48 protein-coding genes and 3 pseudogenes (1 of these 51 running past the window's edge) are annotated in these 57,671 nt (G+C 40.8%); 16 read left to right on the top strand and 35 right to left on the bottom strand.

From position 1 onward, the window contains the following. From G7Y32_RS08025 to nagA, 10 genes are all read right to left on the bottom strand, one after another. Positions 1 to 1,306: the 5' portion of a BglG family transcription antiterminator gene (locus tag G7Y32_RS08025; protein WP_165212712.1), read on the bottom strand. Its footprint begins 170 nt before the window's first position; 1,306 of the gene's 1,476 nt are visible here — the first part of the coding sequence; the start codon lies at positions 1,304 to 1,306; its stop codon lies beyond the left edge, outside the window. A gap of 200 nt (positions 1,307 to 1,506) precedes the next feature. Then, positions 1,507 to 1,764, bottom strand: coding sequence for a DUF896 family protein (locus tag G7Y32_RS08020; RefSeq protein WP_040804840.1), 258 nt, complete (start codon positions 1,762 to 1,764; stop codon positions 1,507 to 1,509). 48 nt (positions 1,765 to 1,812) lie between these two features. Further along, entirely contained in the window at positions 1,813 to 3,849 is a 2,037-nt protein-coding gene (glyS, locus tag G7Y32_RS08015; RefSeq protein WP_165212710.1) for a glycine--tRNA ligase subunit beta, read from the bottom strand. Then, positions 3,849 to 4,766 (bottom strand): glycine--tRNA ligase subunit alpha, encoded by a 918-nt coding sequence (glyQ, locus tag G7Y32_RS08010; RefSeq protein ID WP_165212708.1) that lies wholly within the window; start codon positions 4,764 to 4,766, stop codon positions 3,849 to 3,851. Before glyQ ends, glyS begins: the two co-directional genes overlap by 1 nt. Before the next feature lie 435 nt (positions 4,767 to 5,201). Next, complete coding sequence (locus tag G7Y32_RS08005) at positions 5,202 to 5,618, bottom strand: EVE domain-containing protein (protein ID WP_165212706.1); 417 nt, start codon at positions 5,616 to 5,618, stop codon at positions 5,202 to 5,204. Continuing rightward, positions 5,611 to 6,069 carry a MarR family winged helix-turn-helix transcriptional regulator gene (locus G7Y32_RS08000; RefSeq protein WP_165212704.1) on the bottom strand — a complete coding sequence of 153 codons (459 nt, stop codon included), beginning with the start codon at positions 6,067 to 6,069 and terminating at the stop codon, positions 5,611 to 5,613. Before G7Y32_RS08000 ends, G7Y32_RS08005 begins: the two co-directional genes overlap by 8 nt. Continuing rightward, on the bottom strand, positions 6,066 to 6,482 hold the full coding sequence (locus G7Y32_RS07995) for an SRPBCC family protein (RefSeq protein WP_165212702.1): 417 nt from the start codon (positions 6,480 to 6,482) through the stop codon (positions 6,066 to 6,068). The genes G7Y32_RS08000 and G7Y32_RS07995 overlap by 4 nt, the downstream gene beginning before the upstream one ends. A 467-nt stretch (positions 6,483 to 6,949) precedes the next feature. Continuing rightward, positions 6,950 to 7,807 carry an S-formylglutathione hydrolase gene (gene fghA / locus G7Y32_RS07990; RefSeq protein ID WP_165212700.1) on the bottom strand — a complete coding sequence of 286 codons (858 nt, stop codon included), beginning with the start codon at positions 7,805 to 7,807 and terminating at the stop codon, positions 6,950 to 6,952. A gap of 588 nt (positions 7,808 to 8,395) precedes the next feature. Beyond that, a complete protein-coding gene (locus tag G7Y32_RS07985; RefSeq protein WP_165212698.1) occupies positions 8,396 to 9,514 on the bottom strand; it encodes an S-(hydroxymethyl)glutathione dehydrogenase/class III alcohol dehydrogenase in 1,119 nt (372 codons plus the stop codon). A gap of 246 nt (positions 9,515 to 9,760) precedes the next feature. Next, the gene (nagA, locus tag G7Y32_RS07980) at positions 9,761 to 10,909 is read right to left on the bottom strand and encodes an N-acetylglucosamine-6-phosphate deacetylase (protein ID WP_165212696.1); all 1,149 of its coding nucleotides are present in this window, start codon (positions 10,907 to 10,909) and stop codon (positions 9,761 to 9,763) included. 429 nt (positions 10,910 to 11,338) lie between these two features. On the opposite strand from nagA, the gene G7Y32_RS07975 reads away from it, so the two are divergent. From G7Y32_RS07975 to G7Y32_RS07955, 5 genes and pseudogenes are all read left to right on the top strand, one after another. Further along, complete coding sequence (locus tag G7Y32_RS07975; protein WP_165212694.1) at positions 11,339 to 11,608, top strand: hypothetical protein; 270 nt, start codon at positions 11,339 to 11,341, stop codon at positions 11,606 to 11,608. A gap of 10 nt (positions 11,609 to 11,618) precedes the next feature. Further along, positions 11,619 to 11,876 carry a hypothetical protein gene (locus G7Y32_RS07970; protein WP_165212692.1) on the top strand — a complete coding sequence of 86 codons (258 nt, stop codon included), beginning with the start codon at positions 11,619 to 11,621 and terminating at the stop codon, positions 11,874 to 11,876. A gap of 176 nt (positions 11,877 to 12,052) precedes the next feature. Beyond that, a pseudogene (locus G7Y32_RS07965) lies at positions 12,053 to 12,291 on the top strand (hypothetical protein). A 1,843-nt stretch (positions 12,292 to 14,134) separates the two neighbouring features. Continuing rightward, positions 14,135 to 14,368: a hypothetical protein gene (locus G7Y32_RS07960; protein WP_165212690.1), complete on the top strand. Its 234-nt coding sequence runs from the start codon at positions 14,135 to 14,137 to the stop codon at positions 14,366 to 14,368. A 17-nt stretch (positions 14,369 to 14,385) separates the two neighbouring features. Then, complete coding sequence (locus G7Y32_RS07955; RefSeq protein ID WP_165212688.1) at positions 14,386 to 14,736, top strand: hypothetical protein; 351 nt, start codon at positions 14,386 to 14,388, stop codon at positions 14,734 to 14,736. 845 nt (positions 14,737 to 15,581) lie between these two features. Here the strand turns inward: G7Y32_RS07955 and G7Y32_RS07950 are convergent. The 6 genes from G7Y32_RS07950 to G7Y32_RS07925 form a co-directional block, all read right to left on the bottom strand. Continuing rightward, positions 15,582 to 16,172: a DUF4352 domain-containing protein gene (locus G7Y32_RS07950; RefSeq protein WP_241154219.1), complete on the bottom strand. Its 591-nt coding sequence runs from the start codon at positions 16,170 to 16,172 to the stop codon at positions 15,582 to 15,584. 257 nt (positions 16,173 to 16,429) lie between these two features. Continuing rightward, a complete protein-coding gene (locus G7Y32_RS07945; RefSeq protein ID WP_165212686.1) occupies positions 16,430 to 17,245 on the bottom strand; it encodes a Cof-type HAD-IIB family hydrolase in 816 nt (271 codons plus the stop codon). Positions 17,246 to 17,299: 54 nt separating this feature from the next. Beyond that, positions 17,300 to 17,713 (bottom strand): acyl-CoA thioesterase, encoded by a 414-nt coding sequence (locus tag G7Y32_RS07940; RefSeq protein WP_165212684.1) that lies wholly within the window; start codon positions 17,711 to 17,713, stop codon positions 17,300 to 17,302. A gap of 69 nt (positions 17,714 to 17,782) precedes the next feature. Then, positions 17,783 to 20,125, bottom strand: a complete 2,343-nt coding sequence (locus G7Y32_RS07935) for an endonuclease MutS2 (RefSeq protein WP_165212682.1) — start codon at positions 20,123 to 20,125, stop codon at positions 17,783 to 17,785. Positions 20,126 to 20,448: 323 nt separating this feature from the next. Then, positions 20,449 to 20,967, bottom strand: a complete 519-nt coding sequence (locus tag G7Y32_RS07930; protein ID WP_165212680.1) for a CvpA family protein — start codon at positions 20,965 to 20,967, stop codon at positions 20,449 to 20,451. A 3-nt stretch (positions 20,968 to 20,970) separates the two neighbouring features. Next, a complete protein-coding gene (locus G7Y32_RS07925) occupies positions 20,971 to 21,279 on the bottom strand; it encodes a hypothetical protein (RefSeq protein WP_165212678.1) in 309 nt (102 codons plus the stop codon). Between the two features lie 321 nt (positions 21,280 to 21,600). On the opposite strand from G7Y32_RS07925, the gene rnhC reads away from it, so the two are divergent. From rnhC to G7Y32_RS07905, 4 genes and pseudogenes are all read left to right on the top strand, one after another. Then, on the top strand, positions 21,601 to 22,527 hold the full coding sequence (gene rnhC / locus G7Y32_RS07920) for a ribonuclease HIII (protein WP_165212676.1): 927 nt from the start codon (positions 21,601 to 21,603) through the stop codon (positions 22,525 to 22,527). A gap of 15 nt (positions 22,528 to 22,542) precedes the next feature. Then, positions 22,543 to 23,187, top strand: coding sequence for a signal peptidase I (gene lepB / locus G7Y32_RS07915; protein WP_165212674.1), 645 nt, complete (start codon positions 22,543 to 22,545; stop codon positions 23,185 to 23,187). A gap of 172 nt (positions 23,188 to 23,359) precedes the next feature. Then, a pseudogene (recD2, locus tag G7Y32_RS07910) lies at positions 23,360 to 25,666 on the top strand (SF1B family DNA helicase RecD2); the annotation flags it as partial. A 201-nt stretch (positions 25,667 to 25,867) separates the two neighbouring features. Further along, positions 25,868 to 26,335 carry a hypothetical protein gene (locus G7Y32_RS07905; protein ID WP_165212670.1) on the top strand — a complete coding sequence of 156 codons (468 nt, stop codon included), beginning with the start codon at positions 25,868 to 25,870 and terminating at the stop codon, positions 26,333 to 26,335. Between the two features lie 608 nt (positions 26,336 to 26,943). On the opposite strand, the gene dinB is transcribed toward G7Y32_RS07905, so the two are convergent. Beyond that, positions 26,944 to 28,041, bottom strand: a complete 1,098-nt coding sequence (gene dinB / locus G7Y32_RS07900; RefSeq protein ID WP_165212668.1) for a DNA polymerase IV — start codon at positions 28,039 to 28,041, stop codon at positions 26,944 to 26,946. Positions 28,042 to 28,274: 233 nt separating this feature from the next. Between dinB and pflB the strand changes: the two genes are divergently transcribed. Both pflB and G7Y32_RS07890 read left to right on the top strand, forming a co-directional pair. Next, positions 28,275 to 30,608 carry a formate C-acetyltransferase gene (gene pflB / locus G7Y32_RS07895; RefSeq protein WP_165212658.1) on the top strand — a complete coding sequence of 778 codons (2,334 nt, stop codon included), beginning with the start codon at positions 28,275 to 28,277 and terminating at the stop codon, positions 30,606 to 30,608. A 710-nt stretch (positions 30,609 to 31,318) separates the two neighbouring features. Continuing rightward, the gene (locus G7Y32_RS07890; RefSeq protein ID WP_165212656.1) at positions 31,319 to 32,464 is read left to right on the top strand and encodes an acyltransferase family protein; all 1,146 of its coding nucleotides are present in this window, start codon (positions 31,319 to 31,321) and stop codon (positions 32,462 to 32,464) included. A gap of 143 nt (positions 32,465 to 32,607) precedes the next feature. On the opposite strand, the pseudogene G7Y32_RS10555 reads toward G7Y32_RS07890, so the two are convergent. From G7Y32_RS10555 to G7Y32_RS07875, 3 genes and pseudogenes are all read right to left on the bottom strand, one after another. Next, positions 32,608 to 33,156: pseudogene (locus G7Y32_RS10555) on the bottom strand (DUF1697 domain-containing protein). Next, positions 33,156 to 34,076 (bottom strand): serine hydrolase domain-containing protein, encoded by a 921-nt coding sequence (locus G7Y32_RS07880; RefSeq protein ID WP_165212654.1) that lies wholly within the window; start codon positions 34,074 to 34,076, stop codon positions 33,156 to 33,158. Before G7Y32_RS07880 ends, G7Y32_RS10555 begins: the two are co-directional and overlap by 1 nt. Then, positions 34,073 to 34,825, bottom strand: coding sequence for a CppA N-terminal domain-containing protein (locus G7Y32_RS07875; RefSeq protein ID WP_165212754.1), 753 nt, complete (start codon positions 34,823 to 34,825; stop codon positions 34,073 to 34,075). The genes G7Y32_RS07880 and G7Y32_RS07875 overlap by 4 nt, the downstream gene beginning before the upstream one ends. Before the next feature lie 113 nt (positions 34,826 to 34,938). Here G7Y32_RS07875 and G7Y32_RS07870 point away from each other — a divergent pair, with 113 nt between their 5' ends. Then, complete coding sequence (locus tag G7Y32_RS07870; protein WP_165212652.1) at positions 34,939 to 35,820, top strand: sulfite exporter TauE/SafE family protein; 882 nt, start codon at positions 34,939 to 34,941, stop codon at positions 35,818 to 35,820. Positions 35,821 to 36,073: 253 nt separating this feature from the next. Here the strand turns inward: G7Y32_RS07870 and gla are convergent, their stop codons facing one another. Then, complete coding sequence (gla, locus tag G7Y32_RS07865) at positions 36,074 to 36,955, bottom strand: aquaglyceroporin Gla (RefSeq protein ID WP_165212650.1); 882 nt, start codon at positions 36,953 to 36,955, stop codon at positions 36,074 to 36,076. A 115-nt stretch (positions 36,956 to 37,070) separates the two neighbouring features. Here gla and G7Y32_RS07860 point away from each other — a divergent pair, with 115 nt between their 5' ends. Further along, complete coding sequence (locus tag G7Y32_RS07860) at positions 37,071 to 39,347, top strand: Xaa-Pro dipeptidyl-peptidase (protein ID WP_165212648.1); 2,277 nt, start codon at positions 37,071 to 37,073, stop codon at positions 39,345 to 39,347. 81 nt (positions 39,348 to 39,428) lie between these two features. On the opposite strand, the gene G7Y32_RS07855 is transcribed toward G7Y32_RS07860, so the two are convergent. The 4 genes from G7Y32_RS07855 to G7Y32_RS07840 all read right to left on the bottom strand — a co-directional run bounded on the left by G7Y32_RS07855 (position 39,429) and on the right by G7Y32_RS07840 (position 45,627). Next, a complete protein-coding gene (locus G7Y32_RS07855; RefSeq protein ID WP_165212647.1) occupies positions 39,429 to 40,121 on the bottom strand; it encodes a LexA family transcriptional regulator in 693 nt (230 codons plus the stop codon). A gap of 117 nt (positions 40,122 to 40,238) precedes the next feature. Next, complete coding sequence (gene nadE, locus G7Y32_RS07850; RefSeq protein WP_165212645.1) at positions 40,239 to 41,063, bottom strand: NAD(+) synthase; 825 nt, start codon at positions 41,061 to 41,063, stop codon at positions 40,239 to 40,241. Between the two features lie 601 nt (positions 41,064 to 41,664). After that, a complete protein-coding gene (locus tag G7Y32_RS07845) occupies positions 41,665 to 43,122 on the bottom strand; it encodes a nicotinate phosphoribosyltransferase (RefSeq protein WP_165212643.1) in 1,458 nt (485 codons plus the stop codon). 735 nt (positions 43,123 to 43,857) lie between these two features. Next, positions 43,858 to 45,627, bottom strand: a complete 1,770-nt coding sequence (locus G7Y32_RS07840; RefSeq protein ID WP_165212641.1) for a DHA2 family efflux MFS transporter permease subunit — start codon at positions 45,625 to 45,627, stop codon at positions 43,858 to 43,860. A 181-nt stretch (positions 45,628 to 45,808) separates the two neighbouring features. Between G7Y32_RS07840 and G7Y32_RS07835 the strand changes: the two genes are divergently transcribed. Together G7Y32_RS07835 and G7Y32_RS07830 are read left to right on the top strand one after the other, a co-directional pair. Then, entirely contained in the window at positions 45,809 to 46,348 is a 540-nt protein-coding gene (locus G7Y32_RS07835; protein WP_165212639.1) for a TetR/AcrR family transcriptional regulator, read from the top strand. Between the two features lie 178 nt (positions 46,349 to 46,526). After that, complete coding sequence (locus tag G7Y32_RS07830) at positions 46,527 to 46,745, top strand: hypothetical protein (RefSeq protein ID WP_165212637.1); 219 nt, start codon at positions 46,527 to 46,529, stop codon at positions 46,743 to 46,745. A gap of 230 nt (positions 46,746 to 46,975) precedes the next feature. On the opposite strand, the gene G7Y32_RS07825 is transcribed toward G7Y32_RS07830, so the two are convergent. The 3 genes from G7Y32_RS07825 to G7Y32_RS07815 all read right to left on the bottom strand — a co-directional run bounded on the left by G7Y32_RS07825 (position 46,976) and on the right by G7Y32_RS07815 (position 49,987). Next, positions 46,976 to 48,364, bottom strand: a complete 1,389-nt coding sequence (locus tag G7Y32_RS07825) for an amino acid permease (protein ID WP_165212635.1) — start codon at positions 48,362 to 48,364, stop codon at positions 46,976 to 46,978. Between the two features lie 542 nt (positions 48,365 to 48,906). Next, positions 48,907 to 49,527, bottom strand: coding sequence for a LysE family translocator (locus G7Y32_RS07820; protein WP_165212633.1), 621 nt, complete (start codon positions 49,525 to 49,527; stop codon positions 48,907 to 48,909). Between the two features lies 1 nt (position 49,528). After that, positions 49,529 to 49,987: a hypothetical protein gene (locus tag G7Y32_RS07815; protein ID WP_165212631.1), complete on the bottom strand. Its 459-nt coding sequence runs from the start codon at positions 49,985 to 49,987 to the stop codon at positions 49,529 to 49,531. Positions 49,988 to 50,125: 138 nt separating this feature from the next. Between G7Y32_RS07815 and G7Y32_RS07810 the strand changes: the two genes are divergently transcribed. Further along, the gene (locus G7Y32_RS07810; protein WP_165212752.1) at positions 50,126 to 50,308 is read left to right on the top strand and encodes an IS3 family transposase; all 183 of its coding nucleotides are present in this window, start codon (positions 50,126 to 50,128) and stop codon (positions 50,306 to 50,308) included. 54 nt (positions 50,309 to 50,362) lie between these two features. Here the strand turns inward: G7Y32_RS07810 and trxB are convergent, their stop codons facing one another. The 7 genes from trxB to G7Y32_RS07775 all read right to left on the bottom strand — a co-directional run. Continuing rightward, the gene (gene trxB / locus G7Y32_RS07805) at positions 50,363 to 51,280 is read right to left on the bottom strand and encodes a thioredoxin-disulfide reductase (RefSeq protein ID WP_165212629.1); all 918 of its coding nucleotides are present in this window, start codon (positions 51,278 to 51,280) and stop codon (positions 50,363 to 50,365) included. Between the two features lie 65 nt (positions 51,281 to 51,345). After that, positions 51,346 to 51,570: a DUF4059 family protein gene (locus G7Y32_RS07800; RefSeq protein ID WP_165212627.1), complete on the bottom strand. Its 225-nt coding sequence runs from the start codon at positions 51,568 to 51,570 to the stop codon at positions 51,346 to 51,348. 144 nt (positions 51,571 to 51,714) lie between these two features. Beyond that, the gene (locus G7Y32_RS07795) at positions 51,715 to 52,458 is read right to left on the bottom strand and encodes an amino acid ABC transporter ATP-binding protein (RefSeq protein ID WP_165212625.1); all 744 of its coding nucleotides are present in this window, start codon (positions 52,456 to 52,458) and stop codon (positions 51,715 to 51,717) included. After that, positions 52,458 to 53,366, bottom strand: a complete 909-nt coding sequence (locus G7Y32_RS07790; protein WP_165212623.1) for an amino acid ABC transporter permease — start codon at positions 53,364 to 53,366, stop codon at positions 52,458 to 52,460. The genes G7Y32_RS07795 and G7Y32_RS07790 overlap by 1 nt, the downstream gene beginning before the upstream one ends. A 572-nt stretch (positions 53,367 to 53,938) precedes the next feature. Then, positions 53,939 to 54,769 carry a transporter substrate-binding domain-containing protein gene (locus G7Y32_RS07785; protein ID WP_165212621.1) on the bottom strand — a complete coding sequence of 277 codons (831 nt, stop codon included), beginning with the start codon at positions 54,767 to 54,769 and terminating at the stop codon, positions 53,939 to 53,941. Between the two features lie 218 nt (positions 54,770 to 54,987). Further along, a complete protein-coding gene (locus G7Y32_RS07780) occupies positions 54,988 to 56,331 on the bottom strand; it encodes a DEAD/DEAH box helicase (protein ID WP_165212619.1) in 1,344 nt (447 codons plus the stop codon). Positions 56,332 to 56,579: 248 nt separating this feature from the next. After that, a partial coding sequence (locus G7Y32_RS07775; RefSeq protein WP_206221362.1) for a GBS Bsp-like repeat-containing protein occupies positions 56,580 to 57,671 on the bottom strand: 1,092 nt, incomplete at its 5' end.

Genomic DNA, 57,671 nt, shown 5'->3' with positions numbered 1-57,671 from the left:
GATAGGGCAGAACCGATAAAATAGCTAAATCGCCAAATTGCTGTTCAATCTTGGAGCGAAGCAACTCTGAGGTTCCAATGCCAGAAGTACACATAATTAAAGTAGGAATCGGCGGTGACTGAGTCTCTTGATAGCGAGCAAAGTAGAGGGTAATAAAACCAACTTCATCCAGATTAATAGTTGGAAAACCATACCGTTGACTGACTACTTCTGAAACACGGCGAACCTGATTAAAAATTTTAGGATAGGTCAATCGTATATCCGACAGCATGGCATTTTTTATTCGAATCTTGTGATCCAAGCGCCTGAGCATGGGACTAATATGATTGGCCAAGTCGACAAAGATAGGAGAATCCTCCATAATAGCCTGTCCTCTATCAGGAAACATCTGCTCAAAATAGAAATGAGTGATGGCCAACGTTCGCTGAGAAAAATAAATCGGAGCGGAGTCATGAATATCCTGAAAGTGGGAAGCCATCAAATATTGATAGAGATGATAGACTTCACTATCATCAACACTAATCCCTAATTTTTCTCTAACATCCTGAATCACCCGCCAGCTCTCTTTCATCAAGAAGTTCATTTCCTCAAAATTCTGAAGAGACTGATGTGTACCTAGGAAGACCTTCCCATTCTTAGAACGCATAATCATGATATATAAGTGGGAAAAAACATTAACATCATAAGGGTAGGGAAGAACTGCTTGCAGATGTTGTTCAATAGAATGAAGCTCAGCCTGAATAAAGCCGGCTACCTCCCTATCAATCGTTTGATCCTTTTCAAGGGATAATTGCTCCAAATCAATTGTTCTAAACGTTGGAACCAAATCCGCAATAGCCCGGCGAATATTCTGTTCTTCTCCATGAATGGAAAGAATGCGTCTTCGGCTAAGCAAACGTAATTGGTAATCATTCAACAGCTTTTGTAATTCCAACTTATCCTTTTGAATGACAGATTCGCTGACAAAATAATCTTGACACAAGTCGTAAAGTGCCAACCCTTTGGGGGCTCTAAGCAAAAGGCGCTCCAAGATCAGTTCCTGTCTATTCTCAACCGTTAAGTCATCATGGAGGGGACAGGAGTGTTGAGTAAAGGTCAGGTATTTTTCTTGATTCAGCCAGTAGCCCCTGCCCTTTCGAGAGACAATCAACTGACCGCTATGCTCTTGATTGAGAGACTTAATCATTCGATAAATGGTCTTTTCTGATTTTCCCAGAGCCTGGGCTAATTGACTAGCCGTCATATAATCTGATTGCTGGCTCAAAAAGAACAAAAGCTCATCAATTTTTTTCCGACTTTCAACCATAATTCTTTCCCCACTTATACCTTTATTCTATAGCTCTTAAAGAAGTCCGCTTATTAAAAAATGGCCATTGCAACGGTCATTTTTTTCTTATCCTCACTTTAAATACCCATTCTTACAAAAGCGTTTTAAAATCTCAACAACCCTCTTACATTTGGACATACAAAAAGGTCAGCGAAAACCGCTAACCTTTGCTTATCTCATCAACTATTCGGGTCGTCTAGGCTGCGGCCATGCAGGCCTTTTTGACGTTGAATTTGACGGAGTTTTTCTGGGGTCACGTCATTGCCTTTTTCATCAACCACCTTGATTCCTTCAATGTGGTGACGCAGATTGCGACGATAGCCTTCGATATACTCCTGACGAAGCTTAGCCTGCTCAACCTTTTCCTCACCAGTCAACCCAACCGTTTTTTTCTTTTTAGCAAGCTCGTTAATGCGAGCAATCTTTTTAGGATCTATTGTCATCACCTTCTTATATTATTTTTGCGAGAGCACTTGCGCCAGCATTTACTTGGTATTCAACTGGTTAAAAGCTGCAACTTGACTAGCTTTATCAGCCAAGTCTGAGAGGATAGCCAAACGATTATTTTTCACCGCTTGGTCGTCTGCCATAACCATGGTATTGTCAAAAAAGGCATCAATAACTGGACTGAGGGCAAAGAGTTGCTCAATATTTGCACTTGCATCCTTACCCAACTCAAGCTCAGCGACAGCTTGAGCCAGAGCTTTTTCTTGGTCATTTTCAAAGAGCTTAGCATCTATAGCAACACTCTTATCAGCTTTTTCAGCCAAATTAAAGACACGAGACAAGCTTTCAACCGCTGGTTTGTAGCTGTCTTTTTGTGATGCTTCTACAAGGGCATCTGCTGCAGCTAACATGTCTGATACAACAAAAGTAGAGCCAGCGAGAACTGCTTCCTTGATATCTTTTGGTGTCTTGCCCATCATCTTATCTACACGGGCACGGATAAAATCAAGGACCTCAGCCTTATTATCGTAAGTCAAGCTGTCAAAAGTAAGACCATAGAGGTCGTCCACCAACTCATCCATCGCAATGGTCCAGCCGAAGGTATCCAATATGCGGACAATCCCTTGTGTCGCACGGCGAAGAGCGTAAGGGTCATTAGAACCGCTTGGGATAAGGCCGACCGAGAAGAAGCTAAACAGGGTATCCAATTTATCAGCCAGAGCCAAAACAGCACCGACCTTGGTTTCTGGAAGCTCACCATCAGCCGAATCAGGCAGATAATGCTCACGGATAGCTGTCGCAACAGCCGCTTCTTCGCCTGCAAGAAGAGCGTACTTCTCACCCATAATGCCTTGCAGCTCATCGAACTCACCGACCATACCAGTCAAAAGATCAAACTTATAGATTGTAGCTGCACGCGCAACAGCTGCCGCCTCATCGGAGGATAAACCTGCCATCACGCTGAGATAGTCCGCAATAACACCTGCACGGGCCATGTGTTCAGCCAAAGAACCGATCTTTTCGTGGAAGGTCACCTGAGACAGCTTAGCCACAAGATCTTCAATCCGAAGTTTTTGATCCTCATGCCAGAAGAATTCCCCATCTTCAAGGCGGGCCACCAACACTTTTTCATTCCCTTTGATGACGTTTTCTAGTGCGACATCATTACCATTACGCACCGAGATAAAGTTAGGTCTGAGCTTGCCTTCCTGATCACGGACAACGAAGTAGCGTTGATGACTCTTCATGGAAGTTACAAGGACTTCTTCTGGAATCTCCAAATATTTTTCATCAAAACTTCCCATGAAGGCAGTCGGATATTCAACCAAGTTAAGGACTTCATTGAGAAGGTCTGGCTCGATATCAACTTGGACATTTTCCTTAGCTTCAATAGCCTTAATCTGTTCCACAATCATGCGCTCACGCTCAAGGCTATCTGCAATCACAAATTCTTTACGAAGGTCATCTTCATAAGAATCTGCAGAAGCAATTTCAGTTCCTTGACCCAAGAAACGATGACCACGGCTGATACGACCTGAGGTGATATCGAGGAAATTCATATCAAGAGCCTTGTCATCTAAAAGTACGGTCAAGGTGTGAACAGGACGAATGTACTCAAAGGTATTCTTAGCCCAGTGCATACTGACTGGGAAGGTAAGACTGTTAAGCACCTCAGGGATGCCTGCCAAAACGTCTTCAGCAGGTTTGCCAGCTTCATTTTTGGTCACATAAACATACTCAACACCTTTGACTTCCTCAAAGCGGATATCATCAGTGGTCAAACCTTTACCACGCACAAATCCCTGAGCCGCCTTGGTAAAGTTACCATCACTGTCTAGGGCAATTTTTTTAGCAGGACCTTTGAAATCTTCTGAAAGATCCGTTTGAGCATCAGCTAGTCCCATGACACGCACAGCCAAACGACGAGGGGTTGAAAAAGTCTGGATAGCGTCGTATGACAGACGATTTTCTGCCAAAAAAGCCGCCATTTTTTCACCTAATTGTTTTTCACTTGGGGTTACCACATAGGCTGGAAGTTCTTCCAGACCCAGTTCAATCAATAAATTCTTCACCATTACTCTGCCTCCTCTTTGAGTAATTCTGCCCGTGTTTCTTCGTCCAAAAGTGGGTAACCCAATTTTTTACGCTCAGCTACAAAAGTCTTAGCGACAAGGCGGGCAAGATTACGGATACGGGCTATATAGCCAGCACGCTCGGTAACAGAGACAGCACCACGCGCATCCAGCAAGTTGAAGGTATGGGAACATTTGAGAACGTAATCGTAGGCTGGGTGAACCAAACCTTCTTCCAAAGCCCGACCGGCTTCCTTTTCAAACTTGTCAAAGTTTTCAAGGAGCATATCTTGATCTGAGATTTCAAAGCTGTATTTGGAATGCTCGTACTCAGGCTGTTTGAAGATTTCACCGTACTTAACACCCGGTGCCCACTCAATATCGTAAACAGAATCAACTTCTTGAATATAGGAAGCCAAGCGTTCTAAACCGTAGGTGACCTCAGCCGTTACTGGACTTGTCGCCAAGCCACCAACTTGTTGGAAATACGTAAACTGAGTGATTTCCATACCGTCCAGCCAAACTTCCCAACCAAGTCCAGCAGAACCCGTGGACGGATTTTCCCAGTTATCTTCGACAAAACGAATATCGTGCTCTAATGGGTTGATCCCCAGTTTTTCCAAAGACTCAAGGTAAAGCTCTTGAATATTGCTTGGCGATGGTTTCATGACCACTTGGAATTGATGATGCTGGTAAAGGCGATTAGGATTTTCTCCATAGCGCCCATCAGCTGGACGACGACTGGGCTCCACATAAGCCGCATTCCATGGCTCAGGACCGATGGCCCGCAGGAAGGTGTAAGGACTCATCGTCCCCGCCCCCTTCTCATTATCATAAGCCTGCATCAGCATACAACCCTGATCATTCCAGTATTGTTGTAAAGTCAAGATAATTTCTTGAAAAGTTAGTTTTTTACTCATTGGTTCTCCCTTTTTTAATAAGTATGTTTTGCGACGATTTTTCAAGTAAACCATATTTTAACTTGAAAAATCTAGTGCAGCGTCTAGGCAATCCTCATAGGGATTGCCGTTAGGTGCTCGCTCCTTTAGGAGCACTAGCACCTTTGACGAAGCGGAAGGTTAGTTTTTTTGACATTGCTGTCCTCCTTTTTCCTCTATAAATAGCAAAGCTAGGCTACAAAAAGAACCACGCTCTCCACTCCCATGTCAGCTGACATAGGGGCGTCAAAACGCGGTTCCACCCTAATTTATTACTTCATTTTTATATAGATTGTTACAGAAAGCGCCAGTTGCTTATCGCACCACACCCAGCTTTCACTATCCTGAGCTCGCTTGAGAAATGCCTATAAGCCCCTCTTTCTTGACGAGTATTATAGCAAAAAATCATCAAACTGTCTAGGTAGCATCAACCTTCATCCACTCAAAAATATACATAAAGAAATCTCGACTGACTTCAAAATGCCCGTAGCGCAACTGACTGGCATAAGCTTTCCAGTCTGGATGCTGCCTTGCCACTTCAATTGGGCAGGGACGAATAGACCTATAATACTCAACATCCCGCCTGAAAGGGATAAAGTCCGGTGCCATTTCAAATTGATAAACCCTGTCATCCTTCATTTTACCCACAGCTGTGAAAGCCTGCAACTTTTGATCAGAATCCAGCGCCACCTTGGGACTATAATAAAGCAGATAGTCTCCTTTTTTCATGCGTTTCAAGGGACCGCCTTTGCCATGACAAACTTGACAAAATTCACCTTCAACACCGCGTTGGACATGGTTTCCCGAAACCACTCCGACCCAAAATTTAACCATCTCTTTCCTCCAGTTTTATTAAAAGCTGATTGAAGTCCGCTAGCTGATTGTCCAACTGACCAAAGTAAGAGCGATCGATTGCCTCAACGAGAGGCAAAGCCTGATTCATGCGTTCTCTGCCTGCATCAGTCAGAAAGACAACTTTTGCCCGGCTGTCCTGCGGATGCTCCCGCCGCTCAACTAAGCCTTTTTTTAGCAAGAGCTTGAGAACCTGAGAGACCGTCATCACATCCATATCCGAAAAAGCGGCTAAATTGACCTGAGTAATCCAATCCTGTTTCATCTCCAGAGCCCCTAAACTCGTCAGAATAATGAACTGTGGATGCGTCAGTTCAACTTCTTGCAAAGCTTTTTTTACTCGGCTATGCCAGGCATTGTAGACCCGAGCAAATAAAAGACCCGTCGATTCCTGGTGGTTGTCCGCATACTGGGAATGAAAAACCGTTGTCATGCTGTCTCCAAAGTCTGTTTCAATTTTTCAACGCTTTCTGGCACATCGTCAAAAATCTGTTTCAAAAAGGCCAAAGCGTCTTCTGTCATATCACCATCTGTCAAAGAAACGGAATGTCTCAGGCTAATGCCACCAGCAGGATTTTCAAGTATCTCATGCTCAAAGAGAACGTTGCCAAAAGGCGTTGCTGTTACATCAGAAAAACACTGATTTTCACGCACCTCAACCAAAGTGAACGCAAGTTCAGGCATGCCTTCCAGCTTCATTTTCCCTTTTTGTCCTGTAGTGAAAGCACCGTCCAAAGCAATCTGTTCCAAATCACCCTCCCAGACAAACCACTGATCAACTTGAGAATAGTAGACCCAAGCATCCTCTTTTTTAGCATTGACAGCCAATTCAAAAGAAAATTTCATAAAAACTCCTCCTTTTCATAAGTTTTTATATTATAAGTTAACTTACAATATTAGTCAAGAGGCTGAGCTAAAACTCATCCAGTATTCCTGTTTTGGAGTAAGCCCTTAGCGCAGTGATCGGAAGCAACACTTGTTGGCTAGGCCAACTTGGTCTTGCTCCTGCACAGTTATGAGGTGCTTAGCACCAATGAACCACTACTGGCTAGCTCCCCTGTGGCCGCAAAGTCAAATATGCGAGGATAGGAGTGAAACGTTCTGGAAGAGAGACTGTTTTAGGTTACCACCTTAAAATTAGGGAGTGATAAGAAACAAGATCTTCAATTTTTAGGTTGATCCCACCTTTTGATAACTAGCATTTCATGTTATATTTTGACACGGTAGAATTATTAGACAGCAACAAAAAAGAGCAGTCCAAACTGCTCTCTAAAAATTACACGATTGTTCTAAAATCTCTCATTGCTCAAAGACTAATCCTCCATTAACCCCAAATGCTTGGCATGAAAAGCAAGGTGCTGCTCCACAAAGCTGGCAATAAAGTAATAGCTATGGTCGTAACCGGCATGCAGATTAAGAGTGACAGGAAGCTGACGCTCCTTAGCCACTGTTTCAAAACGCTCAGGCTGGAGCTGCTCAGAATAAAAGCCATCTGCCAGTCCCTGATCAATTAAGATCGGCAAGCACTTATCAGGATCCACCTGAGCCAGCAGCCGGGTGCTGTCATAGACTTCCCAAGCTTTCTTATCCTTACCGAGATAGGCGGTGAAAGCCTTCTGCCCCCAAGGGACCTCCATAAGATTAACGATAGGAGCAAAGGCTGATATAGCCGCATAACGCTCAGGATTTTTGAGACCAATCTGAAGAGCCCCATGACCACCCATACTGTGTCCAAAAATCGAACGCTGATCAGTCACTGGGAAATTGGCCTCGATCAAATCAGGCAACTCCTCTACCACATAATCATACATGCGATAATGCTTAGCCCAAGGTTCCTGAGTGGCATTGACATAAAAGCCTGCTCCTTGCCCCAGATCATAACTCTCTGCATCTGCTACACCTTCACCGCGCGGTGAAGTATCTGGCATAACGAGTACTAGGCCATACTTAGCGGCCCATCGCTGAGCGCCTGCCTTGGTCGAGAAATTTTCATCTGTACAAGTCAAACCTGATAAGAAATAAAGAACAGGGACCTTTTTTCCTTCTTCTACTTGAGGTGGCAGGTAGATGGCAAAGGTCATCTGCGTCTTGGTACTGGTTGACAAATGCGTATAGCGTTGATGTTGACCGCCAAATGAACGGTTGCTTGAAATTAATTCTAGATTTTTCATAGGTTTAAGTAAATATTTGATAACTAGAATGCACTTAGCTAGCTAAGGCACTGCTGTCTGTCATTGCGACACTAGTTGAGAGTTATTGGCCTTTGTTATCAAGAGCAAAACACTTAAATAACAAGCCTTGGTTTAATTGAACACGCCTACACTCCTGTTAAAAAAGACTCGCCTTCCTTGAATCTTTAATGATTCTACGTCAGGCTCCCTATTTTCTTTGAAGTGTTTAACGGCTTGGCACCATCTAAACTTTCAGTCGATAATACTGAACGTTTAGGATTAGTAAGTGATATAGAGAATTTCCATAGAAATTCTCGTAGGAGAATGAGTCTGGGACAAAAGTCCAGACTCGTTAGCATTGTTCTAGATTTACTAGATTGACGCAGTGGTTGATTGGCAGTCATTATCCCTTTCGTAGCAAAGGATAGCGGCCAACCTAATCAACTGTGCGGAGGTGGAATTGAAATGCTCCAGTGGAGGATTTCTACCTGAGCCTTAAAATGGGAGAGCGAAGAAAATCAAAGTCGTGATTTTATCACGATTTACTGATTTTTGTCCCACTCTCAGTTCGAGTAAGTCAGTGATATCTTAGTAATGAATAACGGTACGAATAGATTTACCTTCATGCATGAGGTCGAAGGCCTTGTTAATGTCTTCAAGCGGCATGGTATGAGTGATGAAGTCATCCAGCGCAAACTCTCCATCCATGTATTGATCGACGATACCTGGTAGGTCTGTTTTCCCCTTGACACCGCCAAAAGCTGAGCCGCGCCAAACACGACCTGTAACCAGTTGGAAAGGACGCGTATGAATTTCAGCACCTGCTGGGGCAACCCCGATGATGATGCTTTCTCCCCAACCTTTATGACAAGCTTCCAGGGCAGAGCGCATGACTTCGACATTTCCGATACATTCAAAGGAATAATCCACCCCACCATTGGTCATCTCGATGATAACCTCTTGGATTGGACGATCATAGTCATTAGGATTAACAAAGTCAGTCGCCCCAAGTTCCTTAGCTTTTTCAAACTTATCAGGGTTAGTATCGATGGCAATAATACGACCAGCCTTAGCCATACGAGCCCCGATAATCGCGGCAAGTCCGATTCCGCCCAGACCAAAGATAGCAACCGTTGAACCTTCTTCGACCTTAGCTGTATTGAGCACAGCCCCCATACCAGTCGTCACCCCACAACCAAGCAGGCAGACTTCCTCAAGAGGAGCATCGTCGCGTACCTTAACCAAGGACACATCAGCAACCACCGTATGCTCTGCAAAAGTAGACGTTCCCATATAGTGGTAGATAGGCTGACCGTCTTTGTAAAAACGCACCGTTTCATCTGGCATAAGACCACGACCTTGGGTCTCACGGACAGCTGAACAAAGATTAGTCTTGCCTGATAAGCAAAACTCACACTTACCGCACTCAGCCGTATAAAGCGGAATAACGTGGTCACCAACCTGAAACTCAGTGACCCCTTCACCGACTGCCTCGACAATACCAGCCCCTTCATGCCCTAAGATACACGGAAAGACCCCTTCACTATCCTTACCTGAAAGTGTGTAGGCATCTGTATGGCAAACCCCTGTTGCTGTTATACGAACCAAGACTTCATGCGCCTTGGGCATCATCAGATCAACCTCTTCGATCTTCAAAGGCTCATTAGGCGCCCAAGCCACGGCTGCGCGTGTTTTCATAAATTCCATAATAATTTCCTCCATCTATCAATTTAGGTAAATGATTTAACAACCAAAAGGGTGGAGGGAGCACCATTAAGAGTGTATCGGGATCGGACCAAAAGTAACCACATTAATTCCTTTAAATACAGCTCCTATTGCTCTAACCTAAACCGCTTTCTTGCTACATATTTTAGCAAAAGAAAAAAGCTGGTGCAAAAATCTGCTACCAGCATTATGGGGTGAGTGCCAAAAATTAAAAGATAGTCGATCCACCTATTCGCCCCAAACCTTTTCTCCATTGATATAAGTCGCCACTAGACTCATATCATCTTTGAGAACGACAAAATCAGCTGGCAGGTCAAGCTTGATCTGACCGCATCGTTCTTCCAGACCAACGGATTTAGCTGGAACGTAAGTTGCCATGTGAACTGCTTCTTCAGGAGTGGCAATGCCCCAATCCACTACATTTTTGAGTCCGTCTTTAAGCTTGAGAATAGACCCTGCCAAGTTACCCCCATCCTTAAGACGAACAGTCTTTCCTTTAACCACAACTGGGAGTTCACCTAGCATATAATCGCCTTCTGGCTGGCCTCCCGCTGACATACAATCGGTAATCATGGCCACGTGCTCTGTTCCCTTTTGCTTGAGGAGGATTTGACAAGCCACTGGTGACACATGATAGCCATCGCAGATGAGCTCAGCATAGGTATTCCCAAGATTATAAACAGCACCCACCATGCCGGGCTCGCGATGGTTCAGCCCACTCATGCCATTGTAGGCGTGCACCCAGACACTAGCACCTGCTTGCACGGCTTGTGCAGCATCCTCATAGCTGGCATCAGAATGCCCCAGAGCAACAATGACCCCAGAAGCTGTAGCTTTGCGGATAAACTCAACCGTTCCTTCACGTTCAGGCGCTAAGCCGATTTTACGCAGGAGCCCCTTAGCTGCCTTTTGCCAGTGCTCCAGCTCCTCAAAACTAGGATTGCGCATATAGGAAGGATTTTGCGCTCCCTTATATTTCTCTGTGAAATAGGGGCCCTCGAAGTAGATTCCTTGAATCTTAGCACCTGTCTCAGACCCCGATACATCAGCGATAGTCGCGCAGATATCTTCCAGCTGCTGACTGCTAGCTGTCAAAGTCGTCGGTAAAAAAGAAGTCACCCCAGCTTCTGGCAAGTGCTGACTGATACTGCGAAGACCATCCGCAGAATTATCCATGACATCATGACCGGCATAACCGTGGATATGGGTATCTACTAATCCTGGCGCAATCTGATACCCTGTATAATCTAAAACTTGAGCAGCACTTGGCATATTCTCTGTCCACTGGCCAAAGCGGCCATCAACCAACTCAAGATAGCCAGCTGGCTTAGTCTCATGAGCATAATAAAAACGATCTGCCTTAAGGTAGGTTGCCATTATTGTTATTCCTCTCTTCCAACGAGTTTTTCTTTCTTTTATTATAGTGCTTTTATGATAGTTTGTAAATGGTATATACCAGTCATCTTATAAACTGTACTGCTAATTCTAATATCTAAGGAAAAACAAAGATAGACAGGGCCTTGACGTATAGATAGAGGACTCAAAAGCTCCATGATTTTCATAGTAGGGTTCCTAACTACAGAAATTATGGAGTTAATTTCTAGATCTCTGCAAACGAGCTAGTTTTAGCCAAATCACTGCTCAAACCACTGATTTTTCGCTTTATGATAACTATCAGAAAAATTGCCTTTATTTTTCCATTTATTACTATTTATGTTAGATATTACAAAATCCTCCTGATTCCCCTTGCATAAGTAAATTTTAAGCGTTACAATAATCGCATAATTTTTTTAAAGGAGAATTGTTATGAACACATTAGCTTTGGACTCAATGGCTTTTGAAAACTTTGGGATAGCAGATATTACTGCTCTTTCTGAAATAACTGGTGGCGAAGTTGATTGGCATTCTGGTATTGCAGATGGAATTAAAGCGTTAGGTGTATACGGTGGCGCATATGCTGTTGCAGCTGCTTGCCCACCGTTAGCTTTGGTGGGCGTTGCGATTGGGGCCTACTATACTTATAATGAATGGAATGAACTAGACACGAATAACAATATTAAAAAATTAATTAATTAGAGGTAAAGTTATGAGAGATACAAATGGATTAAATGCGAGTGCCAGTAATTATTTTCAGGTAGCTCCGTGTGATTACCTTGCTGAATTGAGAGGAGGAACTAGCATAAAAACCCTTCAAAATGACTTGTGGGATGTCGTGGCCGCTGATTTTGCTGTTGCTGTATCTGGGGTCACTGCTCCTCCAACAGCTTTATTTACAGTTCCAACTGCTGTATTGACAACTGCTAATTTTATTTATGATGGATATCAATATTTATCGGGTAATTAGCTTATGCGTAATTTAGTTCTCCTGCTTTGTTATGTAAGCTATTTGATACTCTGTGGGATATTTTTATACCTAAATTGGGAGTATTCTAAACTGAGGTCTATCATAGAGTTTATTATATTTATAGGATATGGTACAGTTCTATATATAATCTTCCGTAAGCAAAATTGGAGGTAGACATGAATTCTATCGCATTTAGTGATTTTGAAGAAAATCTTGTAGAAATTGGCGGTGAATTTAATGCTTGAGAGCTGCGATAGGCTTTGCAGGTGGAGTAATTGACAGTGCGGGTAAAGGTTTAATAGCCGGTACAGCTGTAGAACCAGGAGCTGGAAGTGTTGTAGGTGCTGTTCTTGGCGGTGTTGGTGAGGGAATGGTAGTAGGAACTACCTGTGGTATTGCTGGTTCACAGCTTTAATTATTGTTATGAAAAATTTTTTAAAAGAAAATTTCCTGATCTATTTAATCGTTTTATTAGCCCTTGTTGCTGTTTGTTCGCCAAACAAGCATTTTGGAAAGTTTGTGTTTATCTTACTGGCATTAGCGGTTTTAAGTATAATAATCATTTACTCAATAAGGTTTTTTCAACTTTTTAGAAAAAAGTAGTCCACACTTGGATTTCCCTGCCTCCATCATGGTGTCAGGGGCCTTTTTATAATGATTTAGGGTCGTTAGGAGCTGGATTTATGGAAAAATTCCCAGGAATTTCACTGATGCTCATTCTCTGTGTATTGGCTGTTATTTCTTACTATAGTAAAAATATAATTGTCTCATTTATTAGTTTTTTGCTATTTCTCGGTGTATGTACTTATGTTATTTTTAATTAGAGGTAATACAGGACTAAATTAGGAGTAGATAAAATAACAGATTAAGTAAGAAGAGTAGTAGTATTAATAGCTTGGTTAATGATGGCGATAGCAAGTACAATAGTTTTATGGTCAGATCATAAAATGATGGCGATTGTGGTATTTACTGCAATTACAGCTATTAATCTTTTGTAATTTTTTGTAAGTAAAAAAGGTTAAAATACCTAGTAACCAAATCAGATAATTTCTTATTCTTATTTGATCTAAGTGTTTAGTTGTCAGCTCTGGTGGATGCCGACTTATAACTAAACACTGGTGAGAGAGGATCGTAGTTCTCTCTTTTTTACCATTTGTCAAGCCTATCAAGGCTTTAGGCTAAAAATATTGTGAAGACAGTGGTCATATTAAGGCTATTGTCTTATCATAGAGTTATTGAAATAGCGAAGGTATATACTTTCGGAGCCATTGCTGGTAGTGTTACAGAGGGAGTGAGTGGTACAGTTTTAGGATACAGAACAGGAGATTTATTTGACTAATTAGTTATGAAATATGTGATTATTTTATCCTTTGGATAACTTTAAAACAAGGAGATAAGTTATTTTAATGAGACGGATTAACTAAAAACAGGTAACTTTTAAATGAAAGAACTAATAATTGCTCTTTTTTGGCTTTTTTCTATTAGTACTGCTAGTAAATTTTCAAAAAAGTTTGGTACAAAAATAGCTAAAATAACTGCTTTTTTTGTAAATATATCTGCTTCTGCCTTAGTAATAATTTACTATCTTTTTTCTACAACAAATAAAGAGAGCCTCTAAAACTTAAATCATCTCTCTTTAATAACTACATATTGATAAAAGATATTAATTAGAATAGGAAAGATTTATGCTGAACACAGCAACATAGTTCCTAATAACTTTAAAGCTGTAGATACAGACTTTATCGCCTCTTTTTCAGAAGGAGGTCATACAAGCAGGAGTGCTTAACTGCAGCTGCTGGTGCTACTTGTTGGGATTGATGATGAGTTATTAATATGAAGTATTTTATTATTGGTGTTTTAGTTGCAATTGCAGCATCTGTTATTTTATATAAATTAGGTATAATAAAGTTTAAATAACTAGATTGTAAGCTACTTGAATTTATGATTACCATGAAAAAGTTAATTCCTTTACTTTGCTATGTGTCTTATTTAATACTTTGTGGGGTGGGATTTTACTTAAATTGGGCTCACTCCGAACTCATTTCTACTGTAACATTTATTATCCTTGTAGGATATGCTACGATTTTTTATATAATATATAAGCAAAAAAGAAAATAAACTTTTGCCTGTATATTACAGAGGATTCCTGAAGATTCAAGTGTGAGAAAAAATTTCAAGCAAAACTTTGAATTAATAATCAGTAATTAGTAACTTGAGCTTTTGAAAGTTACCAATATCTATCGCAAGTAGAAACTATAATGAACATTGTATTCCTAGACACAACAGCTTTTGATAAATTTGAAGTAGCGGATATGGATACACTAGCAAATTTAGAGGGCGGATTTAATGGAGAGGGAGTTGTAACTTCTATTCTTGCAATGATCCCTTATGCAGCAGCAAGGATAGCATATACTAATTCGGTTGGTGCAGCTCTATATATTGGTGCAGAAGCTTGTGCAGGTGCTGCTGCTATTTATTATAGCAGACATTGATAGTGGAGTTATAGAGAATGATAAAAGATAGGAAACTGAGAAGGATAGTAGATCTATTAGCTTGGATTTTAGTCGCTTTTTCCTTTCTCATAGGTTTTTGGTCAGACCAAAAGATTATTGCAGTAACAGCATTTATTGCTATCACAGCTGTTAATCTTTTGCAATTTTTTTCGGATAAAACTATTGAAAAGCAAAGTAATGATTTTATGGAAAAAAAGAACTATGACGAAAAAATTGCTACTGCAATTGCTTTGATAATTTGTACAGTATCGCTAACCTATGTTTTGTGGCCTATATCAAAGAGTTTATCGGTTGTATTTTTCATTTTACTAATGCTAATCAACATTTATTTGTTTTTAAAAAAATAACTGGGAAATATTAAGCTGCATATCTAATATCTCCCTCACCTTCCCCGCCTCCGTATTGGTGTCGGGGATTTTTTGATAATGATTCAGGGCCTTCAGGAGCTGGATCGTTTGAAGGTAATATGGCTCTCAGTTTTAAGTTATAGAGCAGGAGATTGTTTGACTAATTAGTGTTATGAAATATGTGATTATTTTTATCCTTTGGATAATTTTGGTTGTTCTAGATACCATTTTTATCAAGTTTTCTAAAAACAAGAAATTAAAAGCCTTATCTTCCACATCTGTCTTGTTGATAACAGTCTTGTTGGCTCTCTATGAACTGTTTTAGTCCTAGGCTAATGAGTTATGAACAAATCTGAAAAATACTTAAATCAGTTGCGAGATTAGGTATGTATGGATTTATTCAGATAAAAGAGCTGACGAAGGCAATATCAAAAATAGATAACAACTATCCGACTGAAATGACTGAACCGTTTATTTCAAAATTTTCGACTTTTTGCCAATTGCAGTGTGGAATTTATAAATAAAGCACGAGAGGAGACGAAATTCATCTTCTCTCTTTTTAATATTCAAAAGCACTAAAAGCATAGGCGTGTCCAATCAACAACCTAACATTGACATTGTTATTCAAATAATAGATTTGATCGAAAACTAAGGCATTTCATAATTGCTAATGCCACAAATCAACTCAGCTTAATCATTTTAAATGTTCTGAGTAAAGTTTTAGGGCCTTTCGTATACGGTTTTCATGAGTTTAGCATATCAGTTTTGGTTATCGAACAAATCTAATATTAAAAGGCTTGGAACACAACCAAACCTTTTAATCTAATACGTGTTCATAGATAGAATTACTGGATATTAATTCTTGCTTTTTCAGTTCCCCATACACCTGTTTGAACTTGTAATTGCAGGCCTTTAGCATTTGCGACATCTTGGGGAACATCAATGGCTACTGTACTTGTTACGGAATTTCCTGGATTAATTTCTTCCAAGAAAAACCCAGTATTATCATTAGCGTACAAAGAAGCCTCAGAATCAGATTTATATTCAGTATCTCCCTTGTAAATTTTAAAGAAATCATCTGAAACACTTAAAGACTCTTTACCATTATTTTTCACAGTAATATTTACCAATAGATAAACACCTTGGGCAGTCTCTCCAAAATATTCAGAGCCTACGCTAGTTGCTTGTGATAACGAATTGACCGTATATTCTACATCTCCAACTTTAACAACATCACCAACTCCGTATGTCTTGCGAGCCTTTTTCTGACTGGCCTTCTTTTTAGTAGATTTAATCGTATTAGTAACTTCTTTTTGTACCTTAGAATCACTGCTAGTGTTCGCACTACTCTCACCATCTTTCCCAAATGTACTACCAATAGCACCAATTACCATTAGCAATACAATAACACTTAAGCAACCTTTTAATTTCTTCATATCTTAGAACTCCCATCTAATTGATAGAAATATTATATATATATATATAATTTGTCAATAGATTACAAAAAGATTTCATTTAAATTTCTTAACTTAAAATAAAAAAGCCTTAAAAATAACTACTACATTCAAGGCTTCATATCTTTTTTAATTGAATTTGGAGTATAACTGTCATTTCATAAGTCTTTTAAAGACTCTAGCTTAGCTCCCCCACTTTCTGTTAGAAACTTTCGTTAAGTAAGAAACTTCTTTGTACCTTAATCTAACACATACTCATAAATAGCTTTAGCCACACCAGCTTGGTCATTGCTGGCTGTCTGGTAGTTACAAACTGCTTTTACGCTGTCTGCCGCATTGCCCATAGCCACACTGTGGCCGGCAAATTTCAGCATTTCTAAATCGTTAGCAGCATCGCCCAAAGCCATTATTTCAGAGCGATCGATTCCCAGTTGCTGGGCTAATGCTTTGAGACCAGAAGCCTTGCTTGTACCTTTAGGAAGTGCTTCAATAATATAGTGCTGACTGCGGACATGAGAAAAATATTGATCAAAATAGGGGCGATTTTCGTCGTGAAAACGGTCTAAAGCATCACGATCGCCCATAATCATCGCTTGAAAAATACGGCCGTGCCCTGCTTGAAAGTCTGACCAGGAGATAGCCTGAGCCTGAGTGAAAATTAAACTAGCATCATAGGCGACAATCTCGGGCACCTGATCCGCAAAGACCAAAAAGCGTTCCTGCTCTGTCAAGGTTAAATAGATATTATCATAATCAGCGACCCTATCTAATAGCTCCTTTACCTCCTGATCACTCAGCGTCACATAATCAACCAAGCCCCAATCCTTGAGCGCAAAGGTTGAGCAGCCATTGTTCAAAATCGCAAATTCTTTGTCTTCTCCCAATCCTAGCTCCCTCGCATAGGGTTCAACGCCAGATTGGCAGCGACCTGTACAAAGGACAACATCGTAACCGGCTTGACTAGCTTTCTGAAGAGCCTCAATGTTTTCCGGAGGCAGTTGTTTTTGACTGTTTAAAAGAGTGCCATCCATATCAACAGCAATAAGTTTAATCATCTTAATTTCTTTCTAATTTTCATGAGGAGACTGATTTTCCGTGACAAGTGTCCGTTAACCTTGCTTGATCATTTCTTGGACCTTTATATAAAAGTCAGGATAAACCTTCTTGAGCGCAACAAACCGTCCAGTCTTATCTAAAAAGCTATGTTCCGAATGCGCCTGACAAACCAGTTGCCCGTTTTGATTCGTCATCACATAATCAAATCCCAATTTGGCTCCCTTAAGTGTACTGACACTGATGTCAATAGCGATAACATCTGCAAATGTTGACGTTGCCTTATAGTGACAATCTACTGCAGTAACCGGCGAAATAATACCGTTAGCCTCTAGTTTATCATAGGGGAGACCTACTTCATCCAAAAAATAGACACGCGCCTCCTCCATCCAACGGACATAGTTGGAATGGTGCGTAATGCCCATCCGATCGGTCTCATAGTATTGAACCTTATGAGTAAAACCTTTCATCACTTTTCCTCTCTAGTTAGCATGACAGCTGGCGCTGCCTAAGCCAGCTGTCATTTTATTTACCATTGTTTAACCTAAGTTAGCAATAGTACAGCCCGAACCACCTGCATTTTGAGGCGCATAGCCAAAACTCTTGACATGACGATGGCTACGCAGGTACTTGGTCACACCTTCACGGATGACACCGGTACCGATGCCATGAATAATATCAACTTGAGCCATATTGTTGAGAAGAGCCTGATCAATAAAGTCATCCAGCTCCTGCATAGCCTCTTCATAGCGCTTGCCACGGAGATCCAAACGGGCATGTGGTCCTTTACTAGCAGACCTCTTGACAACATTAACTTGTTTTTTCTTACGGGCTTTCTGACTTTCCTGATGTTTCACTAGATTGAACTCAGCTTCCCTTAGGGTCATTTTAATCAAGCCAACTTGAGCCTCCCAACGACCATCCTTGAGCTGATTGATAAGAGTTCCACGCTGACCATAAGCGATAACGATGATATCATCTCCCACTTTAGGCGCACGCGCTGCCTTTTGTTTCTTAGCCTTACGTAAAACCTTATTTTTAGAAAGATCTTCACTTGGTGCCAATTTCTTAAGTTTGCCCTTAGCTTCAATCACCTCATGCGGTTTAAGCTGCGAACGGTCGCTAAGATTTTTAAGAATTTGGTTGCTCTCGTCCGTCGCTCTAGCTACCAACCGACGAATCTCATCTTGAGCCTTCTTCAATTCCTTATCATAAGCATGCGAAAATTCATTGTAAAGCTTTTTGACTACCCGATTAAATTTAAGATTTTCTTGTTCAACTTCTCTAATATGATCCAAACGCTTACGGCTTTCAGCTGTTTGGGTCTCCAGCTGCTCAATAATAGCATTGGTATCACTGTCTCGGTTAGTCATCTGTTCAGCATCATCTACGATGACCTTAGACAACCCCAGACGTCTAGCAATCTCAAAGGCATTGGAACGTCCCGGAACCCCCTGCATAAAATGGTAAGTTGGTCTGAGGCTGTCTATATCGAACGCCATACTGGCATTTTGGACATGAGCAGTTTCAATTCCGTAAGCCTTAAGCTCAGGATAATGGGTCGTGGCCATGGTTTTGATATCGCTGAGACGCAAGTGCTCTAAAATAGCCATAGCTAAACTGGCACCTTCCTGAGGATCGGTTCCTGCTCCCAATTCATCGAGCAGGACAAGACTCTGATGATCAGCCCGATTCAAAATATCAACAATATGTCCCATGTGACTAGAGAAGGTTGACAGGCTTTGCTCAATCGACTGCTCATCACCGATATCTGCAAAGATTTCCTTGAAGAGGGCTACCTTGCTGCCTGGATCCGCTAGAATTGGTAAACCGGACTGAGCCATAATTTGACACAACCCCAAGGTCTTAAGCATGATCGTCTTACCACCTGTATTGGGACCGGTAATAACAATGACAGAGAGATTTTTAGAAAAGTGAAGGTCATTGGCAACAGGATTGACCAGCAAAGGATGACGGACATTGAGTAAGTTGACCGTCTTATCCTCTGACAGACTGGGCAGGCTAGCCTGATGCTCCTGCATGTAGAGATATTTAGCACGCACGAAATCCAAATGCCCAATCAGCCAAGCATTGTTACGAATAGTATGGGTATGAGGGCGAAGCAAGTCTGACAATTCCCGCAAAATCCGATGCAATTCATGCCGCTCATCTGCTCTGGCTTGAGTGATATCTTCATTAAGTTGCACCACAGCCCGAGGCTCGATATAAACTGTCGTTCCCGAAGCTGAAATATCATGGACAACTCCAGCTATCTTATTGCGATAGGTGTTGCGAACAGGCAAGACAGACCGACCGTTACGGCTGGCAATCAGATTTTCTGCCAACATATCCGACTTGGACTTGACCAAGTCTTGTAAGATTTGCCGAACCTGACTCTCTCCTCGATGAATGCGGCGGCGAATCTGGCTCAAACTTGAACTGGCAAAATCTTCAATAAAACCACCATCATTAACAGCCTGTAAATTTCCCTGCAATCTAGGAAAAGCCTCCAGATTCTCAAAAAGACGGCTGAGAGCGGAAAGTTCAACATTTTCCAGATTTTCATAAAAACGACCGATTTCTGAAGATACCTCTAAGACTCGCTTAACAGCCAAAAGTTCATCAACATTAAGGTCTGCCTCCAGCTCTAAACGTCTTAAGGGCTCAGCCAAACTCCTGATAGCACCAATTGAAAAGCTATGATATTCCACAAAAATGGCTTGCATATCAGCAATTTCTGCAAAGGAGCGCTCAATCTTTTCCCGATTGGTTTCAGGCAGTAAAGCACGCAACTCCTCTTGAGCGACTTCTGTCTGTAAGTAGGGTTCAAATTGATTTTTAACCTTAGCAAATTCCAAGGCCTCTAAAATTTTTGTGTTCATACGGTTATTATAACAAATTCCCTAAGAAAATCAGAACCAACGAAATATTGAGAATGAGACAAACAGTCATAATGGTTTAGTCATCCTCCACAAAATATTGTAATCTCTGAAGATTGCGCATAAAAAAAGCAGGACTTTTGTCCCAACCTTGAAATTTTATTAGCTTCCGCACAATAGCTACCATAAGCTTACAGATTCACTACAGCCCCTATAAAATCTGACTTTCTTATTAATCCCCCTAAGAAATTCAAAAAGTGTTAAAAAATCATAATCTCTCGTCTAAACAGATGATTATGATTTTTGAAATTAGTAGCTTGACCTTCTTATCTAAATAAAGCCTTGGGGAATATCATAATCAGTAACTTAAGCAGCCAATTATCGGCTAAGAAATTTTGCAGATTCGTCATAGGCACAGTGGCTAGAATGGTGAAAAATGTTGCTAGACCAAAGGCGGTAATCAGAACAGCCAGCCCACCTGCAATTGACCGCTGGTAGGCTAACTCCTCCAAACGTGAATATTCAAAAGCATGAGCAAAAATCCCAAAAAAGCGAAATATTAAATAAACAGCCAAGTAAATGATGAGAAAGGCTACCCCTGCATAATAAAGTCGATTGAGTTCGAAAACATTCTCAGAGGTAAAAAAGCTCATCTGACCTCCCTGTGTTGGGTTCGCATAGGGAACCCAGAGATAGAGTGCCTGGGCTAACTTAGTCTTAAAAATACTCGCTACAATAATAGCGACCAAACTAGCCAAAAAATAAAAAGCCTGCAAGAAAAGACCTCGACTATAGCCAAGGTAAAAATTCCATGCCAAAATAAGGAGAATCACCAGTGAAACCATCAATTATTCTCCATGAGTCTTGTTGGCCTTACGTCCCTTGATATTAGTCAAAGTCTTCTTACGTAGAGCATCCAGTTCTGCTTCTTTTTTGTCGAACTCAATCTCGCGGCTGAGCTGAGTTGACAGAGAATTGATAGCCATTAAAATAGCAATCGTCTCATCATCAGCTGTTGGCAAGGCTTCCTTGATACTGTCATACTTTTCACGCGCCACTCGTTCAACTTCTTCCATGAACAGATTATCTTTATCTGTGGTCAAGGTCAAAGGTTTTTGTCCAAATGTAAATTTATAGCGATTTTTTGTCTTTGTCATAGAGCACCTCTTTGCCTGTCATTATACCGTAATTTTAGCCTTTAGACAATGGCTAAACAATAGACCTTCACTCCTTATCTAAGCTAACTGTTTTTCTAAAAATCAGACCAGTTTGAGAGCCCTGACCGACCATTCATTCTATTAAGAAGACTATGGCCTGTTGGTGAAAAAATTTTAGTCGGCAGCTTCTAAGTCATTGAATTTTTTAAATTGATAAACTTCATGCATAAGCCAATCATGAAAATAATAACACGTCAATCTTTTCTAAATTTTCCTACTTCTAGCTATCACGACTGGGGCATTTGTGATAAAATAGTCCTCATGGATACACTTGTCATGAAAATGGACCAAAGGTCGATAAATAGTCTTACGACTGAGCTGGCTGACTACCAAATCGCTAACAAGAATCCTTACGTCAGCTTTGCAGCTAAACACAAGAATACGACCGTCCTTGTCTACACTTCTGGCAAGATCGTCTTTCAAGGTAAGGAGGCTTTGAGCCTTGCTCAAGCATTTGGTTATCAAGAAGATGACAGGTCTCCAATCAAAGCCAGTCAAACAAAGGGAATCAATCAAAACCAACAAAATTTGTCTCTGATTGGTTCTGACGAGGTTGGCAACGGCTCTTATTTTGGAGGTCTGGCCGTTGTAGCCAGTCTGGTCAAACCAGCTGACCATTCTCTGCTTAAAAATTTAGGCGTAGCGGATTCCAAGATTTTAACCGACCAAAAAATTCAAACAATTGCTCCTATCTTGGAGGAAAAAATTCCGCACAAGGCCTTGCTTCTATCTCCAGCTAAGTACAATGAAGTGGTAGGTCCCGGAAAGCCTCACAACGCTGTATCAGTCAAGGTGGCCTTACATAATCAAGCGATCTACCTCCTCCTGCAGGAAGTTCCTAAGCCTGATAAGATTGTCATCGACGCCTTCACTAGTCAGGATAACTACAATAAATACCTAAAAAATGAGCGCAATCAGTTCAACAATCCACTCACCCTTGAAGAAAAAGCCGAAAGAAAATATCTGGCCGTTGCTGTCAGCTCTATTATCGCCCGCAACCTCTTCCTCGAAAGTCTTAAAAAACTAGGAGACGACCTGGGCTACTCGTTACCCAGTGGAGCAGGTTCTAAGTCGGACAAGGTAGCCAGTCAGATACTGGCTGCTTATGGTATGCAAGGATTGGAGCACTGTGCCAAGCTCCATTTTGCCAATACGAAAAAAGCACAAAAATTATTGAATAATAACTAAAGGATTTCACACCGCATGTCTGCTATTACATCTAAGAAAAAAACAATTAGTTACTTTGATTCCCCTTTTCTCTACTTTATGAAGGAGTGGGGAGTCCTTCTCATCATTATAATCGCTATCCTCCTCAGTCGTATCTTTCTCTGGACTCTCGTAACTGTTGATGGTCATTCTATGGACCCAACCCTAGCCGGCCACCAAAGGCTTTTCGTCGCTAGGACTGCCAAAATTGACCGCTTTGACATTGTCGTTGCCAAAGAAACAGAAAGCGGCAGATCTAAGCAAATTGTCAAGCGCGTCATTGGGATGCCTGGCGATACCATCACCTACGATCATGACAAATTAACCGTTAATGGTAAGACAGTCAAGGAAGCTTATCTCAAGAGCTACCAAACAAAATTTGCTCAGGATAAGTTGCAGTCAACCTACAGCTACAATAGCTACTTTCAACAATTAGCTCGGTCAGCTCAGGCCTTTACTGTTGACAAAGAAGGCAACGCCAGCTTCACGGTCAAGGTGCCTAAGGGATCCTACTTACTCTTAGGCGATGATCGCATCGTTTCCAAAGATAGCCGAGCAGTTGGAACCTTTAAAGAAGACAGCATCATCGGGGAAGTGAAATTCCGTTTCTGGCCTCTGACCGAAATTGGTAATCCAGAATAAATGATAAGAGGGGGCGGGGAGACGGCGCCCAGCTGCGTCTCCCCGCCCCCTCTTTTTTGCTAAGGCAGCCGCTATAATAATCTAAACTATCTCTCAAAGTTCAAGAAAATTTATAAAACTAACCCAGAAGAAAACAACCCCTGAATTAGGCAAACAAGCAAGGAAAACAATCATGACGGAACTCTACTTTTCAGGAACTGTTGATCGCATCATCTTTGAAAATGCCAGTAACTTCTTTAAAATTCTCCTGCTCGAAATCGAAGAAACTAATGCTTCCGATTATGATGACTTTGAAATCATCATAACGGGTACTATGGCAGATATCATAGAAGGCGAAGATTATACCTTTTGGGGCCAGCTGACCCAGCACCCCAAGTACGGAGAACAGCTCAAAGCCAGTCGCTATGAGCGAGCCCAGTTAACCTCGGCCGGTCTCATCAAATATTTTTCTAGCGATAACTTTAAAGGTATTGGGAAAAAAACCGCCCAAAGGATTGTCGAGACTTATGGTGATGACAATACCATTGACAAAATTCTGGCCCAGCCTGAAAAATTAGAAGCTATTGCAGGTTTCTCTAAGGCCAATCGAGCCAACTTTCTAGCCAGATTGAGAGCCAATTATGGAACAGAACAAATTCTCTCAAAGCTAGCTGAGTTTGGCCTCAGCAACCGTCAGGCGCTGGACATCTATGACAGTTATAAAGAAGAAACTCTGGATATCATTCAAGAAAATCCCTACCAGCTGGTTGAAGATATCAAAGGGATTGGTTTTAAAATTGCGGATAACCTCGCTGAACAGCTGGGCATCGAGAGCGACTCTCCTCAACGTTTCCGAGCCGCCCTTGTCCACAGCCTAACCGAAACTTCGCTGGAAAGAGGAGACACCTATGTCGAGGCGCGTGACTTACTAGAAAATGCCGTCAATCTACTAGAAGAGGCCCGTCAGATAGAACTAAATCCAGCTCTAGTCGCTAATGAATTAACCAATTTAATTGCCGAAGACAAGGTACAAAATATAGAAACCCGCATTTTTGATAACACTCTTTTCTACGCCGAAGAAGGAATCAAAAACAACCTCCGGCGGATTCTCGACTTTCCCCTCAAGCAAGACTATCAAGCTCAGCAAATTGAAGAAGAACTGATGACTGTTCAAACCGAACTGGGGGTCCATTACGATGACAGTCAAAAGCAAGCCATTGTCAAAGCTCTGACCAGTAAGATTTTTCTCTTGACAGGGGGTCCTGGTACTGGTAAAACTACTGTCATCAAGGGACTAATTAAGACCTATGCCGAGCTCAATCAAATTGACCTCCATAAGGGAGATATTCCTATCATACTGGCTGCTCCTACCGGTCGAGCCAGCCGACGGATGAGTGAACTGACTGGTCTGCCAGCAGCTACTATCCACCGCCATCTAGGCTTGACCACTGATGACAGCAATTTTCAGGCTTTAGATGACTATCTGGACTGCGATCTAATTATTATTGATGAATTTTCCATGGTGGATACTTGGTTAGCCAATCAATTGTTTACCGCTATCTCAAGTAATACTCAAATCATTATCGTTGGCGATAGTGATCAGTTGCCTTCTGTTGGCCCTGGACAAGTTTTGGCAGATCTCTTAAAAATTGCTGGTTTGCCCCAAGTAACTTTGACAAAAATTTTTCGTCAGTCAGAAGATTCCACTATCGTCACCCTAGCCAGTCAGATTCGTCAAGGACAGCTGCCGGATGACTTTACAGCTAAAAAAGCCGATCGCTCCTATTTTGAATCTCAAGCTAATCATATTCCTAGTATGGTCCAACAGATTGTTAGCTCTGCTATCCGCAGCGGCATCAAAGCTCAGGAAATCCAAATTCTGGCTCCTATGTACCGCGGTCAAGCGGGAATTACTAATCTTAACACTCTTATGCAGGAACTACTCAATCCCTTAAAAGACGGAAACAGTCAGTTTCTCTTTAACGACCTAAAGTTCAGAAAAAATGACAAGGTCCTCCACCTGATTAACGATGCTGAGCTCAATGTCTTCAACGGTGATATCGGCTATATTACTGACTTGATTCCCGGAAAATATACCGAGAGTAAACAGGATGAAATCTGGCTAGATTTTGATGGCAGCCAAGTGGTTTATCCCCGCAATGAATGGCACAAAATCACCCTAGCCTATGCTATGTCTATCCATAAATCCCAAGGAAGTGAGTTTCAGGTAGTTATTCTGCCTCTCACGCGCCAGAGCGGTCGTATGCTCCAGCGCAATCTCATCTACACAGCTATCACCCGTTCCAAGAGTAAGCTGATCATGTTGGGAGAGATGTCTGCTTTTGATTATGCTGTTAAAAATCAGGGAACTCAGCGCAAAACCTATCTTGTCCAACGTTTTAACCCAACTGACCGCAATGAGAAAATTTCCCAGACAAAAGTTCAAGCCGAAGCTCCACTATCGCAGGATCTTGATAACAAGCCAAAGAAAACTGGTTCTGCTTCAACTTCAGATATGGGAAGAGCAGAGTTTAATGGGACTACAGGTACCGGACTGCTGTCAGAAGAAAACATAAAAACTGCTCCAGAAATCTATCGTTTAACCGAGGACAATCTGCTCACCATTGCCCCCATGATCGGCATCAGCCAAGCCGATATTGCCAACTTTTTTAAGAACCATTCATAAACTCAGGAGACTAATATGCCCATCAAAGACATACAAACGATCTTTAGGGAATCCAACCGTACCGTAGCCATCCTCCACTTAATTAATTTAGTACTAAATATTCTGGCCCTGCTGGGACTGCTAATGTTGCACTTTGGACTCAAGTCAGGCATCTATCAGGATAGCGGACTGAGTCAGGCCGATTTAGCTTATATTAAAGAGATATTGCATTCGGTCACGACCAGCGTTCAGTTCAATCATTGTGTCAATATTATTTTTAACATTGCTATCATGAGCTTGGCCTTTAGAAATCACATTCGCTTCAAACGGAAGGACAACCTTTCAGAACTTCCTTATATGCTGGGGTACAGCCTCTTTTTCATCAATATTTTTGCCGACCTCATGGCTGTCGGACTCAATCTCAACATGGTCTTGCAACTCTTCTATCTGCCACTTTATATCAATAGCCGTCGCTCAGCCAAACTGCTCAATGCCTTAAACTAAGTCTTGGTTCACAGATTCTTTCAAAACATCATAAACTTTGGTGTCAAAATAATAATGATCCTTTCAGTTCATCTCCCTTGACGCCTTCCTTTCTTCAATTGATATCTAACATTATTTCTCTGCATAATTGCTGCCGTCTGCTTAACAGAATTTATTATTATCACTGACAAAGGCAATCTACTCTCCCTAGCCAACCTCTTAATATTGCTCGCAATAGCGTTGACTTTTATTGGATTAGCAGTTTTGCCATCGTCACTAAACTATTGATTGCGCTGCTTGATTAAGAGAGTATAAGTTCGATACTTTTCTCAAAAATCCGCTCAAGGTTCAAAAGGGCTAATCATTCCAGCCTATTCTATTATTAAGCTTCCTGATTGAGAGCTAGAATCACCTACGAGAAAAGTTAAGGGAACAAACCTCTTATTAATTTGGTTTGTTCCCTTTCTCTAATTTAGACTTTACTAGCTTTCTGATAACAGTGATTTTCTAATCTTTGTATTACTTATTACCAGAATTTTAATCATCCCTTTACAAGGAAAGTTCCATAAAAAACTGCTTGTCTCACACAATTGAGACAAGCAGTTTTTCACTTCGTTAGGCAATAACAGCTAAAACAAAGTCATTTCACTGGCTCCTGTATCCTCTAAATCTGTTACGGTAACACCGAGGAGACGGATACCCAGACTGGATTCTTCTTCCAGTTCCGCAAAGATAGCATAAGCTTCCTTTTCGATTTGTTCCCTATTCTGTGTGGCTAGCTCCAGACTGTGACGTTTTGTTAGGGTAGAAAAATCTGAATAGCGGACTTTTAGAACAATAACCTTGCCCTGCTTACTGTGTCGCTCTAAGGTATCAGCGACTCTCTTGACATGTTTGGAAATTTCAGCCTTAATGTCTTCATCATTTCGGAGTAACTTTCCGTAAGTTCGCTCGCTGCCGATGGATTTGCGCACGCGATTGGGTTTAACGGGACTGTTGGAAATACCTCTAGCCTTGCGATAAAGGTCATAACCAAAGCGTCCAAAGTGATCAATCAGGGTCATCTCAGGAATCTCCAAGAGATCCTGCCCCGTATAAACCCCTAGCTCATGCAAGCGTTTGACCGACTGCTTGCCTACCCCATAAAATTTTTCAATGGGAAGACCCTTCAAAAAATCCTCAGCCTTATCAGGTAAAATCAGGGTCAAGCCATGGGGCTTGTCATAGTCACTAGCCAATTTAGCCAGAAACTTATTATAAGAAACCCCAGCCGAACAAGTCAGCTGGACTTCCTGCCAGATATCAAACTGAATCATCTTAGCCAACTTGACAGCCGATTTAATCCCTAATTTATTTTCGGTGACATCCAGATAAGCCTCATCTATAGACATGGGTTCGAACAAATCCGTGTAGCGTTTAAAAATCTCTCGGATCTGCTGTCCAACCTGACGATACTTCTGATAGTCACCTGATATGAAAATAGCCTCAGGGCAACGTTCCAAAGCCTCCTTGGAATTCATGGCCGAATGTACACCAAATTTTCTAGCCTCATAGTTACAGGTAGACACGACACCTCTACCACCTGTTTTTCTAGGATCAGCCCCGATAATAACGGGCTTACCAACTAGGTCAGGATTATCCCGCTCTTCAACCGAGGCAAAAAAGGCATCCATATCAATATGGATGATTTTTCGACTGGTATCGTTAAGGAGGGGAAAAATTAACATACGTTTCCTTTCTGACTACAACTCAGTTAGTTTATTATACAACTTTCATGCAAAAGAGCCAAGCAGAAAAATTTATAATACAGTTCAGCAAAAAATTCTATCTGTATTATAAAAGAAAGTGGATATTCTCCCGTTTTTCCTTGTGAAAACGGTTACCCTGTGTTACTATTATACTGTAAATTGTAACAGGTGGTAGAGCCACCATGTTACTAGAAATAGGAGAATTTAGTCTTATGGCAACTGTTAAAACAAATGCTGATGTCTTTGAAAAAGCTTGGGAAGGGTTTAAAGGAACTGATTGGAAGGAAAAAGCAAGTATTGCTCGTTTCGTTCAAGATAACTACACCCCTTATGATGGTGACGAAAGCTTCTTAGCTGGTCCAACTGAACGGACGCTTCATGTCAAAAAAATTGTAGAAGATACGAAAGCTGGCTATGAAGAAACTGGCCGTTTCCCGATGGATACGCGTCCAACATCAATTGCTGATATTGATGCAGGTTATATTGACAAAGACCAAGAGTTGATCTACGGTATCCAAAATGATGAACTCTTTAAGCTTAATTTCATGCCAAAGGGTGGTATCCGTATGGCTGAAACTGCTTTAAAGGAACATGGATATGAACCAGATCCAACAGTGCATGAAATCTTTACCAAATATGCAACAACTGTCAATGATGGTATTTTCCGTGCTTATACTTCCAACATCCGTCGTGCCCGTCACGCTCACACTGTAACTGGTTTGCCAGATGCTTATTCACGCGGTCGTATTATTGGGGTTTACGCACGTTTGGCTCTCTATGGTGCTGACTACCTCATGCAAGAAAAAGTTAATGACTGGAACGCCTTGACTGAAATTGACGAAGAAACCATTCGTCTGCGTGAAGAAGTTAACTTGCAATATCAAGCCCTGCAAGATGTTGTTAAATTAGGTGATCTCTACGGTGTTGACGTTCGTCGTCCTGCAATGGATACTAAGGAAGCTATCCAATGGACCAATATCGCCTTCATGGCTGTCTGCCGTGTCATCAATGGTGCTGCTACTTCTCTCGGACGTGTGCCAATCGTTCTTGATATCTACGCTGAACGTGACTTGGCTCGCGGCACTTATACTGAAAGCGAAATCCAAGAATTTGTTGATGATTTCGTTCTGAAATTGCGTACTGTTAAGTTTGCTCGGACCAAAGCTTACGATGAGCTCTACTCAGGTGATCCAACCTTCATCACAACCTCTATGGCAGGTATGGGAGCAGATGGTCGCCACCGTGTTACTAAGATGGACTATCGTTTCCTTAACACCTTGGATAACATCGGCAATGCTCCAGAACCAAACTTGACCGTTCTTTGGACTGACAAATTACCATACGCTTTCCGTCACTACTGTATGCACATGAGCCACAAGCACTCTTCTATCCAATATGAAGGTGTAACAACGATGGCTAAAGATGGGTATGGTGAAATGTCATGTATCTCATGCTGTGTATCACCGCTCGACCCAGAAAATGAAGAACAACGTCACAACATCCAATACTTCGGTGCTCGTGTCAACGTGCTGAAAGCTCTCTTGACCGGCCTTAATGGTGGTTATGATGATGTTCATAAGGACTACAAGGTCTTCGATATCGAACCTATTCGTGACGACGTACTTGACTTTGACACCGTTAAAGCTAATTTCGAAAAATCTCTTGATTGGTTGACTGATACTTATGTAGATGCCCTCAATATCATTCACTACATGACTGATAAATATAACTACGAAGCTGTTCAAATGGCATTCCTGCCAACTCATCAACGGGCTAACATGGGATTTGGTATCTGTGGTTTTGCCAATACTGTTGATACTTTGGCTGCCATCAAGTATGCTACTGTTAAACCAATCCGCGACGAAGATGGCTACATCTACGATTACGAAACAATTGGTGACTATCCACGTTGGGGTGAAGATGACCCTCGTTCTAATGAATTGGCTGAATGGTTGATCGAAGCTTACACAACTCGTCTTCGTAGCCACAAGCTCTACAAGAATGCCGAAGCAACTGTATCACTCTTGACCATTACATCTAATGTAGCTTACTCTAAACAAACAGGTAACTCACCAGTCCACAAGGGTGTTTACCTCAACGAAGATGGCACTGTCAACCTATCTAAGTTGGAATTCTTCTCACCAGGTGCCAACCCATCAAACAAGGCTAAAGGTGGCTGGTTGCAAAATCTTAACTCTCTTGCTAGCCTTGACTTTGCTTATGCAGCTGATGGTATCTCATTGACAACCCAAGTTTCACCACGTGCTCTTGGTAAGACTCGTGAAGAACAAGTTGATAACTTGGTTACTATCCTCGATGGTTACTTTGAAAACGGTGGCCAACACGTCAACCTCAATGTCATGGATCTCAAAGATGTCTACGACAAGATTATGAGCGGGGAAGATGTTATCGTTCGTATCTCTGGATACTGTGTCAACACTAAGTACCTGACTAAGGAACAAAAGACTGAATTGACACAACGTGTCTTCCATGAAGTTCTTTCAATGGATGATGCTGCTGAAGCTCTCTCAGGCCAAGCTAAATAAAATCCATTAATAAAAAAAGGCTTTGCCATTTTGGCAGAGTCTTTTACTTTACTTATAATACAACAAGTCTACAAGATGGCAAAGGTGGGGAGAGAGAATCAATCCTTTGAATTACTGATTTCTCTCATCCCTTCATTATAAGTACACAATACACCGACGTATGATTTCGATTTTTAAAGTATATAAAATTCTCCCCTTTTTTGATTATTTCTAGGTTTGAATTGTCAGTCAAGTTAAGTGCCAAGCATCATCTGAACAAAGTAACATCAGTTTAGGCTGTTTGGGCTAGCCCGCTGATTAGTGCTCAAGCACTTTTCGTGGCCGCCAATGGATGATTGATTATAATGCGAGGTTCAAGACTTTTCAGATCGTGGCTCAACCTTATTACAATTGGGAAAAAGATTTAAACCAAAAGCTGAGTTTGAGTTATTTGGCGTTACTATCAATGACGAACGCTACCATCAATGACGAAATAAATCAGTTTCCGGACTCATCTAATATAGTTCAAACCTACAATCTACCAACTGCATTTTTAACGATTTTAACCTAATAATGGACGTCAAGCCAGATTATTGATAAACTGAAAACTGAAACTTGATAGTTTTACAGCTATAAGTTAATTCGTCAAGGCTTTCCCTGTGTATCCATAACCAGTTTTGCTTACTGGGGATGATTTAGCAGAGGGTGTAATAGTAAATTAAGAAATGAAGATGGAAACAAAAAAGAAAATAAGACGTGCAAATATCGAGTTATTACGTATTGTAGCTCTGTTTATGATTATTATGTACCACATTGTCAGACACTGTATCAGAGTCCAGCTAGTCTCTCCCGAAGACTTGGGGAGAGAGGCAGTAGAAGTCTTTAATCAGCCTGTCTTCTACCCTCGTCTGCTAATTTTGAATGTTATTATGACCTTTGGTAGTATTGGCAATGCCTTATTTATTCTGGTTTCTGGATATTTTATGGCCAATAGAGAACCTGATACTATTCAGATCGGAAAGATTTCTAAGAAGCTGCTCTATCAACTTTTATTTGCGGCTATCTTATTAACCTGCCTTTCTCCTTGGCTGCATCACCTACGGCCAGATATATTTTCAGGTCTCCAGCGATTTATGCGGATCAATGAGCGATTTTGGTTTGTCGGTTATTATTTTGTTGTGATTCTTTTTGGAAAACTGTTCTTAAATAAGTTTCTCAAACAACTGGAATATAAGCAGTATGCTAGTTTTCTTCTTGTCTTTTTAGCTCTGATAACTTTTTCTTGGACCAATCATATTATGAGATCTTTTGCGACAGGGTTAGAGGTCTTCTTGACAGGAGTCTTTCTCTATTCCTTTGCAGGATTTGTTAGGAGGTTTGACGTCCTTTCCAGAGTACGGACCTATGTTTTATTCCTCCTTCCCATGCTAGTTTATGTCTTGGTTTTGATTTCTGGTTATAATACTGTCGTAACTAGGATTCAAACCTACATAAAAAGTGACTCTACAGAAATCTTTCTCCAGCGTATTCCTAACTTTAATAATAGTAGTTTAGTCGTTATTATCGTTGCTATCTGTATTTTTGAACTCTTCCGACGCCTGTCACTACCAGATAGTAGACTAATGGCCTTTTTGGGACGGTCGACCTTTATGGTCTACCTTATCCATGATAATCGCTTCTATTACGAACTTTGGAATCTCAGAGACTGGGTAACGACTTTGGCAGCCAGTCCAACAATCTTTATCATCCAGTTGATAAAATGGACTATCTATACCTTTGCGACCGGTGTGTTTGCTTATATCTTATATGTACTATTGCACTTTATTTTGAGACGAAACAAATGGTTGTTGTTGAGATCTGAAAAGAAAATAACATAAATAAGCTAGATTTGCCATGGGCCTTTTCAAAGTCTGTGGCAATTTTTGAGCTTTAGAAAAATCCGCTAGGCTACTTCCTAGCGGATTTTATGAAACTTTTAAAAAACAGTCACAGTTAGCTTCTAAAAAGGCTTTAACAGATATTACAGATGGTCATGAGAAAGCCTAAGATAATCTGCCAGCTTAGCATTGGTCTTCTTATGATTGCGAATAGGCATTTCCTTATAGAAGGGTTGCTTGAGAGGGACCTTATGGTAAGCCATCTTGAAGAAACTTTTTTCCTGGTATTTGCCCCAGTACAGTAGATACCTAAATGCCCAAAATGGACAGTCTCATCAGCCAGTCCCAACGTTTCAATAAGCTTTTGCACCATCTTACTATCCAATTGTAAAAAGCACATTCTTTCTGGTTAAATCATCAGTCACCAATTCGGCAGCTCGTCTGCTGCAAAACCCTTGGACGCTATAAGGGCGAAGGTCTGCACAGAAAGTTGGCTGCAAGAAGGCTTTGAATTCCGCAATAATGTCAGCTTCTAGTCTTTCACTATTAAAAAAGAGGTTGCCGGAATTAACAGAGGTCGCAGCTTGACGATAACCCTACTCCCTACTACTCAGCTACTTAACCAAGTCAGCCATAACAATCTTATTCTTACCACCTACATTGATACCTCTTAGAAGCAAGGTAGAACGCATCAGAGCTCCTCCTTGATGACTGTAATTAATTGATCCCGATCCAAAATCCACTGAGCACGTTCATCCCTTTCATAAGTCCGATTGGAAAGGAAGATAGCTGCTTTCTGCGCTTTCCGGTTGTAGAGAACAAAGGTTCCTGTGTAGCCCGTATGCAGGAGCCAGTCACCCTGCTTGTCCCAAGCCAAACTGCGTTCTTTTGAACCCGAAGGTGCAAAATTGTGATTGAGATAAGTCGCAAAATCCCTTTGTAAATAGGCATTCAAAAATTTTTCCAAATCCTTCAGCGTCGAAAAAAGCCCTGCCGATCCCGTATGAACTCCCAAGACCTTGGCCTTAGGGTCATGCACCACTCCGGGTAATACTCCTTTGACCGTCGGGACTGCTACTGAGACTGGACCAAAGTTAGTTTCCTTCATGGCAAATGGTTTAAAAACCCTCTGCTTAAATACATTAGCTAGAGTTTGGCTAGTCAGAGTTTCCAGCATCAGCCCCAACAAAATAAAGTTGATATCCGTGTATTTAAACTCATGCTGACTGGTTACCTGAATATGATTGATAGCCTCAATCAAGGATTCAGCGTCTAATTTGTGACGGTTGGGAATATAGGGATCAATGCCCGATGTATGAGTCAGCAGCTGGCGGATAGTCACGCTATTATTAGCAAAAGCTGGATAATAGGCCCTAAGCGGCCAATCTAATTTGACGACGCCCTCCTTAACCATCTGAATCAGTACCGTCCCCACACCGACCACCTTGGACACACTGGCTAAATCATAAGTTAACCCTGGCACAACTGGCTGCTTACCATCTAAAGTTCCCAAGTAGAATTCCTGCCAATGTTCATTGTAAAGGGCAAGGCTGGCACCATGATAGATGTCAGCCTCAATTTGTCGCTCTATTTTGTCTAAAATCTTTTTCATTTGCTAAACCATAATTCAATTTGACTAGGATCAGAAATCACAAGTACAGTTTTCCCTTTGTCGAGGTATACTGAAAGGCCTGCAGCTTCCAAATAAGCTTTCAAAGCTGTAAAATCATAATCAGCTGGAACTTGATAATCAATAATTTCAAGATCCCAAGTGGTGTTCTCAGCTGCCTGCAGATCTGGACCTTGAGCTGCCTTTAAAGTCGGTAAAAAGGCTAGTCCAGCTAGGACTTGGTAAAACCCCTGAGAAGCTTTTAAATCAGCAACGTTCAGAACCAAATTAGCAATTTGGAAATCGGACAGCCCTTGAAAATCTGGCAAAGCAGCGAAGGTCAGACCAATCCCAGAAATTTCTTCCAAACAATCACTACTCTCCTCGGCGTGAAGGAGGACAACATCATTTTCTGGCGAAATGACTTCATAGGCATAGCCTCTCTCCCCCTTAAAGAGTCGCTTATAAGCTACTCCCTGAGCTAAAAGAGCCTCAATTTCAGCAGGATTTTGAGTCTTAACTTCTAAGCGATTAAGCTTCTTTGGTCCTTCGACCTCCCGCACGCGCATGGACGGGGATTCTTCAATAACAAGTTTGACATTTTTATTGACATAGCCGCTGAAAAAAACCTCAGAATTTTCCTCTTTTAAAACTTTAAACCCTAAGTTCTTGCGATAAAATTCCGTATTACGCTCCCGATTATTGATACGAAAAAACGGTGCTGCTAAAGTAATTCCTTCAAATAATGACATCATTTTTCTCCTAACTGCTTCCATTTTAGTCAAATTCTTTTCATTTGACAAATAATTATATGCTTTAAGCAAAAACTATTTACTATTACTAGCTTTTTCTGTAAACTAGGTACATGAATGAAAATCTAATTTTACACCTGATTCAGACAGTACTGGTGTTGGCTATGATTATCGTTATCATTGAGCTGACCCTTCATATTCGCCATAAAAAAATAAATATTTTCCAGCGTTTTACAACTGGATTTTGGATTGGATTAGTCACCGATATGCTAGATACGCTGGGGATTGGCTCTTTCGCAACGACGACTACTCTTTTTAAAATCACCAAACTCAACGATGATGATAGTAAACTGCCTGGAACTATGAACACGGCTCATGTTATCCCTGTCATGGTACAGGCCCTCTGCTTCATTTTAGTCGTCAAGGTTGAACCCTTAACCTTAATTCTAATGGCTTCCGCCTCCTTCTTTGGAGCCCTTTTTGGCACTCGAATCACCAAAAATTGGAATGAACGCCTTGTCCAACGAATTTTGGGGCTACTTCTGATTGTTGCCGCTTTGATCATGGTCTACCGTATGCTAACGAATCCCGGCGGGAATTTATCAACATCTGTCCATGGCTTACACGGTATTTGGCTGGCTATCGGTGTTGGCTTCAACTTTGCTATCGGTGTGCTTATGACCATGGGACTAGGGAATTATGCTCCTGAGTTGATTTTCTTCTCCTTGATGGGATTGAGCCCAACCATTGCCATGCCAGTTATGATGCTGGATGCTGCTATGATTATGACAGCCTCCAGTACTCAATTTATCAAAGCCGACCGCGTCAACTGGACCGGTTATGCCGGCCTAGTTTTGGGAGGCATTATCGGTGTTCTCATCGCTGTATTCTTTCTTACAAATATCGACCTCAATACTTTAAAAGTCTTAGTCGTAGGTATCGTTATCTTTACTGGTACCATGCTTATCCGCTCATCCCTAACTAAAAAAATCTAGCTTTGGCTAGATTTTTTTATAAAATTACTTGCAAAACTGGCAATGATTGATAGTCAAAAAATTAAAACCAGATTAGACAACGAGCTACTGATAACTTGGCTAGAGACTAAGCAAGCAACAGCTTGTAATACTGGAGTGTGGTAGGGGACATCATCAAAGGATCATTTTGATTTTCAAAGAGTATTAAAAGCTCAGAGAATATGATTAAGGATAAAAAAGAAGCAAGACAAACTTGCTCCTTTCTTTTGACCAATTACATATACAGCGCTTTAAAGGCAGCCACAGCAATGATACCGGCAATGATTGGTGCAACAACGGGCACCCAAGCATACCACCATTTTGAATCACCCTTATGTTCACCAAGAACGGTTTCAGGCAAAAGATGGTGGAGCAAACGAGGACCAAGGTCACGCACTGGATTAAGGGCAGGGCCGGTCGGTCCACCGAGGGAAATAACCAAGGCTGCAACTAAGAAGCCAAGACCAAGGTGAGCAGCCCCCAGAGCCCCACCAGTCATCAAAGGAATTTGCGGACTTTGCTGTGTCAAGGCATCGACAGTCATACCAGTTTGTTGAGCAGCATCTTTAAGAGCCTCAGATCCAAAGTAATTATGAGTCAATGCCAAAGCACCAAAGACCAGAACAAAAGTTCCGATAAACTCGTTGATGAAACCATTGATAGTGGAAGGACGGCGACTTTCTTCTGTACCATCATCCAAGGCAGAGATAGTCGAGAAAGAACCAAGGATGGCATTTGGATCTTCTGTCTTTTGATAGTAGGCCGCATGTCCCATTACCAAGATACCTTGTCCCAACATAGCTCCCAACATTTGAGCAATCAGATAACCTGGGACATAGGTCCATTTGAAAAGACCTGAAACAGCCAAACCAAGCGTAAAGGCAGGGTTGATGTGATTACCAGAAACGGTACCAAACATAAGAGCTGGCAACATTACGGCAAAGCCATAACCAAAACCGATAACAAGCCAACCTGATTTATGGCCTTTGGTTCCCTTCAGTTCAACATTGGCAACAGAACCATTCCCAATCAAAACCATGAGAGCAGTTGCAATAACCTCTGTGGCATACTTCACCAGCCATTCATGTGTCAGGGCTTCTTTAAAAAATTCATTCATTCGTCTAGACTTCCTTTCTCCTTAACAAGTATTTAGACAGCTACCATTTTATCAAGTATAATAGATAAAGTAAAGGTATTACTGAAAATAAAACGTTTACTAGTGAGGTAAGAGCATGCGCTTCAATCAATTTAGCTACATTCCCCTTTCAGTCCAAGAAGCTGAAGCAGAATTACAAGAACTAGGTTTCTCTGTCTCCCTAAAAGAATCAGCCAAGGCCAATCTGGAACGTTTCCTTCGCAAAATTTTCTTCCACTATGGTGATACTGATATTCCCTTAAGCAATTGGATAGCCGATCCTGAGACAGATCTACTGTCTTTCTTTCAATCTGACAGACATCTGACTGAAGAAATTTTTTATACGATAGCTTGCCAAATTCTGGACTTTGTTCCCCATGTCGATTTTGAAGAGGTCACTGATTTTCTGGATCAGACAAATTTCCCTATTCAATACCAAGAGGATCAGTTTATTTTAAATCTCTATCAATTATTGGCAACCAGACAAAAAACAGGCATGACCCTGATTGATAAACTGGTCAGTCAGGGACTTATTCCTGCTGACAACCATTATCACTACTTCAATGGGAAAAGTTTGGCAACCTTCGATACCAGCCAGATTATTCGCGAAGTTGTCTATGTTGAAACCAGTATTGACAGCGATCAAGATGGGAAAAACGACTTGATTCGCGTCCATATTCTGCGGCCTCAAGCCAATCAACCTATTCCAACAACCATGACCGCCAGCCCATACCATCAAGGTACTAATCCTGTGGCAAATGATAAAAAAATGCACAAGATGGATGGTGAATTAGCTGTTAAACCTACTGGTCAGATTGAAATCGAAGAAAAGCCCATCCCTCAAGTGACCTACAACAAATCACAAGCCCCTCAAGAACCTGCCTGTGAGACTTTTACCCATATTGCCAACTACAGCCTCAACGACTACCTTCTAGCTCGAGGTTTTGCCAATATCTATGTCTCAGGTTTAGGCACTTTGGCTTCTGAAGGGTTTATGACCAGCGGAGACTATCAGCAAGTCAATGCTTTTCGGGCTGTCATTGACTGGCTCAATGGCCGGGCTGTTGCCTATACCAGTCTCAAACGAACCAGCCAAGTCAAAGCTGACTGGGCTTCTGGCAAAGTGGTTACTACAGGAATTTCCTATCTGGGAACGATGTCCAATGCCTTGGCTACTACTGCTGTCGATGGTTTGGAAGTCATCATTGCCGAAGCCGGTATTTCCTCCTGGTATGACTACTATCGTGAAAACGGCCTCGTGTCTAGTCCAGGGGGGTATCCTGGTGAAGACTTAGATGTTTTGACCGAATATACTTATTCCAGAAATCTCCTAGGCGGCGAATACCTTCGCAGCAACCAAGCCTATCAGGCCTTCCTCAAGCAGATGAGCCAAGACCTCAAAAGAGACAGGGGAGACTATAGCCAGTTTTGGCAGGACCGAAACTATGTCAGTCATGCCAAAGCAGTTAAAGCTGAAGTTGTTCTAACTCACGGTAGTCAGGATTGGAATGTCAAGCCACTTCATGCTTATCAATTCTTTAAAGCTCTTCCTTCTGATATTAAAAAACACCTTTTCTTTCACAATGGCATGCACGTTTACATGAATAACTGGCAATCCATTGATTTCCGAGAAAGCATGAACGCCCTCCTGACTCATAAACTCTTGGGCCTAAACAACGGTTTTTGGTTACCAAGCATCATCTGGCAGGACAATAGCCAAGAACAAGGCTGGCAAAGTTTAGAAGATTTTGGCGGGACCAACTATCACTCCCTTGTTTTAGGCCAAGATCAAGCGGTCATTGATAACCACTATAACCAAAAAGATTTTGATCGTTATGCCAAGGATTTCAATACGTTCAAGGCCCAACTCTTTGAGGGCAAGGCTAACCAAGTTACTCTCGATTTGACCTTGGATAACGACCTCCTGCTCAATGGTCGTCCACGCCTGAACCTGAAAATCAGATCCTCAGCCAACAAGGGAATCCTGTCCGCTCAAATTCTAGATTTTGGACCCAAGAAGCGCTACAAAGATGTCCCGACCACCAAGGAAGCCCGAGGTATTGACAATGGCCGCAATTATGTTCGCGAAAATTGTATGGAACTTCCTTTTGTACAAACACCATATCGGGTTATCAGCAAAGCCGTGCTCAACCTTCAAAATCGTCAGGACCTGCTGTCCATTAAGACAGTCCAAGCTAATCAATGGATGACCATTCAGTTAGACTTGCAGCCTAGCATCTACCGCTTAGCTAAGGGAGATCAGCTCCGTCTGGTTCTTTACACAACTGATTTTGAGCATACCATTCGCGATGATAGCGACTATCAGCTGACTGTAGATTTAGCTCACTCTAAACTCTTACTCCCCTATGGTTAAAATTAGATCCATCGAATAAAACTATAAAAGACTCCTAGAGTCGATTCAGAAGAATCTCTCCAGAAGTCTTATTTTTTATTCTCAAGCACTAGCATCGATTGGCATAAAGTTGCCAACAATTTTACCAACAATTCTAGGGTTCTCATCGTAAGGAGCGAATTTATCCGCATACTGCTGATTGATAGAAACTAGGCGAAGACCATTTGGTTCGCGATAAACCCGCTTAATGTAAGTTTGACCGTCCCAATCAACCGCATAAACAGCCCCATCATAATCAAAACCAGTCTGCTTAATCAAAACTACTTCACCATTAAGGTAGGTTGGCTCCATAGAATCTCCAAAGACCCAAGAAGCAAAATCATGATCCAGTTCCTCGTCATAGAAAACCTCATCATAGTTGCCATCATTGAAGTAGGTATAACCCGTACCAGCTGACAGGCGTTCGTAGACCTTGTAAGCAAAGAGTTTCCGTCCAGACTCAGATCTTATTTTGCCTTGTTCAGCTAAAAGATGATTGGCAAAGTCCACAGTCTTCTTTTTATTACCCTTATTGAGTTGAACATAGGTCTCAACAATCTCATATTCTGACAAAAAATAAGAAGGATTCACCTGCAAAATCTTGCTGAGCTTGTTCCAGTTCTTTTGATTAGGTTTGGTTTTTCCGTTTTCCCAGTTAAAATAAGAGGGACGGGAAATTCCCAATTGTCTGGCAACATCAGCCTGTGACATTCCCAATTCCTTACGACGATTTTTCAATTTTTCAGCCGAAAACATAGCCTCACCTCATCATTAGTTTTATAACTTACAAGTAGTATAACATAGGAAAACAAGCCAAGCAAGGGATTACCCCCAAATGTATTCAAAAAAGTAGCCTCAGAGGACTACTTGAACTTAATCTTTCCAAAAATCATCAAAGACAGTGATTGGCAGATGGCGCTTGTGCTCACCCTTGAACCACCAAGTTTCAATCGTCTTTTGAGCCTGAGGACTAACACGCTTCCCTTCCAGATAATCATCAATATCCTGATAAGTCACACCCAGAGCTACTTCATCAGCAATACCAGGTTTGTTTTCTTCTAAATCTGCTGTCGGAATTTTTTCATAGAGAGATTGGTCAGCCCCCAATTCTGCTAGAAGCTGCTTCCCTTGACGCTTATTAAGACGAAAGAGAGGCAAAATATCAGCGCCCCCATCACCAAACTTGGTAAAGAAACCAGTCAGATTTTCAGCCGCATGATCTGTCCCAATAACCGCTCCGCTATTTTCCCCAGCTACAGCATACTGGGTAATCATCCGTTGGCGGGCCTTGATATTCCCTTTGTTAAAATCAGAAACTTTAACGCCCGCCTTCGCCAGCTCTGCTACTTGACCATCGACCGCTTCCTTGATATTAATGGTCAACGAAACATCCGGTTGAATAAAGGACAGAGCCTTTTGAGCATCAGCCTCATCGGCCTGAACCCCGTAAGGTAGACGAATAGCGATAAATTTGTAGAGTTCACCTGTTTCAGAACGCAGTTCCTCAACAGCCATTTGAGCCAGACGACCGGCTAAGCTGGAATCCTGACCGCCAGAGATGCCTAATACATAACTCTTTAAAAAGCTATGCTTTTTCAAATAAGCCTTGAGAAAATCTACTGAGCGTCTGATTTCTTGCTTGGGATCAATATGTAGTTGAACCCCTAATTCTTTAATAATATCTTCCTGTAAGCTCATCGCTACCTCCTCTATTTAAGATATTAAGCCATTAAACACTCCAAAGAAAAATTGGAAACCTGACAATGAATCACATAGATTCAAAGAAAGTGACTTTTTTCACAGGAGTGTAGTCATATTCGATTACTAAGATACTAAGCCATCAAGCGACTCAAAGGATTTTAAAAAGTCTGAAGTTTCTGCTTGCCTAATTGTTGCTTTTTAGCTTTTAGGAAGCAAGCTTCAGCAGGCTCTCCTCAGACTACTGAACGCTGCTCAGTCGTAAGCGTGTTCAGTTAAATTAAGATACAAAGGGCGTAAAAAGCAATTAGGATTTTAGAAAGGTGATACTGTGTGCTTGCACACAAGGAAACTTGTCTAAATCCCGAGCTTTTAGCCGTATTCAATTGACAAAATACTAAAGGACGTTCGCTTTAGCAAAAATTACTGCCAGAGAATAGCGACTTGCTGCTGACTACTGACACACAAGAGAAGTCATCTTGTCTCCGAAAAAATTAGTCCTGTATTTATAAACATCACTATCACACTTGAAAATGAGACCCTGAAAGTAGCCTATCAGCCAATTGAAAACCTTGCTTTAACCCCTTAGTCAGGACTATCCTTAAAAGTCCTGAGTTTGATTGGCCTTTTCCCGCATTTTGGCAATCAAGTCCATCTTGTCTTGCCAAACATCAGGAGCTAAATCAACTGGATAATCCTGCGGATTGAGGACTCGCTTGTATTCATCCCAAAGATGATCCAACTCTTTCCTAGCGTAATCCTTGATTGCCATCAAGCTCGGCCGTTCGTAGACCAAACTTCCCTCCTTAAAGATGTCCTGCAGAAGGGGAACAGCATCAAAGTTCTTAACAGTCTTATTAATATAAGTATAGGTTGGATGGAACATGTTCAATTCCTTAACCTCATTGACATCAACGCCATCATAGGTGATGTAATCACCTTCAGATTTGCCCTTCTCGCGGCTAGTAATCCGCCAAACCTGCTTTTTACCAGGCGTTGAAACCTTTTCAGCATTGTTGGACAGCTTAATGGTATTTTGCATGATGCCCTCGTCATCCTCTAAAGCAACCATCTTGTAAACAGCCCCTAGAGCTGGTTGATCATAGGCTGTAATCAACTTGGTACCGACACCCCAGACATCAATCTTAGCTTTTTGCATCTTAAGGTTGAGAATCGTATTTTCATCAAGGTCATTGGAAGCATAGATATGAGCATTTGGGAAGCCAGCTTCATCCAGCTGCTTGCGGACTTTTTTCGACAAGTAAGCCAAATCCCCCGAATCCAAGCGAACACCCAGAAAATTAATCTTATCACCTAGCTCTTTAGCCGCCTTGATAGCTGCTGGTACGCCCAATCTCAAAGTATCGTAGGTATCCACCAAGAAAACACAATCTTTATGGGTCCCTGCGTAAGCCATAAAAGCATCATAGTCATTACCATAGGCCTGAACTAGAGCATGAGCATGGGTTCCGGAAACTGGGATACCAAACAGCTTACCAGCCCGAACATTGGAAGTAGCATTAGCACCGCCTATGACTGCAGCTCTAGTCCCCCAGATCGCTGCATCCAGTTCTTGAGCCCGACGGGTTCCAAATTCCATCAAGGGTTCATCATCAATAACCGATCGAATCCGAGCAGCCTTGGTCGCAATCAAGGTTTGGTAGTTGACAATATTAAGGATAGCCGTCTCTACCAACTGACATTGTGCTAAAGGACCTTCGATTTGCACGATAGGCTCATTAGCAAAGACCAAATCCCCCTCCTTAGCCGAACGAACGCTCAAGGTCATCTCAAGATTTTCCAAGTAATCTAAGAAATTCTTAGGATAACCCAAATCTTTCAAATAAGCCAAATCTGTTTGTGAAAAGGTCAGATGATTGAGATAGTCGATAATTCGCTCTAAACCGGCAAAAATCGCATAACCATTAGCAAAAGGCTCTTTGCGGAAAAAAACCTCAAAAACAGATCTTTTATTGTGAATCCCTTGATTAAAATAGACCTGCATCATATTAAGTTGATATAAATCAGTATGTAAAGTTAAACTGTTGTCTGCATACATCTGCCTGTTCTCCTTTGAGTTTGTGACTATTATAACATAATAGAAAATACTAAGGGCAGTAAGAAAAATGAAGAATTTTAGAGGACAGACAAAAATGTCGATTTATTAGGACGGCAGTCTAAATTATCAGTCTTTCAGCTCCTGTTCAATTTCAAAAGATACAGAGCTATTAAATACCTTAACCAGGCCATTCTCAAACCATTAGATATTTTCTTAATTAATATCAGTCGTATTTTAGAGAATTTGGGAGTGGGGTCAACCCCAATATTAAAAATTTTGGTTCTCACTACTCCCTAGTTTCAAGGTGGTGACCTGAAAGGGTCTCTTGCCAGAGCGTTTTTGACACTTACTTTGCAAGCAAAAGGTCTGGGATCTTTTGAGATTGGAAATAAGATACATTCGTTTAGTTTTTCCGCTTTGGCCTTATGGCAAAAGGAAAACCAACCAGCAGTGGTTCATTGGTGCTAAAGCACCTCATGAACTGTGCAGGAGTAAGACTTTTTGGCATAGCTAATAAGTCTTACTCCCAACCACTACGCCAAAAGTTTATTCCAAAGCAGGAATACTGGATGAGTTCCTGCCCAGCCTCAAGTATTCGAAAGAAGAAGTAAATAATGTACCCGCTTAAAATCTATACAATTAAGGATATTAGGTATAAAGTTGAACCAGAAAATACATTATTCCTTAGAGGAATATTAATTTAAATTTGAATGAAATAAAATCGTATTTATATAATCATTGATTTTTCTTATCTGTCATATAGGCAAGGGGTAAGCATACTAGAACGATGATACCGCCAATATTAAATACTTGGTCGAATGCTTGACTTAATTCATCATTTTTAGATTTTACAATATTTTTTAGAGAATCCGTTAACTCTTCCTTTTGTGCTAATAATTGGATAGCCGTACTCATCTCCTTTTGACCCATTGACAGGCTGGACAAGCTTGATTTCAACTGTGGAAGCGGAACAGCCCCAGCAATTTTTTCAGAACCAGCAACCATCAGCTCATTAGCATCATAAAGCTTACGATAATCACTACCCTTTTTAGGCTTAGGCAATTTACTTTTATCCTGCGCTGCTTGCTTGATTCTTTTAACCATTGTGTTTTGTTTCTTTGATGTATTAGTACTATTTTTAGATGTTTTAAAAGTATTTCTTATTTCTTCACGTGCGACTTTCTTTACTTTTGTTGATAGAACACGATGATCAATTTGATGATAAGCTTCTTCTTTAATATTAGCTTTTGCTGTATTAATATTTCCGTTTAAAATAGTAACAAGCAAAGCTATACCTAAAGCCTGTCCAATATACCTTGAAGCGTTGACAATACCTGAGCCGATCCCTGTTTTGGTAACTGGCAGATATTTTACTGAGGAAGTAAGCGCCATCGCCATAAAACCAAGGCCAAGGCCAATAATAATATTACAGCAAACGATAATACCTTTTGAAGTATTTTGTTCAACAAATCCCAACATGAATAAGCCGCCAGCCGTAACTGCTATTCCAATACCAATTAACAGCTTAGCACTGAGTTTTTGATACATCTTTGTTGCCAAGGGCATACCTATTGCTATAGCTAGAGAAGCCGGAACGATTAAATAAGCTGAGTGCAATGCTGAGTAGTTGCGGACATTTTGCAAAAAATAATTCACTACAAATGAAGGCACGATAATGGCAAATCCAAAGACCATATAGACAATACTGGAAGCCGTAAATGTTTTTTCTCGAAATAAGGAGAGCTCTATAATTGGTGATTGGACTTTTCTCTCAGTAAGAATAAGAAGAACTAATCCTACCAAGCTCAGCATGAAACTTGATACGATTGCCTGAGAAGTCCAACCGTATTCTCGGCCTTCTAACAGACCAAAAATCAATCCTCCTAGTGCAAGCGTTAGAAAAATCACGCCTAGCCAATCAATATTCTTAGTTATACTTGAGTCGTATGATTCCTGTGTTCCCATTAAAATAAAAAGTAAGGCTAAGACAGCTATCGGAACATTAATACCAAAAATCCAGTGATAACTGGTCCAATTTATAATTATCCCTCCTATGACAGGTCCTCCTGCCGCTGCAATAGCTCCAAAAGCCCCTATAACTGCAGTAATGCGACTTGTTTTCTTTTTTCCAAACAGTTCAATCCCCATAGGCAAAACAATAGGAGTAAGAATCGCTCCTCCAAGTCCTTGAAAAAAGCGATAAATAATAAGAGGGAAAAGTGAGCTTGCGGTCATACAAGCAAATGAAAAGCCTCCAAATACAATCACCCCAATGAGCATGACTAACTTTCGACCGTAAATATCCGCCAGTTTAGATGCTGTAATAATAAAAGCTGACATAGCTAAAACATAAATTGTAGCAACCCAGCTAGTATCAGTCAGCCCTGTGTGTAAATTGTCCATGATATCAGGAAGGGCAATGTTGACAATCGTAGCATCTAAAGCTCCCATAAACATTGCCAGAATAAGACCGATAAAACCGATAATTTTTCTTATATTCGACATTTAATATGTCTCCTTTCTGAATAAAGAATAAATGTAAAATAATAAACTACGCAATAAAATACTAGACAAGCATTTCCAAGAAGGATGCCGGAATTTATTGATAATTTATAAAAAAAGAATATAATAGTACGTAAAAAATAGCCATGACAAAATTGAACAAGTTGTTAAATTAAGAAAAAAAATGAGTCAAATAAGACAGACACAAAGTGTAAAACATCTCAAAAACGCCTTAATCGATTTACTATTAGAGAAAGATTACTTCAAAATTTCGATTGGTGAAATTGCAAAACGGGCAAATGTCAGTCGAGGCACCTTTTATCAACATTTTCTGGATAAAGATGATTTAGCCTATACTATTGGTGAAGAAACATTGGAAAGATTCTGGAATATCCTTTCCAAAGGTAATTTGTCCAAAAGAGAAAAAATAGTGGAAACCCTAGAAGAGATTCAATTGGATTTTAAACACTTTAAAGCTATCTCTCAAGCCTCTCACATGGAATTTTCCCAAAAAGTTCAAGAGTTAATAAGAAATATTATAAATAATAACCCTACTTTAAAAAATAAAATGAAAACTCACACTGGAATCTCTAATGATATTATTATTCAGGTTTTTTGTGCTTCTTTTGAAACCGTCATTTCATCTTGGATAAAAAATGATTTAAGAGAAAAACCTTCAGAAATCACTGATATTATTATGAAAATAGAGAATATCTTTTGGTAATTAAAGAATCTTAGGCAAAAAGATTTTTCGACTAACTAAAACCAGAGGGGCACGAAGATGTGATCCTCTGGTTTTTAATATTGCCTCATTAATGCAAAAACAACAGCATCAATAACACCATTACTTTTTCCTCAAGTTGAAAGGCTATTATTTTAAGTTTGGGATATAAACTTTTTATATGAAGATAAGCGATTTACATTTTTTTGAACTAAATGTACTGGCTCTAACTGAAAATTATTGGCTTGCTAATACATTGAAATATTCCAAATTCCCATCAATGACCATCAAATTTATGAAAAGTTCATTTATCATTCCTAATACCTATGACATTCATCAAATACCGATTGATACTAACAATAAAAAAATTTGCTATCAAGATGATGAAAATAATAATTAATCCTCATAATTAAAAAACTTTGAGCTCGTGCTAAGGTTTTACTATCCTAAAAAAATCCTAGAAGAGAAACTCTTCTAGGACTATTTATATATTGATTTTGCAAGAGTTAAAGCTGATTAAACAATCTTTAATATTTCTTATATTGGCTTTAGATTTCTTTAGACACACGAAAATCCAGCATATAGTTTCTAGTGATTTTATTTTTCACTACATGAGGACTATAGCATTAATTAATCATTCTTACGCGTAACCATTTGACAAATGGTTCCCATGACCAAAATCCAAAGGGTCGAGCCGACTGCTCCAATAAAGGTTGACTGTTGCAGAAAGAGTGACAAATAGATAAAGCCAAAGAAGGCAATAGTCAAGGGATTAAGCACCTTATAGGCTGGCATGAGAAAGCCATTCGCCATAAAGTCTTGCGATTTGCGATAGCGTAGATGGGCCAGCATAGTAAGGGCATAGATAGCAATGTAAACCCCTGAAGAAGATGAGGTGATAACGGTAAAACTATCGGAAATCCATGGAACTACGCTGAGAATAGCCGCAATAACCATAAATCCAGCTGAGGTAAAAATAGCATTTTGCGGAACATTGGTCCGAGACAAACGGTTAAGTTTGTAGCGATCCAAGGCAGGCGTTTCTCTGGCCAATTGGTAGAGATGACGGCCGCTGGAATAGAGCATAGAATTGAGGGAGGAGGCTGCTGCTGTCAAAACCACAAAGTTGATAAGAGCAGCTGCCCAGTTGACACCGGCTAACTTAAATACCATAACAAAAGGGGACTGGTCATCAGGCAGCTGCCTCCAAGGGAAGATTGACATAATAGCAATCAAGGCTCCTACATAGAAGAACATAATTCGACTTGGAATAGCATGAATGGCCTTAGGCAGAACCTCTCTAGGATTCTTAGTTTCAGATGTTGTAATCCCGACAAACTCAATAGCCTGATAGGCAAAGAAGACCATTTGGAAAGCCATAAAGAAATGATCAATCCCCAAAGGAAAGAAATTAAAACCATGGAAGATATTGGTTAGACTGGCATGACCAACCGGAGTCTGAAAACCTGTCAGAACCATAAAAATAGCTGTCACAATCAAGGCTAGAATAGCAATGATCTTAATCATCCCAAACCAGAACTCTACTTCGCCAAAGACAGCTACGGCGACGACATTGACACCGCAGAGGATCAAGAGAAAGACCAACTGAATCAGCCAACTGGGAGCGCTGGGAATGAAGTATTGAACATATTTAGCAATGGCAGTCAACTCTGCCATCCCTAAGAGTACCAAGGATATCCAGTAGGACCAGCCAGCGAAATAGCCCCAGCCCTGTCCCAAGTACTTGGTAATAAAGTTAATAAAGGTATGTTGGTCGGGATCTTGGAAAAGCATCTCCCCAATTCCTCGCATCATCAGGTACATAAAAATTCCTGTGATGATATAAACCAAGACAATGGAAGGCCCCGTCAGGTGAATGGACTTCCCAGCTCCCAGAAAGAGCCCTGTCCCAATGGTTCCGGCAATGGCGATAATCTGGACATGACGGTTGGTCAATCCCCGATCCATACCATTTTTCGTCGTTTCGACATCTGCCCCGTTTGTACGTTGTTCTGACATTTGAGCTTGTCATCTTTACCTGCCAGCTTAGAGGCTGGAGGTTCAAAGAATTTCCTCCTTTTGAAGTATAGGTAATATTATAGCACAATTCGAACAATAAGAAAAAAGCACTCCAGACGGAATGAATTGATATACTCCCCCATAGTGGGCAGTGAAATAATATCTTGGAATTCTATTTCTCTTATCAGCTATAGCTTATAATCATTTTTGAGAAGTACTATTAAAGTTCATATGCTTAGGAGCCCTCGTCTCAATAACCCATTAGAGTATCCATTAGCCCCCGTTAACTAGGAGCCAACAAAGAAAATATCAATATCATTTTGATTAGAAGTGGACTACCAGCTGGAAAATTTTTCTTCACAGTAAACCAGTGTGATAACAGCACTTTTGTAATACTTACCGAAGTTTTTGAATTATCAAATCAGGGTAACTTTCCAATGATAATGAATCTTAGAAGAGAGCTCCAGATAGTTTTCTTAGATTGAATACCTTCTTCACCTTATATTCTATCTTTATATAGTTATCTAATATATAGTGAGAACTTAAAAATTTTGGAAGATCACAATAATAGCTGATAGTACCATTGCTAAACCTCCTATACCGTTTATCCATTTTTCTGAATGTTGCCCTAGTAATTTGCCGATATGAGAAGCAAAAAAACTGTATAGAAAATCATTGACCAGCCCAATTACTAAATAAGTTACGCTCAAAATAATTACTTGGGCATAGAGAGAACTTTGTTCATCAATAAATTGTGGTAAGAAAGAAGCAAAAAAAATAATATTCTTAGGATTTAAAAAGATAAGCAGAAAACCATTTTTAAATCCTTCTCCTTTTTTGGGGGGAACTATTTCCTGACTCGCAACACTAGAGTCTTTGATTATTTCTAATAAACTTCTTATCCCTAAATATAATAAATAACTTATCCCTAAAATTCTGAAAAGACTATATAGGATAATCGATGTATTGAGTATAGTTCCAATACCAATAAAAGATAAGACTAAACATACTAATCCCCCAAAAAAACTCCCCCATACCACTTCGTAAGCAGTTTTTTTCCCATGAACCATACTGGTTGTTATTAAGTATGTTACAGTTGGACCTGGTGGAGAAATAAGTAAAATACAGGCTATAACATAAGAAACCCAGATTGATATTGCCATTTTAATTTTCCTTTATTGTTCTATATTTTATTTCACTTTTATTCAAAGTTAATAATGCTGTTGGAAGTTCAATGTGAACATATTTATCAGGTATTAACGAGGAAGGCATATATGATAAAAAATTTAATAAATTGTTTTTATTGTTAGAGGCATAAAGTGTATAGAAATTCCCAGAGTTCCAGTTAATCACGGCATAGGCAAAAAACTTCGATAAAGCATCTATAAATTGTTCAAGTGTAACAAGGCCGTTATTCATATCAGATAAAACATTTTTCTTCTTTAAGAAAATATCTTCTTCTGAGAAAAAACGTCTTTTAAAATAGATATCTTTAATTTGTTCACGTTTAAAAAATTCATTAGCGTCTGTATTAGAAAACTTTTCTATAAAACCTATTATACCATCAGATTTTAATTTACTTTTAGTAAATTTTATTTGTTTCTCCCGATTAGAGCTGTACATTTGAAAAGTAGTGTCTTCAATAATAAATAAAGAATGGCCTACTCTAAAAGGTTAGATAAGGCTCAAAAGCGAAACAACAAGTAAGATTAGGATGTAAACTGGTCTCTTACCAAGCATCTATATGTACAAAGAAGAAACATCGATTGGAAGCTTTTTCGACCACTTCAAGAGTGCTACACCCCTCAACTCAACACTTACAAGACTTTTGAGGAATTAGTCACTTATATTGATACCTATATCCATTTTTACACTAACTATCGTTATCAAGAAAAGCACAATGGCCTTGCTCCTCTTGAACTGAGGAACAAGGCCATTGCCTAATCTTTTACTATTATACTTGTCAAATAGCGGTTCCCCAGTCTTTTGGGGTAATGCCTAAGCCTGCTCAGTAATATAATTATAGACTTCTTGACCGGCAATAGCACCATCGCCAACAGCTGTTGCAATCTGCCGCAGGTCCTTCTGGCGAATATCACCAATCGCAAAAATACCTGAGCGGTTAGTCCTCATTTTCTCATCGGTAATAACCCAGCCTGCTTGATCGGTAATCCCAAGATCACTGATCATGCTGGACACTGGATCTAGACCAACATAAACAAAAACACCGCCAAATTCATGGTTAGTCACTTCCCCAGTCTTAACATTCTTGATGTCAACCGAGCGAACCTTAACATCATCACCCTTGATTTCCTCAACCACAGAATCCCAGATGAAGTCAATCTTATCATTAGCAAAAGCTCGATCCTGCAAAATTTTTTGCGCTCGCAATTCATCACGGCGGTGAACAATAGTCACCTTATCAGCAAACTGGGTCAAGTAGATTCCTTCTTCAACCGCTGAGTCGCCACCACCGATGACCAAGAGATCTTGATTGCGGAAAAAAGCCCCATCACAGACCGCACAGTAAGAAACCCCACGGCTATTGTACTCCTGCTCACCGGGAACACCAACCAAACGGTGTTTGGCACCTGTTGCTAAAATAATGGTTTTGGCATCATAGTGATCTTCGCCTGCAATTACCCGCTTGAAATCACCGTGATCTTCAACCCTTTCAACAATGCCATAAATATTTTCGACACCAAATTTTTCCAAGGGCTCATACATTTTCATAGACAAGTCTGGACCAGAAATAGTCTCAAAACCTGGATAATTCTCAATATCTGAAGTATTATTCATTTGACCACCAGGTGCTCCTTGCTCAATCAAGCCAACCTTGAGATTAGAACGACCAGCATAGAGAGCAGCGGTCATACCACCAGGACCAGAGCCAATCACCAATGTATCATAAATCATATCTTTCCTCCTTAGGATATCTTTAGTAGACCTAGTTTACTCCAGAAGTGCAACAGGGTCAACTATTATGACTTTACCATCAAAACAATAGCCATAAAAGCGAAGGATAGGATGGGAATAGAAATCAAAGCCATCATAATGCCATCATAAAGGGCATTTTGCCGCTCCTTGATCGTCTTATCTTTTAACTTGAGAGCCCGATAAGACAGCCAGACAATCACGGCAAAAATAACAAAGGCAATAGCCATAAATAGACCTTGCAAATAAAATTTAAAAATATCTACTAACATAAAAAACCTTAGGCACTTTAATAGAATCTAACCACTTGAACTGACCAAGGTAAAAGACGCCCCAGCTCTCCAAGCAATTGAGACCGAATCCACAAGAAAACCCGCTTGACTGGCCAAACGAGCTTCAAACTTATTCCTATTATATCAAACATAAGATTTTTTGTAACTAGCAAAAAATTCTTTAGTTCTTTCCTCTTTTGGATGGTTGAAGAGCTGGTCTGGCGTTCCCTGCTCGAGAATTTTTCCCTTTTCTAAGAAAAGAACTTTATCAGCTACCTGAGCAACAAAATTCATATCATGACTGACCAAAACCATGGTTTGGCCAGTCTTAGCAGCATCAGCAATAGATTTTTCCACTTCGCCTACCAATTCAGGGTCTAGAGCCGAAGTCGGTTCATCCAAAAGAAGAACATCTGGCTTCATCGCCAGGGCCCTTGCCAAGGCCACCCGTTGCTTCTGTCCGCCGGAGAGGTGGCGTGGGTAATGATTTTCTCGATCAGCTAGTCCGACCTTCCGCAATTCCTCTTTTGCAAGAGCTGTTGCTTCCTTATCGGGCATCTTTTGGACAATCTTGAGTCCTTCTTTGACATTATCCAGAGCTGTCCGCCGTTCAAAGAGGTTGAACTGTTGAAAAACCATGGCCAGTTTGCGGCGCAGAGTCAGGATTTCTTCCCTAGTAATGGTTTCAAAATCTACCCTGAAATCATCAATCTCAATCGTGCCAGAATCCGCTTCTTCCAAGTAATTCATACTGCGTAAGAAGGTCGATTTCCCAGCACCAGAGGCACCAACGAGAGCGATAACCTGTCCCTTTTCAATTTCCAGATCAAGGCCATCCAAGACCTTTTGACCGGAAAAGGTTTTGGTCAAATTTCTAATCTTGATCATTAGCGTAAGCCTCCTTCTTCTCCGGAAATATTTTCTGGTGATTTAATTTCCATACTCTTTTCAATATAACGGCCAATATTTTCAATGATAATGCTGACAATCCAATAAATCAGGGCAACTGAAATGTAACGTTCAAAATAGCGATAGTCTCGGCCACCGATAATCTTCGCTTGGGCAAACATTTCAATAATACCAGCACTGAAGGCCAGAGAAGTTCCCTTGGTCAGACTAATCAAGGTATTGATGAGGGTTGGGGTTGCGATAACAGCTGCATTTGGAATAATAACCCGACGGTAGATTTGAACATTGGTCATTCCCAAACTCTTGGCCGCCTCAATTTCACCTGAATCAACCGCCTGAATCGCTGCTCGAATAGTCTCACTGGTATAAGCCGCTTCATTGAAAGCAAAGGCTACAACCGCAAAGACCAGTGGAGAGACATTATTGATATTCCAACCCGAATGGGTCTTCATATTAATATAGCGCAATAAAAGCGGAATCCCGTAATAGGTCAACATAAGCTGAACCAAGATAGGTGTTCCCCGCAAAAAACTGACAAAGAAAGCCTGAATTTGGTAGAGAACAGGCACTCGATTAATTTTGACAATGGCAAAAAGCAAGGCCAAAATCAAGCCAAAGATAGAGCCCCAAACCGTCAGCCCCAAAGTCATTGGTAAATGCTTTAAAATATCAGGAATAGCACCAAAAACAGCGCGTACGCTAAAAAGCATTCCATCAGGCAAGGTATTAACAAACTTGTCATAGAGACCTGTTTTTATAAGATAACCCCATACCTGCATCAAAATCAGGATAACAAGGATTAAGCCGATAAAGAAACCAGCCATTTTTCCTCTAGTTGTTTTAAAGAACTTACTCAGCCCTTCTTGTGAGTTATTCGTTTCTGACATAGAATCTCCTAATTTTTATTTTTATCAAGTTATACTATCAGTTCATTGTATCATCCTAAGCAGCAGCTGTAAAATAGTTGATTTCTAAGACTAGAACTAGATAGGAAAACAGCATGAAACAGGTAGGACAACAGCCATGATGGCTCTGCCCTAACCCATGAATATCGCAATATCTGAAAATGACGTATAAAAAATCGATAAATCACCAGAAATAGCGATTCCGATTTTCCTCACTCTCTTATGTTAAGGCTCAGGCCTCTTCTGTCACTCTCTTGTTTCAAGGCGCGGCAGCTTTGCTTGCTCTACTCCTAACCTTCAGCATGTTGCCATACTCTTGCATGGTCATTAAAAAACCACTAGATTGTTGAAAGCAGCCTGAAAATAAGAATACACGCCCTAAATAAGAACTTCCAATCAACAGCGACTCGGCTCATTGGTGATCGAACATCGAATAGCTTAGGCAGAAACAAGACCCAATTGCTCAAGACAGCAGGTCCCAGCTACCGTATCAAACTGTTCCATCTAACAATAATTAACACGAGGCAGGCCTTTTATCCCAGCCGATTTTTCTATTACTTAAGACTGGAAACGTAGTCTCCACCAAAATACTTTTGACTTAATTTCTTCAATGTACCATCTTTTTGAAGGGCCTTAATCCGCCGGTTAACAAAGGCTTGCAGCTCTTTACCCTGATCTGTCTTTCCAAAGAGGAGGTATTCCTTACCATCCTTGTTAGAACCGACTTTATCTTGTAACTTGCTGACCGTGAAGTCAAAACCTTGGTCCTTGGCCGCATAGCTGGAAGAAATTTGGTCGTAAAAGATAAAGTCAATCTTACCCTGATCCAAATCTTGAAGACGTGAAGTGAAGCCTGTTTGACCAGAAACATAATTGACCTTGATTGGCTCTTTATCAGGATGCTGCTTATTCCAATCCTCTAGGGTCTGAGCATAGTTGGAACCTGCCAAAGCTTCAGTAGATTTCCCAGAGAGCTGCTCCAGCTTGTCATACTTGGTGCCAGATTTGGTCACAATAGCATAGTTAGAGACTGAGATTGGATCAGAAAAGAGATACTTCTTAGCCCGATCAGCATTGTAATTGAAGTCATTAGCTGCAATTTGATAGCGATCTGAATCAATGCCCGGCAAAATAGACTCAAATTCGGCTGTCTCAAATTTGAGATGATACTTCTTTGAACCTTTAAAAATAGCCTTCATGACTTCAATATCATAGCCAGTTTGCTTATTATTCTTGCCAGTAAAAGTGAAGGGAGCCGTATCAGAATCTGTTGCAACAATGATATCCTGCTTGGCTGACTCATCCGTTTTAGACGAACAAGCCGTTAAAGTTAAAACAGCTAAACCAAGTACCAAGCCAACTAGAAAAACATTCTTTAATTTCATAGACAGTCTCCTTAAAGTCTTCATCGTGACACTAGTTTAACATGTCATGAATATTTTGAATAATAGGGAATTTCTATCAAGTGATAAATAGATACTATCAAAAAATTAAAAAGAACTTTTAGATGAATAGTTAAGAAACTATTCGAAGGGCAAAATCAGCCGAAACAGCAGATAAAAGGCCGGAAACCTAACCCCAGCCTTTAACCAATATATTAAATTTAAAAACTCTGTTTTTTAGCTTTGCGACTAGCACGGCCCTTGGCTCTGACTTGTGCTCGTCTTTCTCGCTTACGTTTTTCGTCAACCTTCCACTGAATTTTCTTCTTGTAGCCCGGTTTAATTTTTTTCTTTTTCTTCTTAACCAAACCAATCATTTCCGTGTCCAGTTTCTGGTAAGATTTTTCACGATTAGCCCGACGGTCACGATCATAGGTATCTTGGAATTCCCCATTTTTAAAGACCTTAGGTATAAAACCAATCCCCATCTTTTCCAGTTCACGAATATCAGTGTCATCACTAGGTTGGTAGAGCGTAATAGCTGTACCAGACAGACCATTACGTCCCGTACGGCCGACCCGATGAACAAAGAAGGACAAATCCTGCGGAATGGCATCATTGATGACATGGCTGACCCCTTCAATATCAATCCCCCGAGCCGCGAGATCAGTCGCTACGATATACTCAAAATCCAAACGTTTAATTTGGTTCATGAGTCGCTTACGCTCCCTTGGCGGAACACCACCGTGAATCTTAGCTACTTTGAGACCATTGCTTAGCAAAAAGTTATGAAGTTCATCCGCCCGCTCCTTAGTATTGACAAAAATCATAGCCAAATAGGGATGAAGATGGGTCAAAATTTCCAGAAGCTGACTATTCTTATCGCGGCCCTTAGTCGAAATCAGCCAATTATCAATGGTATCAGCAATCACCGTCTGAGTTTTAATTTTTTCAATAATAGGATCTGTCAGATACTTCTTCAGAAAGGGCTGGAGCTTTTGTGGAATGGTAGCCGAGAAGACTAGGAATTGCACATTCTTAGGCAGACTGGCAGCAATCTTATCAACTGTGTCCAAGAAGCCCATGTCCATGGTCATATCAGCTTCATCGACAACAAAAGTGGAAGCCTTGTGAATATCCAAATGACCTGATCTTATCAAATCATAGATCCGACCGGGCGTTCCAATGACAATCTGAGGCTGCCCAGCCTTCAACTTGTCTACCTGCCGCTGCTTATCCGTTCCCCCGACATAATTGACAAGGCGAATCTCACTATCAGCTTGGTCAGCTATCTGTTTAGCTGCTTCATAAATTTGAGTAGCCAGTTCCCGACTAGGAGCCGTAATAACTGCCTGAACCTGCTTGACCCCTTCGTCTATTTTTTCAAAAATTGGCAATAAAAAGGTGTGGGTCTTGCCCGATCCCGTCTTAGATTCACCAACTAAGTCACGGCCAGAACGGACTACTGGAATCAATTTGGCCTGAACCGGAGTGGGTTCCTTAAAATTCATCTGATCCAAAGCCTGATTAATATAAGCCTTGAAATTATAATCTTTAAAAGTCATACGTCCCTCATTAACTCTGCCTGAGCTCTTTTATACCTTATTCTGCTTATTGACTTAACCCATTATACCAGAAGAAAAGCCTGAGAACCAGCTTTTCAGGCTTTATTCTGACTTGCAACTATAATAAAAATGCTCGTATCTTTTTCATAAGGCGAGCATTTCTTATATCGCAATTATCAAAAGGCCCTGTCCCTAGTGTCTCCTAAAACACTAGGCAGCAGGGCCTGTTATTGATAAATCTCGTCAGGCTAGGCATCTGTAATCTTGATAAACGGAGCACCGATACCACTGGTATCAATCGGGTCATGACTTTGGTCATTCCAAAGCTGACTCACTGAATACCAGCCAGAGAGTCCAGAAGTATAAGGATCGGATACATGGGTACTGCCATTGTTGTAGCCCTTGAGAACCAATTCATGACTGCCATTGCTGACAAAGACACTATTCTGCACAGCGGCCAGAACATGATAGCCTTGCAATAGGGCTGTTTGAACCTGACCTAAGCTTCCCAGAGGTGTCGCAACCAGACCCCAATGACTAGCAGCTTGTAGGATCCCTTGACCACTGGTTCCGTCAAAGTTCTTGTTGAATTCATTAGTATTGTTGTAAAGGTAATCGGCCACTTGGTTCGGGGTAACTTCTTGGCCCTTGAGTGAGCTGATAACCATTGCTAAATCAGTTGGTACGCAGCCTGTTGGGCCAAGATATCCGCGGCCATATTTCAGACCAGACCAGCGGCCATCTCTTTGATTGTAATAAGGTGTGTCATAGTTGGACTTATTAACTTGGAAATCATAACCGGCCAAAGCAGTCATCTTATCTCCAAGTCGTTGATAAACATGGGCATGATAGGTTCCAGTACCATTGTGGTTTTGAGTATTGACTTGCAGGGAAGCCTCTAGGTTGGAACGGTTCATCTCATACCAAATGATATCATCCTGATCATGAGTGTCCGACCAAACAGCCACTAGAATATCACCATTACTGGGAACATTATGAGCCGTGATCAGGTAGTTTCCAGTTCCCTTATAGGTAGTGGTTACCGTTACCTGCTCTCTATTCTCATTAGCTGGCACCTCATAAGTTGTTCCCGTGACACCAACCAACTGATTATTGTTGTCAACATAGTATAGATGAACCATATAGGTACCCGTCTCATACTGATGCTCAGACAATTTCACAGTCACTTTATAGCTATTATCGGCCTGTTTACTAGCATCATACCAGATAATATCATCTTGGTCACGATTGCTGGTCCAAACAGGAACCTTGACCGCTACAATACCGTTGCTGTTCGACACATTGGTAATCAGGACATCAAAACCATCGGAAGTCTGATT

It is taken from the genome of Streptococcus tangpeifui (genome assembly GCF_011038795.1).
GTDB lineage: Bacteria > Bacillota > Bacilli > Lactobacillales > Streptococcaceae > Streptococcus > Streptococcus tangpeifui.
This window is presented reverse-complemented; position numbering and strand designations above follow the sequence as displayed.

Bases quoted from the DNA above. Each gene is read 5' to 3' on its own strand.
- glyS (WP_165212710.1), bottom strand. From the start codon at position 3,849: ATGGTGAAGAATTTATTGATTGAACTGGGTCTGGAAGAACTTCCAGCC.
- glyQ (WP_165212708.1), bottom strand. From the start codon at position 4,766: ATGAGTAAAAAACTAACTTTTCAAGAAATTATCTTGACTTTACAACAA.
- G7Y32_RS08005 (WP_165212706.1), bottom strand. From the start codon at position 5,618: ATGGTTAAATTTTGGGTCGGAGTGGTTTCGGGAAACCATGTCCAACGC.
- G7Y32_RS08000 (WP_165212704.1), bottom strand. From the start codon at position 6,069: ATGACAACGGTTTTTCATTCCCAGTATGCGGACAACCACCAGGAATCG.
- G7Y32_RS07995 (WP_165212702.1), bottom strand. From the start codon at position 6,482: ATGAAATTTTCTTTTGAATTGGCTGTCAATGCTAAAAAAGAGGATGCT.
- fghA (WP_165212700.1), bottom strand. From the start codon at position 7,807: ATGAAAAATCTAGAATTAATTTCAAGCAACCGTTCATTTGGCGGTCAA.
- G7Y32_RS07985 (WP_165212698.1), bottom strand. From the start codon at position 9,514: ATGGAATTTATGAAAACACGCGCAGCCGTGGCTTGGGCGCCTAATGAG.
- nagA (WP_165212696.1), bottom strand. From the start codon at position 10,909: ATGGCAACCTACCTTAAGGCAGATCGTTTTTATTATGCTCATGAGACT.
- G7Y32_RS07975 (WP_165212694.1), top strand. From the start codon at position 11,339: ATGAACACATTAGCTTTGGACTCAATGGCTTTTGAAAACTTTGGGATA.
- G7Y32_RS07970 (WP_165212692.1), top strand. From the start codon at position 11,619: ATGAGAGATACAAATGGATTAAATGCGAGTGCCAGTAATTATTTTCAG.
- G7Y32_RS07960 (WP_165212690.1), top strand. From the start codon at position 14,135: ATGAACATTGTATTCCTAGACACAACAGCTTTTGATAAATTTGAAGTA.
- G7Y32_RS07955 (WP_165212688.1), top strand. From the start codon at position 14,386: ATGATAAAAGATAGGAAACTGAGAAGGATAGTAGATCTATTAGCTTGG.
- G7Y32_RS07950 (WP_241154219.1), bottom strand. From the start codon at position 16,172: ATGAAGAAATTAAAAGGTTGCTTAAGTGTTATTGTATTGCTAATGGTA.
- G7Y32_RS07945 (WP_165212686.1), bottom strand. From the start codon at position 17,245: ATGATTAAACTTATTGCTGTTGATATGGATGGCACTCTTTTAAACAGT.
- G7Y32_RS07940 (WP_165212684.1), bottom strand. From the start codon at position 17,713: ATGAAAGGTTTTACTCATAAGGTTCAATACTATGAGACCGATCGGATG.
- G7Y32_RS07935 (WP_165212682.1), bottom strand. From the start codon at position 20,125: ATGAACACAAAAATTTTAGAGGCCTTGGAATTTGCTAAGGTTAAAAAT.
- G7Y32_RS07930 (WP_165212680.1), bottom strand. From the start codon at position 20,967: ATGGTTTCACTGGTGATTCTCCTTATTTTGGCATGGAATTTTTACCTT.
- G7Y32_RS07925 (WP_165212678.1), bottom strand. From the start codon at position 21,279: ATGACAAAGACAAAAAATCGCTATAAATTTACATTTGGACAAAAACCT.
- rnhC (WP_165212676.1), top strand. From the start codon at position 21,601: ATGGATACACTTGTCATGAAAATGGACCAAAGGTCGATAAATAGTCTT.
- lepB (WP_165212674.1), top strand. From the start codon at position 22,543: ATGTCTGCTATTACATCTAAGAAAAAAACAATTAGTTACTTTGATTCC.
- G7Y32_RS07905 (WP_165212670.1), top strand. From the start codon at position 25,868: ATGCCCATCAAAGACATACAAACGATCTTTAGGGAATCCAACCGTACC.
- dinB (WP_165212668.1), bottom strand. From the start codon at position 28,041: ATGTTAATTTTTCCCCTCCTTAACGATACCAGTCGAAAAATCATCCAT.
- pflB (WP_165212658.1), top strand. From the start codon at position 28,275: ATGGCAACTGTTAAAACAAATGCTGATGTCTTTGAAAAAGCTTGGGAA.
- G7Y32_RS07890 (WP_165212656.1), top strand. From the start codon at position 31,319: ATGGAAACAAAAAAGAAAATAAGACGTGCAAATATCGAGTTATTACGT.
- G7Y32_RS07880 (WP_165212654.1), bottom strand. From the start codon at position 34,076: ATGAAAAAGATTTTAGACAAAATAGAGCGACAAATTGAGGCTGACATC.
- G7Y32_RS07875 (WP_165212754.1), bottom strand. From the start codon at position 34,825: ATGTCATTATTTGAAGGAATTACTTTAGCAGCACCGTTTTTTCGTATC.
- G7Y32_RS07870 (WP_165212652.1), top strand. From the start codon at position 34,939: ATGAATGAAAATCTAATTTTACACCTGATTCAGACAGTACTGGTGTTG.
- gla (WP_165212650.1), bottom strand. From the start codon at position 36,955: ATGAATGAATTTTTTAAAGAAGCCCTGACACATGAATGGCTGGTGAAG.
- G7Y32_RS07860 (WP_165212648.1), top strand. From the start codon at position 37,071: ATGCGCTTCAATCAATTTAGCTACATTCCCCTTTCAGTCCAAGAAGCT.
- G7Y32_RS07855 (WP_165212647.1), bottom strand. From the start codon at position 40,121: ATGTTTTCGGCTGAAAAATTGAAAAATCGTCGTAAGGAATTGGGAATG.
- nadE (WP_165212645.1), bottom strand. From the start codon at position 41,063: ATGAGCTTACAGGAAGATATTATTAAAGAATTAGGGGTTCAACTACAT.
- G7Y32_RS07845 (WP_165212643.1), bottom strand. From the start codon at position 43,122: ATGTATGCAGACAACAGTTTAACTTTACATACTGATTTATATCAACTT.
- G7Y32_RS07840 (WP_165212641.1), bottom strand. From the start codon at position 45,627: ATGTCGAATATAAGAAAAATTATCGGTTTTATCGGTCTTATTCTGGCA.
- G7Y32_RS07835 (WP_165212639.1), top strand. From the start codon at position 45,809: ATGAGTCAAATAAGACAGACACAAAGTGTAAAACATCTCAAAAACGCC.
- G7Y32_RS07830 (WP_165212637.1), top strand. From the start codon at position 46,527: ATGAAGATAAGCGATTTACATTTTTTTGAACTAAATGTACTGGCTCTA.
- G7Y32_RS07825 (WP_165212635.1), bottom strand. From the start codon at position 48,364: ATGTCAGAACAACGTACAAACGGGGCAGATGTCGAAACGACGAAAAAT.
- G7Y32_RS07820 (WP_165212633.1), bottom strand. From the start codon at position 49,527: ATGGCAATATCAATCTGGGTTTCTTATGTTATAGCCTGTATTTTACTT.
- G7Y32_RS07815 (WP_165212631.1), bottom strand. From the start codon at position 49,987: ATGTACAGCTCTAATCGGGAGAAACAAATAAAATTTACTAAAAGTAAA.
- trxB (WP_165212629.1), bottom strand. From the start codon at position 51,280: ATGATTTATGATACATTGGTGATTGGCTCTGGTCCTGGTGGTATGACC.
- G7Y32_RS07800 (WP_165212627.1), bottom strand. From the start codon at position 51,570: ATGTTAGTAGATATTTTTAAATTTTATTTGCAAGGTCTATTTATGGCT.
- G7Y32_RS07795 (WP_165212625.1), bottom strand. From the start codon at position 52,458: ATGATCAAGATTAGAAATTTGACCAAAACCTTTTCCGGTCAAAAGGTC.
- G7Y32_RS07790 (WP_165212623.1), bottom strand. From the start codon at position 53,366: ATGTCAGAAACGAATAACTCACAAGAAGGGCTGAGTAAGTTCTTTAAA.
- G7Y32_RS07785 (WP_165212621.1), bottom strand. From the start codon at position 54,769: ATGAAATTAAAGAATGTTTTTCTAGTTGGCTTGGTACTTGGTTTAGCT.
- G7Y32_RS07780 (WP_165212619.1), bottom strand. From the start codon at position 56,331: ATGACTTTTAAAGATTATAATTTCAAGGCTTATATTAATCAGGCTTTG.